The following is a 56,658-nucleotide window of genomic DNA, read 5'->3' as shown; positions in this document are numbered from 1 at the left end:
GGCGGTCTGCCGGTGGCCGGCGGCGCGATGCGCGGCTCGGCGAACATCCGGGCCGGAGCCGTGACGCGCTGGTCCACCGTCCTGCACGGGGTGTGGGTGGTGCTGTGCGCGAGCCTGCTGGCCGGCGTGCTGGATCTGATCCCGCTCGCCGCCCTCGCCGTCCTGGTCCTGCTCGTCGGCGTGAAGATGGTCAGCTTCGCGCACATCAAAAACGTACGGCGGCACCAGGAGTTCCCGGTGTACGTCACCACCATCGGCGGCGTGCTGCTGCTCGGCGTACTGGAGGGCGTGGTGGCCGGGATCGCGGTCGCGGCGTTCACCGCGCTGCGCCGACTCACCCGCACCCGTATCACGGTCTCCGAGGAGGCGGGTGGCTACCGGGTGCGGGCCCGCGGGCAGTTGACGTTCCTCGCGGTGCCCCGGCTCACCCGGGCCTTCGCCCAAGTGCCGGACGGAGCGCACGCCGTCGTGGAGCTGGACGGCTCGTTCATGGACCACGCGGCGTACGAAGCGCTGCAGTCGTGGTGCGACCGGCACCGTGCCCGCGGCGGCTGGGCCATGCTCGGGGACCGCAACGGAGGGACCGTCAGCGAACCGGCGAGCACGCACGCCTGCCGGCCCTGGACGCCGTGGCGCAACCACCACTGCACCCGGCCGAGCGCCGCCACCGTCACCGCACCGGCCGGCAACCAGCTGCTCGGGGGCGTCAGCAACTTCCAGCGCAACACCGCACCCCTGGTGCGCGACGAGCTGGCGCGGCTGGCGCGGGAGGGCCAGCGGCCCACCCAGCTCTTCCTCACCTGCGCCGATTCCCGGCTGGTGACCAGCATGATCACCTCCAGCGGGCCCGGTGACCTCTTCACCGTCCGCAATGTCGGGAATCTGATGCCGCCGCCCGGCTCGGACAACTCCTGCGACTCGGTGGCCGCGGCCGTCGAGTACGCGGTGGACGTACTGAAGGTCGGCAGCATCACGGTCTGCGGGCACTCCGGCTGCGGCGCCATGCAGGCGCTGCTCGGCAGCGACCACGCGCCCGGCGCGCAGACCCCGCTGGCCCGCTGGCTGCGACACGGCCGGCCGAGCCTGGAGCGGCTGGCGCGGGGCGGTCCCGGGATGACGGACCGGGAGCCGGCCGACGATCTGGAGCGGCTGAGCCTGGCCAACGTGGTCCAACAGCTGGAGCACCTGCTGGACCACCCGTGCGTGGCCCGCCGCTACGCGGAGGGGAAGCTCCAGCTCCAGGGCATGTACTTCCATGTCGCCGAGGCCCAGGCGTACGTCCTGGACCACGCCACGGGGGCGTTCTCGGCAGTGCATCCGGAGGTGCTGGACGCGGTCTGACACCGGCCGGGGCCGGGCGGCGGAGCGACACGCCGCGCGGCCCCGAACGGGGCCGCTCACGCTACAGGTCTAAACCAATTATCCTGCGACTCTTGTCATCGCGCCCGCGGCCTGATGAGCTATGGCCGGGACATCTGGGACAGTCTGACAAGGAGTTGGCGTGAGCAGCAACGAGAGCCTGGCCAATCTGTTGAAGGAGGAGCGGCGTTTCGCTCCGCCGGCCGAGCTGGCCGCATCCGCCAACGTCACCGCGGATGCGTACGCACAGGCCGAGTCCGACCGCCCGGCCTTCTGGGCCGAGCAGGCGCGCCGGCTGAGCTGGGACACCGAGCCGACCGAGACGCTGGACTGGTCGAACCCGCCGTTCGCCAAGTGGTTCGCCGACGGCAAGCTCAACGTGGCCTACAACTGCGTCGACCGCCATGTCGAGGCGGGCAACGGCGACCGGGTCGCCATCCACTTCGAGGGCGAGCCCGGCGACAGCCGCTCGCTCACCTACGCCGAGCTCAAGGACGAGGTCAGCCGGGCCGCCAACGCGCTCACCGAGCTGGGCGTCGAGGCCGGCGACCGGGTCGCGGTCTACCTCCCGATGATCCCCGAGGCCGTGGTCGCGATGCTGGCCTGCGCCCGGATCGGCGCCGCCCACTCCGTGGTCTTCGGCGGCTTCTCGGCCGACGCCGTCGCGTCCCGCATCCAGGACGCCGACGCCAAGCTCGTCATCACCTCCGACGGCGGCTACCGGCGCGGCAAGCCGTCGGCGCTCAAGCCCGCCATCGACGAGGCGGTCGCCAAGTGTCCGCAGGTCGAGCATGTCCTGGTGGTCCGCCGTACCGGCCAGGAGACAGCGTTCACCGAGGGCCGTGACGTCTGGTGGCACGACATCGTCACGCGGCAGTCCGCCGAGCACACGCCGCAGGCGTTCGACGCCGAGCACCCGCTCTTCATCCTCTACACGAGCGGCACGACGGGGAAGCCGAAGGGCATCCTGCACACCTCGGGCGGCTACCTCACCCAGACCTCCTACACCCACCACGCCGTCTTCGACCTCAAGCCGGAGACCGATGTCTACTGGTGCACGGCCGACATCGGCTGGGTGACCGGCCACTCGTACATCGTCTACGGGCCGCTCTCCAACGGCGCCACCCAGGTGATCTACGAGGGCACCCCGGACACCCCGCACCAGGGCCGCTTCTGGGAGGTCGTCCAGAAGTACGGCGTGACGATCCTCTACACCGCGCCCACCGCGATCCGGACGTTCATGAAGTGGGGCGACGACATCCCCGCGAAGTTCGACCTGTCCTCGCTGCGGGTGCTGGGCAGCGTCGGCGAGCCGATCAACCCCGAGGCGTGGATGTGGTACCGCGAGCACATCGGCGGCAACCGCTGCCCGATCGTGGACACGTGGTGGCAGACCGAGACCGGCGCGATGATGATCAGCCCGCTGCCGGGCGCCACCACCACCAAGCCGGGCTCCGCGCAGCGCGCCCTGCCGGGCATCGCCGCCACCGTCGTGGACGACGAGGCGCGCGAGGTGCCGAACGGCTCCGGCGGGTACCTGGTGCTGACCGAGCCGTGGCCGTCGATGCTCCGCACCATCTGGGGCGACGACCAGCGCTACATCGACACCTACTGGTCGCGGTTCGAGGGCCGCTACTTCGCGGGTGACGGCGCCAAGAAGGACGAGGACGGCGACATCTGGCTGCTCGGCCGGGTGGACGACGTGATGCTGGTGTCGGGCCACAACATCTCGACCACCGAGGTCGAGTCGGCGCTCGTCTCGCACCCGAAGGTCGCCGAGTCGGCGGTCGTCGGCGCGACCGACGCGACCACCGGCCAGGCCATCGTCGCGTTCGTCATCCTGCGCGGCACCGCCTCGGACTCCGACACGCTCGTCGCCGAGCTGCGCGACCACGTCGGGAAGACGCTGGGCCCGATCGCGAAGCCCAAGCGCATCCTGATCGTCAGCGAGCTGCCGAAGACCCGTTCCGGCAAGATCATGCGCCGGCTGCTCCGCGACGTCGCGGAGAACCGCGAGCTCGGTGACGTCACCACGCTGACGGACTCCTCGGTGATGGATCTGATCCAGACCAACCTGCCGGGCGCGACCAGCGAGGACTGACCGCAGGGCCTGAGAGGGTCCGGACGGCCGACAAGGGGCTCCCGGCAGCAGGCCGAGAGCCCCTTATGTCCGTAATATGACGATCGCCGGACGGCACAGCGCGTGACCCGATAAGCTGGTCCCCGCGTCAGGAACGCGTCAGTACACAAGGTGCGCCGGGAAGTCTGGTCGGCAACGGAGTCAGCCATGTCCAGTGGATGACCGACCGACCGGAGGTCTTCGACCTGTGACCGAGCGACCCGCGACCGACCAGCCCGCGACCGCGCCCACCCGCCGTTCCGTCCTCCTCGGCCGGCTGTCCCTCCCCGAGCGGACCTTCGTCGCCGACGCGCTGCGCGCCGAGACCGTGGGCGGCATCCTGTTGCTCATCGCCGCCGTCGCCGCGCTGATCTGGGCCAACACCCCGGCGCACCACACCTACGAGACGGTCAGGGAATTCCACTTCGGCCCGTCCTCCCTGGGGCTGGACCTGTCGGTGCAGCACTGGGCGGCCGACGGGCTGCTCGCCGTCTTCTTCTTCGTCGCCGGGATCGAGCTCAAGCGCGAGCTGGTCGCCGGTGAGCTGCGGACGCCGTCCGCCGCGGCGCTCCCGGTCATCGCCGCCGTCTGCGGCATGGCCGTACCCGCGCTCGTCTACGTGGTGGTCAACACCGTCGGCGGCGGCGCGCTCGACGGCTGGGCGGTCCCGACCGCCACCGACATCGCCTTCGCGCTGGCCGTGCTCGCGGTCATCGGCACCTCGCTGCCGTCCGCGCTGCGCGCCTTCCTGCTGACGCTCGCCGTCGTCGACGACCTCTTCGCGATCCTGATCATCGCGGTCTTCTTCACCTCGTCGATCAACTTCGTGGCCCTCGGCTGCGCTGTGCTGGGCCTGCTGGTCTTCTGGCTGTTGCTCCGCAAGGAAGTGCGCGGCTGGTACATCTACCTGCCGCTCGCCCTGGTCATCTGGGGGCTGATGTACAACAGCGGCGTGCACGCCACGATCGCGGGCGTCGCCATGGGCCTGATGCTGCGCTGTACCCGCCGGGAGGGCGAGGAGCACTCTCCGGGCGAGCACGTCGAGCACCTGGTGCGCCCCGTCTCCGCCGGCCTGGCGGTGCCGCTGTTCGCCCTCTTCTCGGCGGGTGTCGCCGTCTCCGGCAGCGCGCTCACCGATGTCTTCTCCCAGCCCGAGACGCTCGGCGTGGTGCTCGGCCTGGTGGCCGGCAAGACCCTGGGCGTGTTCGGCGGCACGTGGCTCGCGGCCCGGTTCACCCGGGCGGAGCTCAACCCGGAGCTCCGCTGGCCCGATGTGCTCGCCGTCGCCTCACTGGCCGGGATCGGTTTCACCGTGTCGCTGCTGATCGGCGAACTCGCCTTCGACGAGGACCCGGTGCTGGCCGACGAGGTGAAGGCGGCCGTCCTGATCGGGTCCCTGATCGCGGCCGTCATCGCGGGCATCCTGCTCAAGCTCCGCAACAACAAGTACCGCGCGATGTGCGAGGAGGAGGAGCGCGACGAGGACGGGGACGGCATCCCGGACATCTACGAGCAGGACAAGCCGGAGTACCACCTGCGGATGGCCGAGATCCTCGAACGGAAGGCCGTCGAGCACCGCAGGCTCGCCGAACTGGCCCGGGTCAGAGGCGCGGGTGACGGGGACTGAGGCATGATCTGTGGGTAACAGTCCCTACCACCTGGTAGCCGGGCATGACGGATACCGACGGAGGATGCGATGAGCGCAGTGGAGCAGGCCGAGGGCGCGAGCCGCAGTCTCGGACAGCTGTTCGCCTCCGCCACGGCGGAGATGTCCGCCCTGGTGCATGACGAGATCGCCCTCGCCAAAGCGGAACTGCGTGAGGACGTCAAGCGGGTCGGCCTCGGCAGCGGCGCGATCGTGGGCGCCGTCACCCTGGCGTTCTTCGCCCTGCCGATGTTCAGCATGGCGGCGGCCTACGGCATCCACGCCCTCGGGCTGGGTCTGGCCTGGTCGTTCCTGATCGTCGGCGGCGCGTACGTGCTGATCGCCCTGATCCTCGGGGTGTTCGCGCGGGCGAAGTTCAAGAAGGTGAAGAAGCCGGAGCGCAGCATCGCCTCGGCCAAGCAGACGGCAGCCGTACTCCAGAGCGTCAAGCCGCATCCGCGCCCCCTGGAGTCCAGGACCACGGACGACCTCAAGGTGTGACACGCTCAGCTTCATGACGGTCGCTGGTAATTCCTCGGTTGCACGGCTCGACGGACCCTGGACTCACCGGGATGTCGCCGCGAACGGCGCGCGCTTCCACATCGCCGAGGCCGGCGACGGCCCGCTGGTGCTGCTGCTGCACGGCTTCCCGCAGTTCTGGTGGAGCTGGCGGCACCAGCTGACGGCGCTCGCCGACGCGGGTTTCCGCGCGGTCGCGATGGACCTGCGCGGGGTCGGCGGCAGCGACCGTACGCCGCGCGGCTACGACCCCGCGAACCTGGCGCTGGACGTGACCGGGGTGATCCGCTCGCTCGGCGAGCCGGACGCCGCGCTGGTCGGCCATGACATCGGCGGCTACCTCGCCTGGACCGCGGCGGTGATGCGCCCGAAGCTGGTGCGCCGGCTGGCGGTGTGCTCGATGCCGCACCCCCGGCGCTGGCGCACGGCGATGCTCACCGACATGAAGCAGAGCGCGGCCGGCTCCTACATCTGGGGCTTCCAGCGGCCGTGGCTGCCGGAGCGGCAGCTGATCGCGGACGACTCCGCGATGGTCGGACGGCTGATCCGGGACTGGTCGGGACCGCTGCTGCCGGACGAGGAGACGGTCGACGTCTACCGGCAGGCGATGCAGATCCCCTCGACGGCGCACTGCGCCGTCGAGCCGTACCGCTGGATGGTCCGCTCGATGGCCCGCCCCGACGGCATCCAGTTCAACCGGCGCATGAAGCGTCCGGTGCGGGTCCCGACCCTGCATCTGCACGGCTCGCTGGACTCCGCGATGCGCACCCGCAGCGCGGCAGGCAGCGGTGAGTACGTGGAGGCGCCGTACCGCTGGCGGCTCTTCGACGGGCTGGGGCACTTCCCGCACGAGGAGGACCCGGTCGCGTTCTCGACCGAGCTGATCAACTGGCTGAAGGACCCCGAGCCGGACCGCTAGTCACCCTGAAGGATCGGCCGCCGGACGGGACGTCAGACGGGTGGACAGTCCGGTACGACTGTCTGACGATCAGCCAAATGCCGGACGCATACGCCAATTGGCCGACCGCCGCACGATTACCGACCTTGGGGCGCGGGCACGTAGCTCGGTATGGGTTGGACGCACGACTACCGTGATGTATCACGCACCCGCCGCAATCTCGTCGCAGCTGTCAACCGCGCGACGCCTGTGGCCGTACTCCCCGAGGGGGAGCATCAGATCGGTATTCCCCGCATTCTCCGGCGGCGCGCCCGCTGGGTGGGCGCGCGCCTGCGGCACCCCCGTAGCGACTAAGCGCCGGACAGGGCCTCAGGGACCCGGACAGGGCCTCAGGGGCCGTTCGGCCGATCCCGAACGGCCCGCCGGGACCTTGCGAAGACCTCTAGAGCGCGCAGCCCTGGCTGTCGACCTGGCGGTCCGCCGTGCGGCCCGCGGTGATGTCGTCGCGGATCTCGTCCGCGGTCAGTGCGTAGCCGGTGTCGGCGTCGTCGAGGGACTTGGCGAAGATGACGCCTGCCACCCTGCCGTCCGGGGTCAGCAGCGGGCCGCCGGAGTTGCCCTGGCGCACCTTCGTGAACAGCGAGTAGACGTCGCGGTGCACGGTGCCCCGGTGGTAGATGTCCGGGCCGTTCGCCTGGATGCGGCCGCGTACCCGGGCCGCACGGACGTCGAAGCCGCCGTTCTCCGGGAAGCCCGCCACGATCGCGTCGTCGCGGCTGTGCGCGTCGCCCGCGGTGAAGTTCAGCACGGGTGCGTTGAGGGACGGCACCTCCAGGACGGCGATGTCGCGCTGCCAGTCGTAGAGGACGACGCGGGCGTCGTAGAGCCGCCCCTCGCCGCCGATCTGGACGGTGGGCTCGCTGACCCCGCCGACGACGTGCGCGTTGGTCATCACCCGGTCCCTGGCGAAGACGAAGCCGGTGCCCTCCAGCACCTTGCCGCAGCTGGGCGCGGTCCCGACGACCTTCACGATGCTCCGGCGGGCGTCGTTGACGACCGCGCTGCTCGCGAGCCTGGGGTCGGGCGCGGGCACCGAGGTGATCGGTTCGCTGCCGAACGGGCTGAAGACCTGCGGGAGGCCGTTCTGCGCGAGCGTGGAGCTGAAGTCGGTGAACCAGTTGTCGGCCTGCTGCGGGATGACCCGGGAGACGCCGAGCAGGACCTTCGAGGAGCGCACCTCACGGCCTATGGTCGGCAGCGCCGTGGTGGCCAGCGCGGAGCCGATCAGCCAGGCGACGAGCAGCATCGCGGCGACGTTGACCAGCGCGCCGCCGCCCGCGTCCAGCGCGCGGGCCGGTGACCACGTGATCTGGGTGCGCAGCTTGTTGCCCAGATGGGTGGTGAACGCCTGGCCGACCGAGGCGCAGACGATCACCACGACCACGGCGATCACCACCGCCACGGACCCCGGCGAGGAGTCGTCGGTGACCTTGTCCCAGATCATGGGCAGCAGGTAGACCGCTGCCAGGCCGCCGCCCAGGAACCCGATCACCGACATGACGCCGACGACGAATCCCTGGCGGTAGCCGACGACCGCGAACCACGCGGCCGCGAGCAACAGCAACAAGTCCAGCACGTTCATCTAGGTTGACCTCGCGAGGACGGTCCAGCTCGACCGGGGCAACGGCCGGGTTTCCCGGGGCTGCCCCCCAGGAAGACACAGCACGAGCACACGGTCTCATGCCGTTCTATGAGAGCGGCACCGTCCTGCCCCGGTCCCAGGGCTGCTCCCAGCCCGCGAAGTGCAGAATCTTGTCGATCAGACCGGCTGTGAATCCCCACACCACCGCACCCTCGACGAGGAACGCCGGGCCGCGGAAACCGCTGGGATGGGTCATCGTCGCCCGATTGGCGGGGTCGGCGAGATCCGCGACGGGGACCCGGAAGACCCGGGCGGTCTCGGCCTGGTCCACCGCGCCGACCGGGCTGGGAGTGCGCCACCAGCCGAGCACGGGTGTGACGACGAACTCACTGACCGGGATGTAGAGCCGCGGCAGCACGCCGAAGATCTGCACGCCCGACGGGTCCAGGCCGGTCTCCTCCTCCGCCTCGCGCAGGGCCGCGCGCAGCGGGCCGTCGCCCTCGGGATCGCCGTCCTCGGGGTCGAGGGCGCCGCCGGGGAACGACGGCTGGCCCGCGTGCGACCGCAGCGACGTCGCGCGCTCCATCAGCAGCAGGTCGCGGCCGTGCTCGCCCTCACCGAAAAGGATCAGTACGGCGGACTGCCGGCCCCGGCCGGACTCGGGCGGCAGAAACCGGCTGAGCTGCTCGGGGAGCACATCGCCCGCCGCGCGGGCCACCGGCTGCAGCCACTGGGGCAGCCCCTGGGTCGATACGGCCGCCTCGCCGCCACGTGTCGTCGTCATTCGCTCCCCTGCGTCATGGCCGCGGTGGCCGCCGTGGCGCCCAGCGCCGGAGCCGGGTCGCCCGGATAGTCGGGCGGTGGCTGCAGGCGCTGGCCGGGGGCACCGCCCAGCTCGTACTTCAGAAGCTTCTTCGCCTTCTCCGGGTCGGTCTCGCCCTCACCGTACGACGGGCAGAGCGGGGCGATCGGGCAGGCGCCGCAAGCCGGCTTGCGGGAGTGGCAGGTACGGCGGCCGTGGAAGACCACCCGGTGCGAGAGCATCGTCCACTCGCTCTTCGGGAAGAGCGAGCCGACCTCCTGCTCGACCTTCTCCGGATCCTCGGAGGTGGTCCAGCCGAAGCGGCGGGACAACCGGCCGAAGTGGGTGTCGACGGTGATCCCGGGGACTCCGAACGCGTTCCCCAGGACGACGTTCGCCGTCTTGCGGCCCACTCCCGGCAGCGTGACCAGGTCCTCCAGCCGGCCCGGCACCTCGCCGTCGAACCGGTCGCGCAGCGCCGTCGACAGGCCCAGCAGCGACTTGGCCTTGGCGCGGAAGAAGCCGGTCGGCCGGATCAGCTCCTCGAGCCGCTCCGGTTCGGCCGCCGCCAGATCCTCCGGTGTCGGGTAGGCGGCGAAGAGGGCGGGGGTCGTCTGGTTCACGCGCAGGTCGGTGGTCTGCGCGGACAGGACCGTCGCGACGAGGAGCTGGAACGGGTTCTCGAAGTCGAGTTCCGGATGGGCGTACGGGTAGAGCTCGGCGAGCTCACGGTTGATCCGCCGCGCCCGGCGGACCAGGGCGATGCGTGATTCCGGTTTTTTGGCGGGCTTGAGCGAAGCTTGTTCGCTCACAGCGGAATCAGGGGTCCGGGTCACCCGCTTGGCCGTCCCACCCTGCCGTTTCTTCTGCGAACTCGGCGTATCAGACACCCGGCCAGCCTAAGGCTCGGCACTGACATCTGCCCTTGACCACAAGGAACCGACCCCCAATCGGACCCCCGGGGCACGTGCACGGCGATACATAAGACAGACTTGTGATTGATCGCACTGTTTTGCCAGCGGGCATCACGGGGATCATCCGGCGATGTCGACAAGGAGAGAGCTCGTGGACGACGTTCTGCGGCGCGCGGCGCTTTTTGCGGCGCTCGACGATGAGCAGGCCGCTGAACTGCGCGCCTCGATGACCGAGGTCACGCTCGCGCGTGGCGACGCGCTGTTCCACGAGGGAGACCCCGGGGACCGGCTCTACGTCGTCACCGAGGGCAAGGTGAAGCTGCACCGCACCTCCCCCGACGGCCGCGAGAACATGCTCGCCGTCATCGGCCCCGGCGAGCTGATCGGCGAGCTGTCGCTCTTCGACCCCGGCCCCCGGACCGCCACGGCCACGGCACTGACGGAGCTCAAGCTCCTGGCCCTGGGCCACGGCGACCTGCAGCCCTGGCTGAACGCCCGGCCCGAGGTCGCGACCGCGCTGCTGCGCGCTGTCGCGCGACGGCTGCGGCGTACCAACGACGTCATGTCGGACCTGGTCTTCTCGGACGTGCCCGGCCGGGTGGCCAAGGCGCTCCTCGACCTGTCGCGCCGGTTCGGCGTGCAGTCCGAAGAGGGCATCCACGTGGTGCACGACCTCACGCAGGAGGAGCTGGCGCAGCTCGTCGGCGCCTCGCGCGAGACCGTCAACAAGGCGCTCGCCGACTTCGCCGGCCGTGGCTGGCTCCGTCTGGAGGCGCGCGCGGTGATCCTGCTCGACGTGGAGCGGCTCGCCAAGCGCAGCCGCTGACCGAACCACCTGCCGAAGGCCCCGCCCCTCACCGGGCGGGGCCTTCGGTGCGTCCAGAGGGCGCCTGGAACGCCTTCTGCGGGCCTGTGGCCCCCGGAGGCGTCCGTTCCGGCCGGTCAGCCTCCCGGGGTCACCAGACGGGCCTCGTAGGCGAAGACCGCCGCCTGGGTGCGGTCCCGGAGCCCGAGCTTCACCAGGACCCGGCTGACGTGGGTCTTGACGGTGGACTCGGCGACGACGAGGTGCGAGGCGATCTCGGCGTTCGACAGGCCCTGGGCGACCAGCACGAGGACCTCCGTCTCGCGCTCGGTCAGATCGCCGACCCGGTCCTGGGCCGGCGGCCTGGGCGTACCGAGCCGGGAGAACTCGGCGATCAGCCGCTTGGTGACGGCCGGGGCGAGCAGCGCCTCACCGGCCGCAACGATCCGTACGGCGTCGCCCAGCTGCCGCGCCGAGGCGTCCTTGAGCAGGAAGCCGCTGGCTCCGGCGCGGAGCGCCTGGTAGACGTACTCGTCCAGATCGAAGGTGGTCAGCACGAGGACCTTGGCGTCAGCGTCGGCCGCGACGATCTCGCGGGTCGCCTCCAGCCCGTTGACCTCGGGCATCCGGATGTCCATGAGGACGACGTCGGGACGGAGCGCGGCCACCTGGGCGATGGCCTCCCGGCCGTCCACCGCCTCCCCCACGACCTCGATGTCCTGCTGCGCGTTGAGCAGGACCGAGAAGCCCTCCCGGACCATCATCTGGTCGTCGACGATCAGCACCCGGATCGTCATGCGGGGTCCCCGGTGGACTTGACCATGGGCCAGGGCTTCCGTTGCGGGTCCGGTTCGGGTTCCCGCTTCGCTCCGGGGTCCCCTTCCGGTTTCGGCTCCGGCTTCGGCTCGGCGGCCACCGGGATGAAGGCCGTCACCTCGTAGCCGCCTTCGGCGGTGGGTTCCGCCGTCATCTCGCCGCCCAGCATCGACACCCGCTCCCGCATGCCCAGCACCCCGTGACCGGCGCCGTGGGACGGCCTGACCTCCCCGGTGGCCGGGCCGTTGACCACGCGCAGGCCGAGGCCGCCGAGGACGTAGCCGATCTCGACGCGGGTGGCGGCGCCCGGAGCGTGCCGCAGCGCGTTGCTGAGCCCCTCCTGGACGATCCGGTACGCGGAGAGCTCCACGCCCTGCGGAAGCGTCCGGACGGCGCCGGTCACCACCTTGTCGACGTCCGCGCCCGTGTCCCTGACGTTGGCCAGCAGGGAGTCGAGGTTGGCGAGGGTGGGCTGCGGGGCCTCGGGGGCACCGTCGGCGAACGCCTCGGGGTTGTCGGCCCGCACGACGCCCAGGACGCGGCGCAGCTCGGTGAGGGCGGCCACCGCGTTCTCCCGGATGATCGCGAAGCTGCGGGTCAGTTCGGCCGGCGGGTCGTCGACGCGGTAGGGCGCGGCCTCGGCCTGGATCGCGATGACGGACATGTGGTGCGCGACGACATCGTGCAGTTCGCGGGCGATCGTCGTGCGCTCCTCCAGGACGGTGCGGCGCGAGCGCTCCACCTGGGTGACCGCGACCTGCTCGACGACCTTCGCCTGCGTCTCGCGCCAGCCCCTGATCAGCACCACGGTGAGCAGGACGAGGAACGACACGAACGCCATGGCGAAGGTGTCCGACTCCCGGCCTGGCGTCGTGAACGCGAACCCGGCGCCGAGAAGCACCGTCAGCAGCCACATCTCCGCCGCGACCCGGGGCCGGGTGCGGCCCGCGACGACGGCCATCACCACCAGGTGCGAGACGAATCCGGTGGCCGACCACGGCCACACCGAGAACTGGCCGGCCGCGGCGCCGCTGAGAAAGGCGGCTCCGAAGGACAGCCACCAGCCGCCGACCGGGCGGAACAGCACGGTGAGGAGCGGAATCCCGGTGAGGAGCGCGGCGGCCAGTGCCGCTCCGCCCCGCTCGCTCTCGAACTCGAAGCCCACCAGCATGAGGAAGCAGGCGAAGGCGGCCAGACAGGCGTGCGGCAGCAGGCGCGCAGAGTCGCGGAGCCGGTCGGGGAGCCGGCGTACGACCGGGCCGTCGGTGGAGCGGGGCGGCAGCGGGCGGAAGGCGAAGGCGTCGGTGACCAGGTCGTCACGCAGCCCCTTCAGGGCGCTCCGGGCTATCCGGAGCTCGGTCCGCAAAGTGGTCTGGTCGGTGTCGGTCACGCTCACACACTAGGCAGCTCACGGCGGCGCGTCGTCCACACCGGAGCCGATCTCCCGGCATCCGTCTCAAGGACTACACGGCTCCGCCGGAAGGCGGCACGGACGGTCGCCGGCGCCGCCCGCTACCAGGCGAGTTGCGCTATCTCCTCGGCGACGACGGCGCAGGCGGCGGCAGCCGGGTCGATCAGCGGGAAGTGCCCGATGCCGTCCAGCACCGCCTCGGTGACCTCCTCGCCCGCCAGGGCCGCGGCTGCCGCGAAAGCCCTCGCGACCTGCGGCGGAACCTCATTGTCAGTGGTCCCCTGCACGATGGTTGTGGCGATACCGGTGGGCAGCAGCGCGGCGGGATCGGCGTGGGGCAGCCGCGCCGTGACGTGCTCGGGTCCGCCGAGGAACTGCACGACGGCGTCGGAGCACACCCCCAGCCGGATCGCGGACGCGAAGTCCGCGATCGGCGCGAGGGCGACGACACCGCGCAACGGGGGAGGCGAGGGGCGATGCCAGGGGGAATCGAGCGGAAGGGCGTTGCGGGCGGCGGCCCACAGCGCCAGGTGCCCGCCGGCGCTGTGCCCGGTGAGCACGACCCGCCGGGGGTCCACGGTGTCCGCGCCCAGCGCCCGCACCGCGAGCGCGGGCAGGGCGTCGACGGCGGCGGCGATGTCGTCGAGCGTGTCCGGCCAACGGCCCGCCGGCGGGGTCTCCTCGCGCGGGTAGGCGCTGCCGTCGCCGCCGGACGGCGGCTCCTCGCCGCCGCGGCGGTATTCCACCGACGCCACGGCGAAGCCGCGGCCGGCGAGGTACGCGGCGAACGGCGAGATGTGCCGGCGGTCGTAGCGTGCGCGCCAGGCACCGCCGTGCACCACCACGACGAGCGGCGCGGGCGGCGCGGGGACACCGGGCGCGCTACGCGGCCGGTAGAAGTCGGCGATCTGGTCGGGCAGTTCACCGTAGGCAGCGGTCACGTCCGGGGGGACGGCCGCGTGCGCGAAGGCCGATGCCTCCTCCGCCTCCGCACGCTTCGCGGCGGCGTCCGCCGGGCCGGCGCCGGCCGGGGCCGGCGCGCGGTGGGCGGCGTGCTCGGGCGTGGAGGCGGGCATCGGTTATCGGTTCCCTTCACCGGCGTCGTGGCCGGACGGCGCGCCGGCTTCGCCGCCAGCTTCCACGACCTCCGCGCCGGGCTTCGCACCGGCCTCCTCGTCGACCTCGCGGAGCACGTCGGCGAGCACCTGCGCGGCGCGTTCCGCGTCGGCGAACCGCGTGTAGAGCGGGGTGAAGCCGAAGCGCAGGACGTCGGGGCGCCGGTAGTCGCCCACGACACCGCGGGCGGTCAGCCGGCGCATGACCTCGCCGGCGTCGTCGCAGCGCAGCGCGACCTGGCTGCCACGGTGTTCGTGCGGGGCCGGCGTGATCGACGAGACCCGGCCGGCCGGCACGTACCGCTCGACGCAGTCGAGGAAGAAGTCGGTCAGCGCCAGGCTCTTGGCCCGTACGTCGGCGACGGCGACGCCGTCCCAGACGTCGAGCGCGGCGTCGAGGGCGAGCAGCGACAGGATGTCGGGCGTGCCGACGCGGCCGCGGACGGCGCCGTCCGCGGGAAGGTAGTCGGAGCTCATGCCGAAGGGATCGGCGTGCGAGTTCCAGCCCGGCAGCGGCGAGTCGAAACGGGACTGCAGATCACGGCGGACGTACAGGTACGCGGGCGCGCCGGGGCCGCCGTTGAGGTACTTGTACGAGCAGCCGACGGCGAGGTCCACCCCGTGCGCGTCGAGACCGACCGGCAGCGCGCCCGCGCTGTGGCACAGGTCCCAGACGACCAGGGCGCCCGCGGCGTGCGCGGCGGCCGTCGTACCGGGCAGGTCGTGCAGCCGCCCGGTGCGGTAGTCGACGTGGTTGACGAGCGCGACGGCGGTGCGGTCGCCCATGGCGTCCGCCATCGCCCCGGCCGCGACGGGCCGGACGGTACGGCTGGTCATCCGGGCCGCGGACTCGGCGAGGTAGCCGTCGGTCGGGAAGGTCGCTGCGTCCACGAGGATCTCGGTGCGGTCCTCCCCGGCCATCCGGACGGCCGCCACGACCGCCTTGAAGACGTTGACGCTGGTGGAGTCGCCGGCCACGACCTGGCCGGGGGCCGCGCCGATCAGCGCGCCGATGCGGTCGCCGATCCGTTCGGGTGCGGTCCACCAGCCGCTCTCGTCCCAGGAGCGGATGCGCAGACTGCCCCATTCGCGCTCGATCACGTCCCGCAGCCGGGGCGCGACCGTGGTGGGGAGGGCGCCCAGGGAGTTGCCGTCCAGATAGACGGTCTCGTCGAGGGTGAACCGGTCGCGGATCTTCGCGAGCCCGTCGGCGGCGTCGAGCCGCCCGGCCTTCTCCCGCAGCGAGGCGTCAGACATGGCTGCGCGCCGTCCACAGCTCGGGGAAGACGTTCTTGGTGGCACGTTTCTCCAGCCACGCCACGCCCGCGGAGCCGCCGGTGCCCGTCTTGGAACCCATCGCGCGGCGGGTCGCCACCAGATGGTCGTTGCGCCAGCGCCAGACCAGCTCGGCGACCTCGGTCAGCGCCTCGCCCAGCCGCAGCAGATCGGCGTCACCGGCGGAGGCCGCGCCGGCCCCGGGAGTGGCCTCGGCGGCGGAGTAGATCCGCTGCCAGGCCCGCTCGACGGCCGGGTCGGGCTCGTAGCGCAGCGAGAGGTCGCGTTCGAGGAGTTCGGCGGGGATGTCGTGGCCGCGCCGCTGCAGCAGGCCGAGCACCTCGTCGTAGAGGCTCGGCTCGTGCAGGGCCTTCTCCAGCTCGGCGTGCACCCGCGGCGAGCCGCGGTGCGGGACGAGCATGGACGCCGACTTCTCGCCGAGCAGGAACTCCATCCGCCGGTACATCGCGGACTGGAATCCGGAGCCCTCGCCCAGCGCGCTGCGGTAGGCGTTGAACTGCCCGGGGGTGAGGTGCGCGAGCGGCTTCCAGGAGGCGTTGAGCGATTCGAGTTCGTAGGTGCTGCGCTTGAGCGCCGCCATCGCCGTCGGGATGTCGTCCTCGCGGAGCGCCTGCCCCGCGGTGTGCCACTCGTGGACGAGGACGGTGAACCACAGCTCCATGACCTGGGTGGTGACGAGGAAGACCATCTCGCCGGGGTCGTCGGAGAGGGTGTGCTGAAGGTGGGTGAGGACATCCGCCTGGACGTAGTCCTCGTAAGGGGTGGTGCCCTGGAAGTCGAGGTTCGGGGTCTCCGGACTCTCGGCCGGTGTTTCGGACATTTCCGTTCCCTTCAGGATCTCGGCCCGGGGTCGCCGGGCCACGCCGAGATCATCTGTCGAGTGCGGTGATTCGGCAAGGGCCTCAGGTCACGTGCGGGCCGCTGATGTAGCGCCCCTGGGAGTCGTACGGCCAGGCGTTCGGTTTACAGCCGTCGAGGCCCTTGATCTGCTGCATCATCGCGGGCGCGAGCTTGCCGGGGCCGGGGCAGCCCTCGTGGCCGTGGCCGAGGCTGTGCCCGACCTCATGGTTGATGATCAGGGCACGGTAGTCGGAGATGGGACCGGTGAACGTCGGGGAGCCCAGGATCCACCGCCGGAGGTTCACCACGACACCGCCGGGGACCTCGCAGTTCAGCTCGTTGCCGGTGTCCAGGTGGATGGCGGCCAGGCAGAGCGCGTCGGCGGTGTCGGGCGTGGCTATCTTGATGACCAGGTCGGCGCTGCCGGACGACACCTGGCGGAAGCCGTGCTTGCCGTCATGGGCCCAGCTGCGGGGGTCGGCGAGGATCGCCGCCACCTCGTCCGCCGCCTGGTCGGCGGAGACCAGGATGCCGTCCTCGACCTGGACCCGGTACGTACGGATGAGGCCCTTGCCGACCGTGGAGCCGTCGCCCTTGCCCTTGCCCGCCTTGAAGGTGCCGGGGCCGGACTTCGGTACGGACGTCGACTTGCCGCCGCCCTTCGTCACGCTGGGCGACGTGGATGCCTTGGGGCTCTTGGCGGCAGCGCTCGGGGACACGTCCTTCGACGCGGTGGCGACCGGGGAGGACGCGGCGGGTGCCGCGGTCGGGGCCGACGCGTCCGCGACGTCGTCGGAACCACCGCTCCACCACGCGGCGACACCGCCGACCAGCACGGCCAGCACGGTGAAGGTCAGCAGCAACCGCACACGCCGTTGGGCACGCCGACGCCGGCGCGCGGCCTGGCTCCGGCTCCCCCGACGGCTGGGGCCTCGCTGTCGGTCGCCGCCGGCCACCGGTGCGTGATGGGTCAAAACTCCCCCTGAAGGCGCCACCGGAGTGGCGGCCTCCCCGGCCGCCGACTGCTCCCACGGTGCTCACAGACAATGACGCTCACAATCACACATGGGTTCGGTCCAACGCCAAACCGCATGAATTTTTGTCAGCTTCTGCTGCAATTCGGGGGCAATCGGCGACCGGACGGGAGAAGGCGGCATCAGCCCAATACGTGGGTGACGTACGCGAGTTCCCTCACGCGTCGCACCACTGGTGCCGCCGGAGTCCCGTCGCCGGTTCCGTCAGCTGAGGGTGTCCGCCGCGGTCGGCGAGCTGTCGCGGAGGAAGGACGAGCAGCGCTCGTACTCCTCCTGCTCGCCGATCGCCTGCGCGGCGCGGGCGAGGGCGTGCAGCGCGCGCAGGAAGCCGCGGTTCGGCTCGTGCTCGAACGGCACCGGGCCGTGGCCCTTCCAGCCGGCCCGGCGCAGCGCGTCGAGGCCGCGGTGGTAGCCGGTGCGCGCGTAGGCGTACGACTCGACGACCCGGCCCCCTTCGAAGGCGTCGTCGGCGAGCTGGGCCCAGGCCAGAGAGGAGGCCGGGTACTTCGCGGCTACCTCGGAGGGCGCCGCCCCGGAGGCGAGCAGCTCGCGCGGCTCCGGGTCGTCGGGCAGATGGGTCGGGGGCGGACCCCCGAGAAGGTCTTTGTGAATGGCCATGCGTTCCAGTCTGCCCTGTCCCGGACAGCGCGCAGCCCCCCGGGCCGGAACGGCGGACCCGGGGGGCTGCGTGCGGAGCGGTACTGCGCGGTCGTGCCACGGAGCGGCACTCCGCAGTGGCGCCGCGAATTACTTGATCTTGTTGCCCGCGGAGCGCAGGTTCTCGGCGGCGACGACGACGCGCGCGGCCATGCCCGCCTCGGCGGACTTGCCCCAGACGCGGGGGTCGTAGACCTTCTTGTTGCCGACCTCGCCGTCGACCTTCAGCACACCGTCGTAGTTGCGGAACATGTGGTCCGCGACCGGGCGGGTGAAGGCGTACTGCAGGTCGGTGTCGATGTTCATCTTGACGACGCCGTTCTCCAGGGCCTCGTTGATCTCCTCGATCGTCGAGCCGGAACCGCCGTGGAAGACGAAGTCGAAGGCGTTGGCCTTGCCGTGCTTCTCGGCGACCGCGACCTGGAGCTCCTTGAGGATCTCCGGGCGCAGGACGACGTTGCCCGGCTTGTAGACGCCGTGCACGTTTCCGAAGGACGCGGCCAGCAGGTAGCGGCCCTTCTCGCCCAGGCCGAGGGCCTCGACGGTACGGAACGCGTCGTCCGGTGTGGTGTAGAGGGAGTCGTTGATCTCGTGCGAGACACCGTCCTCCTCGCCACCGGTCGGGGTGATCTCCACCTCGAGGATGATGTTGGCCTTGACGGCCTGGGCGAGCAGCTCCTGCGCGATGGCGAGGTTGTCGTTGAGGTTCTCCGCCGAGCCGTCCCACATGTGGGACTGGAAGAGCGGCAGACGGCCCGCGGCGACACGGTCCTGCGAGATCTTCAGCAGCGGACGGACGTACGCGTCCAGCTTGTCCTTCGGGCAGTGGTCGGTGTGCAGCGCGACGGTGACCGGGTACTTCTCGGCCACGATGTGCGCGAACTCCGCCAGCGCCACCGCGCCGGTGACCATGTCCTTGCTGTACTGGCCGCCCAGGAACTCCGCGCCACCGGTGGAGATCTGGATGATGCCGTCGCTCTCCGCCTCGGCCAGGCCGCGCAGCGCGGCGTGCAGCGTCTGCGACGAGGTCACGTTGATGGCCGGGTAGGCGAACTTGCCTGCCTTCGCCCGGTCGAGCATCTCGTTGTAGACCTCGGGGGTTGCGATGGGCATTTGTCCGCTCCTCGTGATGTGCGGGTCCTGATACTGCGGTACGACGTCTTTGTCGGCACCATCCTCCCAGAGAGCCGCTGGAACACCACCTCGGTGCACACCTCGCATGCGAAGGCCCCCTGAACGTTCCACGTGGAACGTTCAGGGGGCCGGTAGATCCGCAGGTCAGAAGGTCTTTCCCGCCGCTGAGCAAGCGCAGGAACGAGACTCAGCCGTGACTCAGCCGAGGTCGAGGTCGGCCAGCGAGTAGGCGGCGAGATACGGCAGCCCGGCCGCCTCGATCGCCGGGGCGGCGCCGCGCTCCACGATGACGGCGACGGCCACGACCTCGCCGCCGGCCTCGCGCACCGCTTCGACGGCGGTCAGCGGGGAGCCACCGGTGGTCGAGGTGTCCTCGACGACCAGGACGCGTCGGCCCTTGACCTCGGTGCCCTCGATCCGGCGCTGCATACCGTGCGCCTTGGTCGCCTTACGGACGACGAAGGCGTCGAGCCGGCGGCCGCGGGCGGCGGCCGCGTGCAGCATCGAGCCGGCCACCGGGTCGGCGCCGAGCGTCAGCCCGCCGACGGCGTCGAAGTCGAGGTCCTTGGTCAGATCGAGCATCACCTGGCCGGTCAGCGGCGCCGCCTCGCCGTCCAGGGTGATCCGGCGGAGGTCGACGTAGAAGTCGGCCTCCAGCCCGGAGGAGAGGGTCACCTTGCCGTGGACCACGGCCTTGTCCTTGATCTGCTGCAGCAGGGCCTCGCGCACGTCACTCATAGCGTCGAGATTAGCCGCCGCGATCGGCTCGGGCGGAATCAGCCCAGCCGCTCCCAGGACCAGACCGTCGTGATCTCCAGCGGATCGATCGGGGTGACGAGGCGCGGCAGCGTGTTGAGGCCGTTCGGCGGCCCGGACTGCGGCTCGACGCACACGGCCTCGGGCTGCTCGTCGTAGACCACGACCCATTCGGCCGGGCTGGTCACCCGTACCCGCAGCTCGCCGGGCCAGGTCAGCGACACGTCCACTCCGTCCGGCATCCCGAAGCAGTCGTCCCACGGTCCGGGCTTCGGCTCGGTCCGCTTGCCCGTCGGCAGATGGTCGTCGCCGCGCTCCTCCTGCCACTCCGGGCTGAAGTCGATCTCGGCGTCGCGGCCGCCCTGTCCGAGGTTCCGCAGGAACCAGGGGTGCCAGCCGGCCTGCGCCGGGAAGGAGTCGGCGGACGCCTCCACCGACAGGGTCATCCGCAGCTCGTTCTCGCCCAGTTCGAAGGTCTGCGTGACGCGGCCCGGATACGGCCACGGGTCGGCAAGGTCGAAGTAGTAGGAAGCCGCCGAGTCCGTTCCGGGCGGACCGTCGTGCCACGCGGTGTGCCGGCCCGTGCCGTGGATCGCGTGCGGAGCTGCGTCCACCGGCAGTTGGTGCACGATCCCGCCGTTGCGGAACCGGCCGTTCTCGGTCCTGCCGCACCACGGCACCATGATGAACGAACCGTACCGGTCGCCCTGGCGCAGCAGTTCGGTCCCTCCGACCGTCAGCGAGGCGATCCGGCAGCCGTCCTGCGGCACCACGGTCAGTTCGGCGTCGCCCGCCGTCAGTTTCTTCCCAGTCGTCACCCTATGAGCGTAGGGCCTGACCCTCGATCATGTGTGCTCAGCACCCACCTACCGGCGGCGGCGCAGCACCCGGCCCACGACGACCGCGGAGGCCACCAGGACCGCGGCGGCGGGTGCGGCCCAGCGGAGGGTGGCGGTGGTGGAGGTGGTCGCCGCGGAGGGCGCGGGGGCGTAACGGCCGCGGGGCGGGGCGTGGTCGACCTCCTCCGCGCTGCGGCCGATCATCGTGCGGCGGGCGTGGGCCGCCTCGGCCGGGGGTTCGAGGTCGTCGAGCTCGGCCGCGGTCTCCGGGACCTCCACCTCGACCTCGTTCAGGTCCACCTCGACCAGCGCGATCTCCTCGGCCGGGTCCGGCTCCCCGCCCTCGTCGGCACCGTCGAGGCCGTCGACGACATCGGGTTCCTCGGGCAGTCCGGGGAGCCCGGCCGTCAGTTCCGCGGTGAAGCGGTCGAGCAGCCGGCGGGCCGCGGTCTCGCGGGCGGGGCCGTCGAACGTACCGAGCCGCCCGTCCGCGGTCGCGGTGCCGGTGAAGGACAGCATCGTGCCGGGAACGGCCTGGTCGGCCTCCTCGACGAGCACTCCGAGCGAGAACTTCACGGTGCCGGTGCCGCGCGCCTCCGCACCTTCGCCCTCGACGGAGAATCCGCCGTCGCGCTCGGTGACGCGGAGCGAGCCGCGGTAGGTGATCGTCGAACCGCCGGCCCGCACGCGCAGCCGGCCGGTGAGAACGTCCCCGCCGGGGTCGGGCTGCCAGCCGGGCAGGCTCGCGGCGACGCGGGCCGGGTCGGCGAGTGCCTGCCGAATGGTTTCCGCCAGGACCGGAACGAACACCTCATGCTCCATGCGGGGAGCCTACCGACCGTCGGCCGCCCAGGTCACCGGGTCGCACCGGCCGGACCGGACACAGGCCCGAGCCAGGCCTGCGAGCCGGACCGGAACCGGACCCGGAAGCGGACCCGGCAGCAGGCGCGGAGCCGGGTCGCCACCCCACTCAGCCGCCCACCCGTGGCCGCATCAGTGTGGAAGGCGCGAGTCCGCTCTCGCGGGAGGCCCAGGCGGCCTCGCGCAGTGACCGCAGGGCCGCCGGGGTCAGTGAGCGCAGCGGTGGCGCGTCCGGGGCGAGCCGCAGCTCGGGCCGCTCGCGCGACGCCAGCACGAAGCCCCAGTCGGTGGGCCCGTCACCGGTCCTGCCGGACCAGCGGTCGGGTCCCGACGGGGGCCCGCAGTCCCGTCCGCCGGTGAGATACGGCACGGTGCGCAGCCCGGTGGCCCGCAGCGTCGCGTCGATCGTCCAGTAGGTGTGCCGGGCCGAGCTCGGCGAGCCGGCATGGACGGCGAGCCGTCCGTCCCGGGCCAGCGCGCGGCCCGCCAGGCCGTAGAACTCCTCGGAGTACAGCTTCGCGCTGCGCGAGATCCCGGGGTCGGGCAGATCGGCGAGGATCACGTCGTACGGCCCCGGGCGGCCGGCCCGGAGCCAGTCGAAGGCGTCGGCGGTGACGGTGCGGACCCGCGGATCGGCGTAGGCGTGCCGGTTGAGCGCGACGAGGTCGGCGTCGGTGCGGGCGAGCCGCACGAGCTCGCCGTCCAGGTCGACGACGGTCACCGACGTCACGTCCGGGTACCGGAGCACCTCGCGCAGGGCGAGGCCGTCGCCACCGCCGAGGATGAGGACGCGGGAGCGCGGGCCGGCCATCGCCGGGTGCACCAGCGCCTCGTGGTACCGGAACTCGTCGGCTCCGCAGACCCGCAGCCGCCCGTCGAAGAAGAGCTGGACGGGGGCGCCGGAGCCTCCGGTCAGGACTATCTCCTGCACATCGGTCTGTTCGGCGACGCGCACATCGCCGCCGTACACCGCGCGCCGCGCGGCCTGTTCGAACGGGCCGGCCGTGAAGGCGGCGCCGCCGAGCACCGTCAGCACGCCGAGGTTGGCGACGAGCAGCCAGTTGCGGGCGCTCGGGGTCAGGTCGTTGCGGAACAGCCACAGCACCATCGCGGCGCCCGCGACCGCGTTCACCGCGCCGGTGACCAGCGCGCCGGTGAGCTGTCCGAACGCCGGCAGCAGCAGGAACGGGAAGGCGAGTCCGCCGGCGAGCGCGCCGACGTAGTCCGCGGCGAACAGATCGGCGACGGCGCCGCCGGCATCCTGCCGGCGGATCCGCTGGATCAGCGTCATGAGCAGCGGGATCTCGGCGCCGATCAGCACCCCGATGGCGAACGCGCAGCCGATCATCGCCGGCCGCGCCATCCCGAACCAGGCGAAGCACGCGTACAGCGCCATCACCGAGAGGCCGCCGACCAGCGCGAGCGCCGCCTCCACCCCCGCGAAGCCGACGGCCGCGACGCACCGTATCCGCTTGGCGAGCAGGGAGCCGACGCCCATGGCGAAGACCATCACCGACAGGATGACGGAGGCCTGGGTGACGGAGTCACCGACCAGGTAGGAGGCGAGCGCGACGAGTTCGAGCTCGTAGATCAGGCCGCAGGCGGCGCAGACGAAGACGGCGGCGAGGACCAGTGCACGGGCCGGCCCGACCGGTACGGGGAGCCGCACGGCGGACCGGCGGCTTGACTGGTCGATCATGAATGAACGCTATGTCAGGCTTGCGGTCGCATTTGTCACCCACAGGGGTGCATTTTGAGGGCACTTGACGTCACTTGAGGGCGCGATGAGTACCACCACGGCTCGCAAAAGTGCGCTCCGAGCGCCGGCACCGAAGCGCACTCCACCCGCGGCCCGCCCGCCGTACGGCTACGGAAGGGCACTGACGCGCGACCTCGTCGCCACCAACCGCCCTTCCTGGGGATAGGCGTGCCAGGTGCGCCAGCGGACGCTGCCCTCGCTGTGCTGGACGAGCATCGCGGTGAACGCGTGCGGATCCCCGGGAAACGTTCCCGCGAGACCGTGCGGATGATCCGCGACCAGTGCGAGCAGTTCCTGCGCCCGGCCCGCGAAGGAGCCGCGCGACAACGTCTCGACGCGTGCCGCGAATTCGTAGTCCCATATGCCGATCCGTTTGGCGACGCCAAAAGGGAGCGGAGTCTGACTTCCCGGGATGCAGGCGACGGTTTCCGAACAACCGCCGCCCTCGGATTCGATGAGTACCTGGTGGGAGGCGCCGAGCAGGCGCATCTGCACCTGCACGGGGGGCTGGTCCGCGCCGCTGAGCTGGAGGTCGAGCACGGCGAGCGCGGGGAGCGCTTCCCTGCCCAGGCACCAGGCCAGGTCTCCGGCACGGGTATCGGTGTAAGCGGTCTGGAGAGTGGTGAGCATGGGTCGGCTCCGCAAGCACGCAGTGGATGATGGGCCGACCCGCACCAGGTGGTGGATCTGGCGGGAACGTACGTCGGCTCGTGCCCACGTGGGGTCCGGTAGATACGGAATCATGAAACGCGGGGTGCCTTCAGCCTTTTTACCCATCTTCGCGCTCTTTACATCCCCAGGAGCGCGTATCGGTTCAGGTGTTCACCAAAACTGCGCCCGGCGGGTGACAGTTCCACCGGGCGCATATGCGAATGGGCATGGGCCACATGCAATTCCACGGATCAGCTGCTACCGCAGCCGCCGCCTCCTCCACAGGACGAACCCCCGCCACACGACGAACCGCCGCCACAGGAATGCCCGCCGCCACAGGAGTGGTGACCGCCCCCGCCGTGGTGGCCGCCCCCGGAGCCGCCCCCGTCCGAGCCGCCGAAGGCCCACCAGCTACCGCCTCCCGCCGTGGCGCTCGCGCCGTCCGCGCCCGCCCGGCCCCGTCCGCGGCCCCGTCCCTTGCGCAGGTTCACCGATCGGCTCCGGCGCTGCAGTTGCACCGCTATGGCGATGATGACCACTACCGCGACCAGACCAATGAGGAATGCACGCATCTTCCCCGCCCCCCGTCTTCCTGAGCTGTGATTTTGTTCGTGCGACGGTGATGCCCCCGCCGAATCGGATCGAAAGCAGAGTTGAGGAAGTCCAGAGGTTCGAAAACTTCTCAGCGCGCCCGCACCAGCTGGTCGACGGCGGTGCGTACCGATTCCTCGCGCTTGCAGAAGGAAAATCGGACCAGCCAGGAAGGGGCGTCCTGCCCCTGGTAGAAGGCAGACGTCGGAATGGCGACGACGCCTGCCCGCTCCGGCAGTTCCCGGCAGAACGTGACGCCGTCCGTATAGCCCCAGGGCCGTACGTCCGCCTGCAGGAAGTACCCGGCCTCCGCGCGGTACGGGCGCAGCCCGGCCTGCTTGAGGCCGTCGCTCAGCAGATCGCGGTTGGTGCGCAGGGTGCCGCGCAGTTCCGCCGCCCACTCCTCGACGGAACCGAGCATCCGGGCCAGCGCCTCCTGGTACGGGGTGCCGGAGGCGTAGGTGAGGAACTGCTTGACGGAGCCGGCGGCGGCGACGAGCGGCGCGGGTCCGCAGATCCAGCCGATCTTCCAGCCGGTGACGTTGAAGGTCTTGCCCGCCGAGGAGATGATCAGCGTCCGCTCCCGCATGCCGGGCAGCGCCGCGATCGTCCGGTGCGGGGTCTCGTCGTAGACCAGGTGCTCGTACACCTCGTCGGTCACCACGATGAGCGAGTGTTCCCGGCAGACGTCGGCGATCGCGTCCAGTTCCGCGGCCGTGAACACCTTCCCCATCGGGTTGTGCGGGGTGTTGAGCACCAGGACGCGGGTTCTGGGCGTCACGGCGGCGCGCAGCGCGTCGGCGTTCATCACGAAGCCGTCGCCGTCGGCCTCCAGCGGGACGCCGACCAGCGTGGCGCCGCTGAGCCGGGCGGCGGCGGGATAGGCGTCGTAGCAGGGGTCGAAGGCCAGGACCTCGTCGCCGGGGTCGCAGAACGCGAGCAGCGCCGCCGCGATGGCCTCGGTGGCGCCGGTGGTGATCAGCACCTCGCCGTCCGGCCGGTAGTCGAGCCCGTAGCGCCGCAGCTGGTGTTCGGCGACGGCGGTGCGGAGCGCCGGGAAGCCGGTGGCGGGCGGGTACTGGTTGTTGCCCGCGAGCACGGCCTCGGCCACGTCCTTGAGCAGCGTCGCGGGGCTGGCCAGCTCCGGCACTCCCTGCCCCAGATTGACGGCCCCGGTCCTTCTGGCCAGCTCCGTCATCTCGGTGAAGATCGACGTTCCGACGCCCCGCACCCGCGCGGCCGGACTCCACTCACCCATGCGTTCCCCACTTCCCTGAGCCACGTCCCGAGCCACTTCCCTGGGCCCACCACAGGAGGCTCACGATATGCGGCGGGGGACGGTGTCAGGGGGAGACGGGGTGAGGGGAGACGGTGTGCGGTGGGGGCTACTCGACGCGGTCCGGCTGGAATCCGCCGTTGACGATGTCGTGCGCGACATCGCTGAGCAGCCGGCGCTGGGTGCGGGCATGGCGGCGCATCGCGCTGAAGGCCTCGTCCACGGTGGTCCCCCAGCGGGCGGCCAGTACGCCCTTGGCCTGTTCGATCGCTATCCGGCTGTGCAGCGCGGTGTGCAGCTGGGCGCTGAGGTCGGCGTGCCGGCGCAGCGTCTGCTGGTGCAGGATGCCGATCGTGGCGGCGTCGGCCAGGGCCTGCGCCAGCCGGACGTCGGCACTGCTCAGCGGTGTCGCGCCGGCGCGCAGCAGGAGCAGCGAGCCGATCACCTCGCGCCGCAGCCGCATGGGCAGAGCGCAGACCACGCCGTATCCGGCGCGGCGGGCCTGGCCGGCGAAGTCCGGCCACTGCGGCGTCGAACGGGCGATGTCGAACGGCCCGACCGGTGATCCGGTGCGGTAGCAGTCCAGCGCGGGGCCCTCGCGCTGGTTCAGCGCCAGCAGGTCGGAGAGCTCGGCGCGGTCGTCGGAGGCGGCGGCCGGGTGCAGATCGGCGCCGGGCAGCGCGAGCAGGATCGCGGCGGCCGACACCTCCAGGAGCTCCAGGCACCGGGTGGACAGCTGATGGAGGAACTCGATGATGTCGAAGTCGTCGATCAGCGTGTCCGCCAACTCGACGAAGGTGTCGGCCAGCCGTTGTTCGCGATCCATGATCGCCTGCCTTTCTGCCGCCGAACGTGGTTCCGAAGCCGTGCCGTGCGCCGTCCCGTCCCGCTCCGTCGCGCCCCCACCTCATCCCGCTCCGCCGCGCCCCGCCCTGTCCCGCCCCGTCTCGCCGCCGCCTTCCCGCCCGGTCCTTCACGATGCGGGATCGCGCGGCAGCTGCAGGCGGTTGCCGATGATGTCCCGGGCGACATCGAGGATGGGGCGGTCCGACGCGTACGCGTGGGCGCGCAGCCGCACCAGGGCCTCCGGCAGCGGCACGTCCAGCCGGACGCTGCTGATCCCGGCCGCCTGGTGCACCTCCGCCCGGTGCAGGTCCCCGAACCCGGTCAGGAACCCGCTCCCGAAGCCGCCGCCGGTGGTCCTGCCGGCCCCGCCCCCACTGCCGCCCGGGTGCCCCGTCCCGGCGGCGAGAGGGGCGGGGCCCGTATCGCGCGGCCCCAGCGCCAGCAGGTAGACGGCCATGGCGTCGGCGATGGTCAGCGCGTCCGCGACGGCTTGCTCGCCCAGCGGTCCCGGCCGCCGCCGGTGGCCGGTCATCCCGCCGCAGCAGATCGCACCGAGCCGTAGCGGGAAGGCGAAGACCGCGAGCACTCCGGAGTCGACCGCGGCGGGGACGAAGGCGGGCCAGCGCTCCCCGAACGCGCGCTCCAGATTGGACTCCAGGTTCAGCGACCCGTCACGGGCGGCCTCCACACTGGGGCCCTCGCCGAGCGTGAACTGCAGATCGTCCAGCCGCGCGCTCCGCTCGTCGCTGAACCACAGCAGTTCCGTGCCGTCCGAGGCCACCGAGATCGCGATCCCGTCGACCCCGAGCACCTCGGCGCAGAGCCTGGTCCAGTCACGCGGCGGTCCCTGACCACCACTCAGGACCAGGACCCGGATCAGTTCAGCGACTTGGGAATCCACCATCCGAGCTTCCCGCGACGAGCCGCTGCCCTGCTACCGCGCCCAACGATGTTTTCCCGGCGCCTGACTGCGACACCGTCCGAATCCAGAATGCCCCGGCCCCCCGAGCCGGGCAAGGGCGTCCGCCAAGTGGGTGGAATGCGACTCGGCGTGCGCCCGGGAGCACGTTCCGCTCAGGACGATCACCGCATAGTCGTACCGTCATTCCCGCCGCTCCGAGCGGAGCCGGGCGGACCCGACGGCGCCCCGACCGGGCACGGAAGGAGCGGTACGGTGCACACGGCCGAGCCGGTCTCGTCCAGCCCCCGAACCACCGGGTCGCACCCCGCACCCGACGCGCAGCCCGGCCGCTCCCCCGCCTGGCGCGGCTCCCTGCGCCGGGCCGCCCCCGCCCTGGTCCTCTTCGCCGCCACCCGGCTGGCCGGCGCCGTGCTGGTGACGGCGCGGGCGGTGCACGCCGGACTGCATCCGCGCAGTCTGTTCGGGCAGAGCTGGGACGCGCGCTGGTACGAGCGGATCGCCGAATGGGGCTACGGGACGTTCTTCCCGTCCGCCGTCACGCAGGGCATGAGCTTCAGCGATCTGGCGTTCTTCCCGCTCTACCCGGCGCTGATCAGGGCCGTCTCCGCCGTCCTGCCCATCGGCCCGGTCAACACCGCCCTGCTGATCTCCTGGGGCGCGGCCGCCCTGGCCGCCTGGGGGATCCACGCGATCGGCGAGCGGCTGTACGGCCGGCGGGCCGGGATCGCCCTGGTGCTGCTGTGGGGGCTGCTGCCGCACTCCGTCGTGCTGACGATGGCGTACACCGAGCCGCTGCTGACCGCCTGCGCCGCCTGGGCGCTCTACGCGCTGCTCACCCGGCGCTGGCTCGCCGCGGGAGTGCTGGCGCTGCTCGCCGGGCTGGCCCGCCCGAACGGCGTCGCGGTGGTGGCCGCCGTCGCCGTCACCGTCGCCGCCGATGCCTGGCGCCGCCGCCGGGAGGGGCTGCCGCAGGACCGGGCGGCCTGGGCGGCCGTGCTGATCGCGCCGCTGGGCTGGTGCGGGTACGTCGGCTGGGTGGGCCGGCAGACGGGCCGGCCGCTGGGGTACTTCGACGTGCAGCGCCGCTGGGGCTCGGAGTTCGATTTCGGCCGTAATTCCGTGGAGTACGTCCGGCATCTGATCCTCGACCGCGAGCAGCTCATGAGCTACATGGTCGTCGCGATCACCGCCGCCGCGCTGGTGCTGCTCGCGCTGGCGCTGCTGGAGCGGATCCCGCTGCCGCTGGCGGTCTACGCGGGGGTGCTGGTGCTCATCGCGCTGGGCGGCTCGCACTACTTCGGATCCAAGCCGCGCTTCCTGCTGCCGGCCTTCCCGCTGCTGGTCCCGGCCGCCCTGGCACTGGCGAAAGCCCGGCCGCGCACCGCCGCCGTAGCGGTGGCCGCATTGGCCGGGCTCTCGTTCTTCTACGGGACGTACCTGCTGACGGTCGTCTCCGCGCCGGTCTGATCCGGCGTTTCCGATCCGGCGTGGTGCAACCCAAGATCCACAATCCAAGATCCAAGATCCGGGCTGCGTCAGGCGTCGTCGCCGTTGGTGCCTTCGTCGCCCTTGGCGCCGCCGTCGGCGTCCACGTCCTTCTCGAGTCCGAGGGTCTCCACGACCCACTTGTCGAACTCGATCGAGGCGCGTACCCAGCTGACCGTGCTGGAGACGAAGTGCTCCAGGTTGACGCCCAGGCCGATCAGCATCTGCGCCTCGCCGATCAGACGGACGGAGCCGTCGTCGTGCGTGTGCGTGTAGACCTTCGGCCACAAGGTGCGGCGGTTCCAGTCGTCGATGACCTCGTGCAGCTGCGGCTTGTCATCGACGGTGTACGGCCGGTCGTAGAAGGTCCGGACCGCGAAGATCTGCTGGTCCTCCTCGCCGCGGAACATGAAGTACGCGCGGAATTCCTCCCACGGCGCCGCGAGGTCACCCTCGTCGTCGACGACGAACTTCAGCTCCATCTGTTCGAGCAGCTGCTTGACCAGGTCCTGGTCGGGGATGACCGCGCTGGCGGCGGGGCCGTTCTGCTCGGGGTCCGGCTGGCCCCCGAAATTAGGAATCGAGGACGGATCGATGCTCACCGTGAGTTCCCTTCGTACGGATTCCTTCCATCCTCCCCCATGCGCCGAGGGGTCTGGCAACCCCCGGCGGATCCACGCCGGGGGCAGCCTGCTCAGACCGTCTTGGACAGGGCCGGGGCAGGGCCGACGATCAGGCCCTCACCCGCCCGGTCGACCCGTACGGTGTCACCGTCGACGACCTCGCCGGACAGGATCGCGCGGGCCAGCGGGTCACCGATCGCGGTCTGCACCAGGCGGCGCAGTGGCCGCGCGCCGTAGGCCGGGTCGTTGCCCTCGTCGGCGAGCCAGTCCAGGGCGGCGTCGGTGACGTCCAGGACCAGCCGGCGGTCCCGCAGCCGGTCGGCGAGCCGGTCCGTCTGCAGCCGGGCGATGTGCCGCAGCTCCTCCTTGTTCAGCGCGCTGAACACCACGATGTCGTCGAGCCGGTTCAGGAACTCCGGCTTGAAGGACATCCGCACCGTCTCCAGGACGCTCTGCTTCTTCTCCGCGTCCCCGAGCACCGGGTCCACCAGGTACTGGCTGCCCAGGTTCGACGTCAGGATCAGGATCGCGTTGCGGAAGTCGACCGTGCGGCCCTGGCCGTCGGTGAGCCGGCCGTCGTCGAGCACCTGCAGCAGCACGTCGAAGACGTCGTGGTGCGCCTTCTCGACCTCGTCGAGCAGCACCACGCTGTACGGGCGCCGCCGGACGGCCTCGGTGAGCTGGCCGCCCTCCTCGTAGCCGACGTACCCGGGCGGGGCGCCGACGAGCCGGGCGACGGAGTGCTTCTCGCCGTACTCGCTCATGTCGATGCGGACCATGGCGCGCTCGTCGTCGAAGAGGAAGTCCGCCAGGGCCTTCGCCAGCTCGGTCTTGCCGACGCCGGTGGGGCCGAGGAACAGGAACGATCCGGTCGGCCGGTCGGGGTCGGAGATGCCCGAGCGCGAACGGCGTACGGCGTCGGAGACGGAGCGGACGGCCTCGGTCTGGCCGATGAGCCGGCGGCCCAGCTCGTCCTCCATGCGCAGCAGCTTCTGGGTCTCGCCCTCCAGCAGCCGGCCGGCCGGGATGCCGGTCCAGGCGCCGACGACGTCCGCGATGTCGTCCGGCCCGACCTCGTCCTTGACCATGGTGTCCTTGGCGGCGGCCGCCTCGGCCTCGGTGGCCTCGGCCAGCTCGGCCTCCAGCCGCGGCTTCTCGCCGTAGAGCAGCTTGGACGCGGCCTCGAAGTCACCGTCGCGCTGGGCGCGCTCGATGTCCGTGTTCACCTCGTCCAGGCTCTCCTTGATGGCGCCGACGCGGTTCAGGCCCTCCTTCTCCTTCTCCCAGCGGGCGGTCAGGCCGCGCAGCTCCTCCTCCTTGTCGGCGAGGTCCTTGCGCAGCTTCTCCAGCCGCTGGACGGAGGCGGGGTCCGTCTCGTTCTTGAGTGCCATCTCCTCCATGCGCAGCCGGTCGACGGCGCGCTGCAGCTCGTCGATCGCGACGGGTGAGGAGTCGATCTCCATCCGGAGCCGGGAGGCGGCCTCGTCCACCAGGTCGATGGCCTTGTCCGGCAGGAACCGGGAGGTGATGTAGCGGTTCGACAGGGTCGCGGCGGCCACCAGCGCCGAGTCCGCGATCTGCACCTTGTGGTGCGCCTCGTACCGGCCCTTGAGCCCGCGCAGGATCGCGATGGTGTCCTCGACGGACGGCTCGGCCACCATCACCTGCTGGAAGCGGCGCTCCAGCGCCGGGTCCTTCTCGATGCGCTCGCGGTACTCGTCGAGCGTGGTGGCGCCGACCATCCGCAGCTCACCGCGGGCCAGCATCGGCTTGAGCATGTTGCCCGCGTCCATGGCGGAGTCGCCGCCGGCGCCCGCGCCGACGACCGTGTGCAGCTCGTCGATGAAGGTGATGACCCGGCCGTCGCTCTCCTTGATCTCGGAGAGCACCGCCTTGAGCCGCTCCTCGAACTCACCGCGGTACTTGGCGCCCGCGACCATCGCGCCGAGGTCCAGCGAGACCAGCCGCTTGTTGCGCAGCGACTCGGGCACGTCACCCTTGACGATGCGCTGCGCGAGGCCCTCGACGACGGCGGTCTTGCCCACGCCGGGCTCGCCGATCAGCACCGGGTTGTTCTTGGTGCGGCGGGACAGCACCTGGACGACCCGGCGGATCTCCTGGTCCCGGCCGATCACCGGGTCGAGCTTGCCCTCGCGGGCGGCGGCGGTGAAGTCCGTGCCGTACTTCTCGAGCGCCTTGTAGGTGCCCTCGGGATCCTGGCTCGTCACGCGCTGCCCTCCCCGGGCGGACTCGAAGGCGTCCAGCAGCTTCTTGGCCGTGGCCCCCCGCTGGACGAGCAGCTCCCCGGCCTGGCCGCCCTTGACGGCGATACCGATCAGCAGGTGCTCGGTCGAGATGTAGTCGTCCCCGAGGTCCTTCGCGCGCTGCGACGCGTCCGCGACGACGGCCAGCAGGTCACGGTTGGCCTGCGGGGGCGCGACCGTGGCGCCCTGGACGACGGGCAGCGCGGCGATCAGCCGCTCGGTGCCCGCGCGCAGCTCCGCGGCGTCGGCGCCGACCGCTGCCACCAGGTCCACGATGTTCTCGTTGTCGGCTCCGCCCAGCAGGGCGAGCAGCAGATGTGCGGGGGTGAGGTCCGGGTTCCCGGCGGACACCGCGTGTGCGTTGGCGGTGTTCAGCGCTTCCCGGCTCTTGTTGGTCAGCTCCGCTTCCACGGCCACCTGCAACCTCCTGTCGGATCACTCATTCAAGTTGAGTCTAAGCCACTCAACCCTGGAACGGTAGCGTGCATTCCCATGGCCCGAGACCTACGCAACCCCGAATCCGCGTACCTGTCCTTCTGGCGCGAATATCACCTGTGCGCCCTCACGACACCACGCCCCGACGGCAGCCCGCATGTCGTCGCGGTCGGCGTGACGTACGACCCCGAGGCCGGCCTCGCCCGCGTGATCACCAACAAGGCGAGCCGCAAGGTCGCGAACATCCTGGCCGCGGGACCCGACGGCGCCCTGGTGGCCGCCTGCCAGGTCGACAAGGGCCGCTGGGCCACCCTCGAGGGCGTCGCGACCGTCAGCACCGATCCGGAACGCATCGCCGACGCCGTCCGCCGCTACGGCGAGCGCTATGCGCGGACGCCCGCCTTCAACCCCGACCGTGTCGTCATCGAGATCGCGCTGACCCGCGCGATGGGCAGCGCCTGACCCCACCCGCCCCAGGGCCGTCCGCTCCGATCCCAGCAGCACCACCAGCACCTCCCGTCCCGCGTCGATCTCCCAAGGGCCTGGCGGCACTTGTACGTGACACGGCATCATGTCCCGTGCGGTGGAACGGCCGACAACGGGGAGAGTGCTGTGGCGCGTGTCTTGGGGATCGATCTCGGAACGACCTATTCCGCGATGGCGGTGGCCGACGCGTCGGGTGCGGCCACCATCGTCAGGAACCGTGAGGGGGAGAACATCACCCCGTCCGTGGTGATGTTCCAGGGCGACACGGTCGTCGTCGGATCCCAGGCCAAACGCTCCGCGATGACCGCGCCCGACCACGTCATCCAGTTCGCGAAGCGCTACATGGGCGAGCCGAACGCCATCTACACCTCCGAGTCCGGTGTCGCCTACCGGCCCGAGGAGATCTCCGCCCTCGTCCTGAAGCGGCTGCGCGAAGACGCCGAGATGATGCTCGGCGAAGCCGTCGACCAGGTCGTCATCACCGTCCCCGCCTACTTCGACGACGCCAGGCGGCGCGCCACCCAGGACGCCGGCCAGATCGCCGGCTTCGAGGTGCTGCGCATCGTCAACGAGCCCACCGCCGCCGCGCTCGCCTACGGGCTCGACCGCGCGGACGACGGCGAGGAGATCGGCACCGTCCTGGTCTACGACCTCGGCGGCGGCACCTTCGACGTGACGGTGATGCGCGTCGTGGACGGCGACTACGACGTGATCGCCACCGACGGCGACCGCAACCTGGGCGGCTTCGACTGGGACGGCGTCCTCATGGAGCACCTCAACGGGGCGTTCACCGCCGCCGGCGGACGCGACCTCACCGACGACGGCGCGCTGCTCGCCGAGCTCCGCGACAAGGCCGAGATCGCCAAGCGCACCCTGTCCAACGCCCCGCAGGCCGTCGTCATGCTCTCCGCCGACGGCCGGCACGAGCAGATCCGCATCACGCGCGAGAAGTACGAGGAGCTCAGCGCCGACCTGCTGGACCGCACCCGCATCATCACCGAGGGCGTCCTCACGGACGCCTCGCTCACCTGGGCCGGTATCGACCGGGTGCTGCTCGTCGGCGGCTCGACGCGGATGCCGATGGTCGCGGACCTGGTGAAGCGGCTGTCCGGCAAGGACCCCGAGCGCGGTATCAACCAGGACGAGGTCGTCGCCCTCGGGGCGGCGCTGGTCGGCCTCGACGCCCAGGTGCGCGGCGAGCAGGCCAAGGAGAAGAAGAAGTACATCGGCAGTGGTGCCGTCGTGGAGACCTCGCCCGGCGACGGGCTCGCCCGGCTCACCAAGGGCAAGATCAAGTCCATCAAGGACGTCACCTCGCAGTCCCTCGGGATGGTGGCCACCCATGACCACGACCACTCGCTGCAGTACAACTCGATCATCGTGCCCCGCAACACCTCGGTCCCCACCCGCCGGAGCGACACCTTCCACACGCTGGCCAACCAGCAGACGAAGCTGCGCGTCGCCGTGACCGAGGGCGACGGCGAGGACCTGGACTACGTCAAGGTCGTCGGCGAGAGCACCCTGCAGATCCCGCCGTACCCGGTGGGCGCCCCGTTCGAGGTCTTCTACTCCTACGACGTCGACGGGATCATCCACGTCGAGGTCAAGGACGGCACCAGCGGCAAGTGGCTCGGCGAGTTCGAGGTCGAGCGGCTGGACAACCTCACCTCCCAGGAACTGGACGCGCTCAGCGACCGGGTCGCGCGGATCTCCGCGCTCTGAACTCCGCACACGCCTGATCCTTCGCGCCGCCCTCTGACCGGAGTCTCAACCCCATGACCAGCACCGGCGAATTCCGGGACTACTACGCCGAGTTCGAGCTCGACCCCGCCGACAGCGCCGAGGAGCTCGGCAAGAAGCTCGACGTCCAGCAGCGCGCCTGGGCGGGCAAGGCCAGCCGCGCGCCCAGCGCGGACAAGCGCCGCGAGGCCGAGGACCGGGTCGCCCAGATCACCGAGGCCCGCAAGGAACTCCTCGACCCGGCCCGCCGCACCGCGTACGACACCCGGCGCACCCAGCGACTGCGCGCCCCGGAGCCGAAGGCGAAGCCGCAGCAGCGCTCCGGCGGCAAGTCCCTCCCCGGCCAGCAGGGCGGGGACGCCCCGCGGACCCGCGACTGGCTGGAGGCCGCCCGCACGGAGGTCCGGCGCGGCAACCCCACCGCCGCCCTCTACGAGGCCCAGCAGGCCGTCCACTTCGACGACACGAACGCCGACGCCTGGCAGCTGCTCGGGGCGCTGCACCTGGACGCCGGGGACACCGCCGCCGCCATCCAGGAGTTCCGCCGCTCCATCACCCTCGCGCCGCGCAACGCGTACAGCCACTTCCTCATGGGCAGAGCCGGCCGCGCGGTCAACGACCTCCCGACCGCGATCACCTGGCACCTGAAGGCCTGCGCGCTGGAGCAGGACAACACCGAATACCGCATCTACCTCGGTGACGCCCTGTACGCCGCCGGCCAGTACGACGAGGCCCTGCAGCACTACGAGCGCGCACTGACCGACCAGCCGGAGCACGCGGGGCTGCGCAACCAGATCAGCTCCATCTGGTCGCTCCGCGCCGAGGGCGCCAAGACCTACCACCCCTTCACCCAGCAGCGGCTGATCACCTCGGCCGAGGCCGCCCGCCGCATCGACGGCATCGTGGACCAGGCGCTCGCCGTCCAGCCCACCGACCAGGAACTCGTGCAGAAGCTCCACACCGACCAGGCCGCCGCGCGCTACGCGACGGGAAAGACCTGGCGCGGGCGCAAGAGCATGTTCGGCGTCGTGCTGATCTTCGTCATCATCGCCTACGCCCTGCCCGATGGCGGCGTCGCGAACTGGATCAGCAACGTGCTGCTGCTCGCGACGATCGTGCTCCTGGTCCGCCTCGGCTGGAAGCCCCGCTGGTGGCACGCCCGCAAATCGCTGCCCCCGAACGCCGTACAGCCGGACTGGAGCCAATCGTGAGCATTCCGCCGCCGCACCCGGAGGCGCCCCCCGGCATCCCGGCGCCCGCCGCACCGCCCGCGCCCGCTTCCCCGGGCCCCGACGTGCTCAACGTCGTCGCCGACGCCGTCGACGGGCTGCGCGACGAAGTCGCCGCGCTCGGCGACCAGTTCCGCCGCCGGCTGCTCAACGACCGCGAGACCCGCCGCTCCGTCGAGGAGCTCCACCAGGAGCTCGACCACACCCGCAAGCTCGCCGAGGGCCGCACGGTCCAGCCGCTCCTGTACGACCTGGTGCTGCTGCTCGACCGCGTCGAGCGCGAGACCGACCCGTTCGCCGACTCCGTCCGCGCCGAGCTCTCCACGGTCCTGGAGAAGTACGGCATGACGCGGATGCCGATCGAAGCGGGCGTCTTCAACCCCGCCACCCAGGAGGCGGTGGGCACCGTACCGGCCCTCAGCCCCGACCTCGTGGGCCACGTGGCACGCATCGTGCGCCACGGCTACGCGATGGGGCCCCGCCTGATCCGCGCCCAACAGGTGCTGGTCCACGCGGCCGAGTAGTGGTTCTGTTGCGCGTCAATTGCGCGTCAGCGCGCGAGGTGATCGAAGGCGCCGGCCTTCGCGGCGTGCAGGAGTGCGCGGAGGGCGGCGGGGGTGGTCGTTATGACGGCCTGCGGCTCGTCGCTCTCCCGGAGGTGGACGAGGCCGGCTGCGCCGGTGGCGACCTCGACACACTCACCCTGGCCGCCGGTACTGAACGAGGACTTCTGCCACACAAGTGCGGACATCTGGTCCCTCCTCACAAGTTGTACATGACGTGCTGGATGAGACTGAGGGAGTCACGACCCTCATGGGACTCCGGTGCGGCTTCCGGATCCACAGGAGGCAGTGCCAATCCGGACAGGCGCGCGAATATCTTCGCGTAGTCGTCGAGTTGTTCTCCATCGCTCAGGAATACCGTGTTCAGCGGATGCTCCAGGTAGACGGTCCCCAGCTCGGAGGACGGTCCGCCGAAGAGCAGGAAGTTTCGGCTGAATGCGGAGTACGCGCCCGCCTCGAAGGGGAATATCTGGAGGGTGACATTGGGGAGACGGGCGATCTCGATCAGTCGCAGCAGCTGCTTGCGAAGGTTGCGCTTGCTGCCGACCTGAACCCGCAGGGCCGACTCGTGGATCACCGCGTGGTACGAGATCGGGGAGTCGCTGGTGAGCACGCGCTGGCGCGCGAGCCTGAACTCCACGTAGCGGTCGTGCCGTTCGGTATCGGTCCCGGTGGCGGCGATCACCTCATGGGCGTACTCCGGTACCTGCAACATGCCGGGGATGAACAGCGGCTCGTGGATACGCACGCTCGACGACCGGGATTCCAGTTCCGCAAGGTCGAGGGCGCTCTTGCCCATGACGTCGCGATACTCGGTCCACCAGCCCTTTCCCCGGTCCTGGGCCATGCCCATCAGACCGTCGAAGAACGCGCCCTCCGGGCAACCGTAGGCGCGCAGCAAGGTGTACAGCCCGTTGCGAGGCACGTCGGCGCGACCCGCTTCGATGTGGCTGATCCGCGTGCGGTCGGAGTTGAGCAGCGCACCTGCCTGATCTCCCGACAGCCCGGCTGTGCGCCGCAGCTTGCCCAACTCCGCGCCCAATCGCCGCTGCCGTTCCGTCGGATGGGTTCTCGGCGCCATGCAGACCTCCTCACAACTCCGGGGCAGCTTGACGGTCGCAGCGCGGTTGGTCCACCGGTTTGTGGCAGCGCCACCCGTCCGGGGGTAATTAGCGGGTCACAGTTGCGACCATCTCACGCGTGAGCCTAACGTCGTAGGCGTCCCGCTCCTCGCGATGGAACCGGAAGTGCATCTGTCCCAACGGTAGTTGGGGCAGGCAGAGCCACCGTCACCGCCAGGGCCCCCGCCCCACGGAAGCGCGAACCCCCATGACGAATGGAACCGACTTCTCGCTCGTCTTCCCGCCCGACCCCGTATGGGTCCGCTCCGCCCGCGAGGGCGTCCGTACGCTGCTCACCGCTACCGGCGGCGGAGCCGAACTCTCCGATGTGGCGTTACTGCTGACGTCCGAGGTCGTCACGAACGCCGTGCTCGCCTGTCGGCGAGCCGGCACTCAGGCGCGCCTGACGCTCTTCGCCGAGTGCGCGACGCCCGGCGCGTTGCGGGTGCTGGTCACCGATGACGCGCCGGGGCTGCCGCAGCCGCACGCCCGGCCCGGGGGCGAGGCGGAGCACGGGCGCGGGCTGCCGCTGCTCACTGCGTGTGCGACGGCGTGGGGGGTGTGCCGGCACGGGCCGGGGCCGGGGAAAGGTGTCTGGTTCGAGCTGAGTTGATCGGCAGGCCCAAAGCCCAGCCGCTGCCACCCGCGTGGGCCTACCGTGTGCCGTATGGGGGAGCAGAAGCCAGTGGGGACCGGCGTCGTGGTCGTGGACGGCCGGAACCGGGTGTGGGTCGAGAAGGGCGCGGTGCACTGGCGGCGCGGCCGTAGGACCACCGTCGTTCCGGGAGCACGGGTACGGGAGGTCCGCCGCCACGAAAAGGGGCTGAGCCTGCTGCTGACCGATGACGCGAAGGAGCCAACCCCCCTGACACTGCGGCACAGGAATCCAGAAGTACTGGCCGCCCTCGCCGCGGACATCGACGCCATCATCGAGGACAGCACCGGACGGCAGCCGGAGGTCCGCGAGGACACCACGCCGTCCCGGCTGCGGCGAGCGGTCCACGCAGCCGGCAGTCGGATCGCACATGTGGTGCGGCACGGTCCGCCGTGGCAGCGGTGCGCGCTGGCCTACGTCGTGCTCGGGGCACCGATCATGCTGCTGATCCCGGTTGAGCCTCGCACTTCGGGACTTGAGGCATGGGCCATGTCGCTGCCCGGACTCGCACTTCTGGGCTTCTGGGCGCACCTGTCCGAGTTCCGCACCCACCTGATCGTTGGGTGGCGTGGCGTAACGGCCCGTGCGGAGTCCACCCGCAGTGACACCGCCGAGGACGACGCCCCCGACTACACGCATCGCTTTCGGACTCTCGACGGTGACGCACGCGAGCATCAATCGCATACCGCTGCCCGGAGAGGCGAGATCCGCTACGACCCCCACGATCCCCGTCGCGTGGTCGTTCCGACCCGGATCAAATGGCTGTCGGAAATCGCGCTGGGGTTCTTCCTCGCCGGCGCCTGGGGTGTCCTGCTCGTCACACCACTCATCGTGTGGCTGCTCGTGCTCCCCAGCAGGCTGTAACCGCCGCCACCGCAGCCGTCTCCCGCTGCGGTGACCGCTCTGCTAGAGCACGGCGTCGGCGCCCGTGTCCGCGGCGACCTTGGCCAGGAACACGTCCAGGTTCCGCACCGTCCGGGCGATCTGCTCGTCCAGGGTGAGGGTCTCCTCGAACCGCTGGGCCGTCGCGACCTTCTTCTTGCCCCGCACATACAGCGAACAGGCCAGGTCGGCGCAGATGTACGTGCCGATCGTGTTGCCGTTCCGGCCCTCCGGGCCGGCCTTCGGGGCGACGAGGAGGTCGACGCCGCCGCTCGCGTGGTTGGTGACGCACAGCGAGCAGAGGCTGGTGCGCAGCATGTTGCGGCGGGCTCCGCCCGAGCTGCGCAGCGCGATTCCGGTCAGGCCGCCCTCGTGGGCTGCCACCAGGTAGCCGCGGTCCGGGGCTCCGGGGTCGCGCCAGCCGAGGAAGTCGAGATCTGCCCAGGGCAGGTCGGCGAAGTCCCGGGGCAGGTTGAGGCGGCGTGCTTCTCCCTTGGAACAGTTCACGAAGGAGGCACGGATCTGCTGTTCGACGAGCGGTTCCATAGTGCTTTGACGCTAACAGCCGGGTCCGGACATGTCGTCCGGATATTCGGGGGGGGCGGCCCGGTGGCACGGCCCGTGACACGACGAAGCCCGGCACCCCCGAGGGGATGCCGGGCTCGTACACAAGAGCGACTAATCGTTCCGCTTGGGACGCCAGACGACCAGCGCGGTCGTCTGCTTCTCCTGGTACGGGACCAGGTCGCGGCGGTAGGAGGCATGCACGGCGGCCTCACGCTGCTGGATGGCGGCCGACATGCCTTCGGCGGCCGCCGCGAGCTCGGCGATGCGCGCCTGGAGCGCGGTCACCTGGTTCTCCAGCTCGATGATGCGCTTGATGCCGGCGAGGTTGATGCCCTCGTCCTGCGACAGCCGCTGCACCTCGCGGAGCAGCTCGATGTCGCGGGCCGAGTAACGGCGGCCACGGCCGGCGGTGCGGTCCGGGGAGACCAGGCCGAGCCGGTCGTACTGGCGCAACGTCTGCGGGTGCAGCCCGGAAAGCTGGGCCGCCACCGAGATGACGTAGACCGGTGACTCCTCGGTCAGCTGATACGGGTGACGCATCCGACCGCCCCGCATGCCGTCCATGTCATGCTCCCTTCGCGGCCTTGAAGAGTTCCGCCCGCGGGTCGAACTCCGCTGTGGCCTCCCGGTAGGACTCCAGCGCGTCGAGCGCCTTGCCCTCGGTCTTCTCCGGTACCGCGACCTCCACGGTGACCAGCAGGTCACCACGGCTGCCGTCCTTGCGGAGCGCCCCCTTGCCGCGGGCCCGCAGAGTACGCCCGTTGGGCGTGCCCGGGGGCAGCTTCAGGGTGACCGGCGGACCGCCGAGGGTCGGTACCTTGATCTCGCCGCCGAGTGTCGCCTCCGGGTAGGAGACCGGCACGGTGACGGTGAGGTTGTCGTCCTTGCGTCCGAACACGGGGTGCTTGGCGACATGGACGACGACGTACAGATCGCCGGCCGGGCCGCCGCGCTCGCCCGGTGCGCCCTTGCCGCGCAGCCGGATCCGCTGGTTGTCGGTGACACCCGCGGGGATCCTGACCTGCATGGTGCGGGAGCTGCGGGCGCGCCCGCTGCCCTTGCAGACGTCGCAGGGGTCCTGGGCGATGAGGCCGCGGCCCTTGCAGTCCACACACGGGTCGGTGAGCGAGAAGCCGCCACCGCCGCCGCGCGACACCTGGCCGGTGCCGACGCAGGTCGGGCAGACCCGGGGGGTGCCGTTCTTGTCGCCGGTGCCGGAGCAGACCTTGCAGGGGGCCTGGCTGGACATCCGGAGCGGGACCGTGGCCCCGTCCACCGCCTCGGTGAAGCTGAGCGTCACCTCGGACTCGATGTCCTGGCCGCGACGCGGCTGGACGCGGGTGCCGGTGCCGCCGGCGCCCCGGTTGAACAGACCGCCGAAGACATCGCCGAGACCGCCGCCGAACCCGCCGGCCTGGCCGGTCTGCGTGCCGCCGCCCTGGGCCCCTCCGAAGAGGTCGCCGAGGTCGAAGCCGAAACCGCCCTGGCCGCCGGCACCGCCGGGACCGCTGCGCAGTCCGCCGTTGCCGAACAGCGCGCGGCCGTCGTCGTACTCCTTGCGGCGCTTGGCGTCGGACAGGACGTCGTTGGCCTCGGAGATCTCCTTGAAGCGCTCCTCGGCCTTGGCGTCGCCCTTGTTGGCGTCCGGGTGGAACTCGCGGGCGAGCTTCCGGTACGCCTTCTTGATCTCCGCCTCGGTCGCGTCCTTCGGGACGCCGAGAACCTTGTAGAGGTCCTTCTCGTACAAGTCCCTGCTGATGCTCATCCTCGCCGTCCCTCCTTCCCGTGTGTCGCGTCAGCCCTCGTCCGGGCCACCGCTCTCCTCGTCAGCCTCGTCCTCACCCTTGCCCGCCGCGCCCGGCTGGGGCTCGGCGACGGCGACGCGGGCCGGGCGGATGGTCCGCTCACCGATCCGGTACCCGGGCTGCAGGATCTGCACGCAGGTGGTCTGCGTGACATCCGGCGAGTAGCTGTGCATGAGGGCCTCGTGCACCAGCGGGTCGAAGGGCTCGCCCTCCTTGCCGAACTGCTGCAGACCCAGCTTGGCCACCACGGTCTCCAGCGACTCGCCGACGGACTTGAAACCGCCGACCAGCTCGCCATGATCCCGCGCGCGGCCGATGTCGTCGAGTACCGGGAGCAGTTCGGTCAGCAGGTTCGCGACCGCGACCTCCTTGACCGCGATGCGGTCCCGGTCCACCCGGCGCCGGTAGTTCTGGTACTCGGCCTGGAGCCGCTGGAGGTCCGCGGTGCGCTCGGTGAGCGCGCTGCGGGACTGGTCCAGCTGGGCCTTCAGCGCTGTGATCTGATTCGCGTCCCCGGCCGGGGCCGCCGGCTCCGCCTCATCGGCGGAACCGGCGGCCTTCGCCGCTTCGTTGTCGGGCGTCGCGCTCTCGGACTCCGCGGCATCGGAGGGGACGTCGGGCTCCTTGTCGAAGCCCTTCGACTCCTCCGTCACGCGGCACCGTCCTTCGGCTTGTCCTCGTCCACGATCTCGGCGTCGACGACATCGTCGTCGGCCTGGGCCTGGCCGGCACCCGCGGCGTCCTCGGGACCGGCGGCGCCGGCACCTTCGGCCTGGGCGTTGGCGTAGAGCGCCGTGCCGAGCTTCTGGCTCGTGGCGGCGACCTTCTCGGTGGCCTCGCGGATCGCGGCGACGTCCTCGCCCTTGAGCTTCTCCTTGAGGTCCGCGACGGTCGTCTCGACCTCTTCCTTCACGTCCGCCGGGAGCTTGTCCGTGTTGTCGGCGATGAACTTCTCCGTCTGGTAGACGAGCTGTTCTGCCTGGTTACGGGTCTCGGCGGCCTCGCGGCGCTTGTGGTCCTCCTCGGCGTACTGCTCGGACTCGCGCATCATGCGGTCGATGTCGTCCTTCGGCAGCGCGGAGCCACCGGTGACGGTCATGCGCTGCTCCTTGCCGGTGCCGAGGTCCTTGGCGCCGACGTGCATGATGCCGTTCGCGTCGATGTCGAAGGTGACCTCGATCTGCGGCATCCCGCGCGGGGCCGGCGGCAGACCGGTCAGCTCGAACATCCCGAGCTTCTTGTTGTACGCCGCGATCTCGCGCTCGCCCTGGTAGACCTGGATCTGGACGGACGGCTGGTTGTCCTCGGCCGTCGTGAAGATCTCGGAGCGCTTGGTCGGGATCGTGGTGTTGCGCTCGATGAGCTTCGTCATGATCCCTCCCTTGGTCTCGATACCGAGGGACAGCGGGGTGACGTCGAGCAGCAGGACGTCCTTGACCTCGCCCTTCAGGACACCGGCCTGCAGTGCGGCGCCGATGGCGACGACCTCGTCCGGGTTCACGCCCTTGTTGGCGTCCTGACCGCCGGTCAGCTCCTTGACGAGCTCGGCGACGGCGGGCATACGGGTCGAGCCGCCGACCAGAACCACGTGGTCGATCTCGGACAGCTGGATGCCGGCGTCCTTGATGACGTTGTTGAACGGGTTCTTGCAGCGGTCCAGGAGGTCCGCGGTGAGCTGCTGGAACTGGGCGCGGGTGAGCTTCTCGTCCAGGTGCAGCGGGCCCTCGGCGGAGGCCGTGATGTAGGGCAGGTTGATCGAGGTCTCGGTGGACGAGGACAGCTCGATCTTCGCCTTCTCAGCGGCCTCACGGAGGCGCTGGAGGGCCATCTTGTCCTTGGACAGGTCCACGCCGTGACCGTTGGCGAACTGCTTCACCAGGTAGTCGACGACCCGCTGGTCCCAGTCGTCACCACCGAGGTGGTTGTCACCGTTGGTGGCCTTCACCTCGACGACGCCGTCGCCGATCTCCAGCAGCGAGACGTCGAAGGTGCCGCCACCGAGGTCGAAGACGAGGATGGTCTGGTCGTCCTTGTCGAGGCCGTAGGCCAGGGCGGCGGCCGTCGGCTCGTTGACGATGCGCAGGACGTTGAGGCCCGCGATCTCGCCGGCTTCCTTGGTCGCCTGGCGCTCGGAGTCGTTGAAGTACGCCGGGACGGTGATGACCGCGTCCTGGACCTTCTCGCCCAGGTAGGCCTCGGCGTCACGCTTCAGCTTCTGCAGGATGAAGGCGCTCATCTGCTGCGGGTTGAAGTCCTTGCCGTCGACGTTGATCTTCCAGTCGGTGCCCATGTGGCGCTTGACCGACCGGACGGTCCTGTCGACGTTCGTGACTGCCTGGCGCTTGGCGACCTCTCCGACGAGCACCTCGCCGTTCTTGGCGAAGGCGACGACGGACGGCGTGGTCCTGGCGCCTTCGGCGTTGGTGATGACGGTGGGCTCGCCGCCTTCGAGAACGCTGACGACGGAATTAGTCGTGCCCAGGTCGATGCCGACCGCACGTGCCATGGTAAATCCTCCAGCTGACCGACTTGAGTGGAACTGGCTCAAGGGTGCATCAGAGAGCGAAACCTGTCAACAGAGCTGAGTGGAGGCGACTCAACTCTTCGACTGTTCAATCGCTCACAGCTTCGGCCGCAGGGCTGTGACCTTTGGTTTCTTGCTGGCTTCGGCATCAGAACCGATCTTCACGCAGCGCCCGGAAGAGCGCACCCGCGGCCGGTCCGTGCGGCACCGTCACCGATCTGAGCCGGTGCCCGGGCCGCCCGCGGACCCCGTCCGCGAGGGGGGAGAGCGGGTCGAGCGGGTACAGCTCGGCCAGCGGATAGAGCTCGGGGATCGAGTCCAGTCCGGCGTCGGCGGTGACGGTCGAGGTCGCGAAGGTCCGCAACTGACCCCCGGTTCCCCTGCCGCCCTTGAGGTCGATCACCACGTGGTGATCGACCCGGATGCCGGTGAGCGCCTCGAAGGCGCGGATCGTGCAGCCCGTACAGCCGGGGGTGCGCGCCATCAGGTCGCCGGGCACGGTGACGGCGGCCGCCGCCCGCCGGGCGTCGGCGGACACATGGAGCAGGGTCACCGACGCCGACCGTTCGCCCATCACCAGGACGTTGCGCGCCTTGGGAACGAGCACCGGGGGACGTTCCTCCGGGTGCTCCGCGAGCACCCGGGCGGCGACCTCGTCGGTGCGGATGTTGCCGTTGAGCCTGCGGTAGGCCATCCAGCCGAGCGCCGCCGACACCCCCAGCAGCAGGGCCATCCCCAGGCCCAGGACCCGCAGCATCCTGCGGGTCCTGGGCGTCGTCACGGCACACTTCATGCCGTACTGCATTGCCGTATTGCTGAGCTTTCGTGCGCCTATAGTCGTATTTCCCACGAACGGATGCGGGCCCGTCGAACCGGACTCGTCGTTCGATCGGTCACACAGCGACACAGATCACCGGCTGGGCGGCTGTATGAGGCCGGGTATCCCGGGTAATCTCAGCGGGAGACCGGATAAGTTACCGCTTAGTAATCCCCGCTCGCGCAGGCCCGAGGAGCCCTCCATGCAACTCGCCGCGATCATTGTGTCGCTGGTCCTCACCGCGGTCGGCGTTGCGCTCATCAGCCGCGCCGTCGCGCAGATCTACCGGTTCATCAAGCTCGGCCAGCCCACCCCTGAGGGCTTCCGCACGGGCAACCCGGTGCAGCGCTCCAAGACCCTGGGCGTGGAGTTCGTCGGCCACACCCGCATGAACAAGTGGGGCGTCGTCGGCGTCGCGCACTGGTTCGTGGCCGTCGGCTTCCTGACCCTCGGGCTGACGATCCTCACCGCGTACGGCCAGCTCTTCAAGGCCGACTGGACGCTGCCGGTGCTGGGCGGCTTCCTGCCGTACGAGATGTACACCGAGTTCATCGCGCTCGCGACGACCGTCGGCATCCTGGTCCTGATGGCGATCCGGCTGCTGAACCTGCCCTCGCGGGCCGGCCGCAAGTCGCGCTTCGCCGGCTCGACGTCCTGGCAGGCGTACTTCGTCGAGTACGTCATCCTCGTCATCGGCCTCGCGATCCTGACGCTGCGCGGGCTGGAGGGCGCGCTGCACGGCGTGGACCACTACGAGGCCGCGTACTTCGCCTCGTACCCGATCGTCGCGGCCTTCAAGGGGCTCAGCACCGGGGCGCTGCAGAACGCGGTCTACCTCACGGCGATGATCAAGCTCGGCGTGACGATGACCTGGGCGATCACCGTCGGCCTCAACACCGACATGAGCGTCGCCTGGCATCGCTTCCTGGCCTTCCCCAACATCTGGTTCAAGCGCGAGGAGTCCGGCGCGGTCGCGCTCGGCGCGCTGCAGCCGATGGCCTCGGGCGGCGTGCCGATCGACTTCGAGGACCCGGGCGAGGACGACCAGTTCGGCGTCTCCCAGATCGAGCACTTCTCCTGGAAGGGTTTGCTCGACTTCTCCACCTGCACCGAGTGCGGCCGCTGCCAGTCGCAGTGCCCCGCCTGGAACACCGGCAAGCCGCTCTCCCCCAAGCTCCTGATCATGTCGCTGCGCGACCACGCGCACGCCAAGGCGCCGTACCTGCTCGCGGGTGGCGGCAAGGACGCCGAGGGCAACGAGAAGGCGACGCCCGAGCAGCTGGCGAACGTACCCGCCGCCGCCCTGGCCGAGGCCGAGCGTCCGCTCATCGGCACCGCCGAGGAGAACGGCGTCATCGACCCGGACGTCCTGTGGTCCTGCACCACCTGCGGCGCCTGCGTCGAGCAGTGCCCGGTCGACATCGAGCACATCGACCACATCGTCGACATGCGGCGCTACCAGGTGATGATCGAGTCCGCGTTCCCGAGCGAGGCCGGGACGATGCTCAAGAACCTGGAGAAGAAGGGCAACCCCTGGGGCCTGGCGAAGAAGCAGCGCCTGGCCTGGGTCAAGGAGGTCGACTTCGAGGTCCCGGTCGTGGGCCAGGACATCGAGGACCTCTCGGAGACCGAGTACCTGTACTGGGTCGGCTGCGCGGGCTCCCTGGAGGACCGCGCGAAGAAGACCACCAAGGCCTTCGCCGAGCTCCTGCACATCGCCGGGGTCTCCTTCGCCATCATGGGCGGTGAGGAGAACTGCACGGGCGACTCCGCCCGCCGCCTGGGCAACGAGTTCCTCTTCCAGCAGCTCGGCCAGCAGAACGTCGAGATGCTGAACATGGCCTTCGGTGAGGACGCCGAAGAGGGCATCGTCGTCGAGAAGACCAAGAAGAAGATCGTCGCGACCTGCCCGCACTGCTTCAACACCATCGCGAACGAGTACCCGCAGCTCGGCGGCGAGTACGAGGTCATCCACCACACGCAGCTGCTGCAGCACCTGGTGGACGAGGGCAAGCTCGTCCCGGTCACCCCGGTCGAGGGCCTGATCACGTACCACGACCCCTGCTACCTGGGCCGGCACAACAAGGTCTACACACCGCCGCGCGACATCATCAAGGCGGTGCCCGGTCTCCGCAACGAGGAGATGCACCGGCACAAGGAGCGCGGCTTCTGCTGCGGCGCCGGCGGCGCGCGCATGTGGATGGAGGAGCGCATCGGCAAGCGCATCAACAACGAGCGCGTGGACGAGGCGCTGTCCCTCAACCCGGACATCGTCTCCACCGCCTGCCCGTTCTGCCTGGTGATGCTCTCCGACTCGATCAACGGCAAGAAGAACGACGGCAAGGCGAAGGAGAACCTGCAGGTCGTGGACGTCTCGCAGCTGCTGCTGCAGTCGGTCAAGACGCCTGTGGAGCCTGACGTCGAGGGCCCGGACGACGAGGGCTCGGTGGAGGAGCCCGCGGAGGCGGCCAGCAACTCCTGACGTGACACGCAGCGGGGACGGCATGCCTTGAGGGGCGTGCCGTCCCCGCTCTGTTTCCCGTACTCGGCTAGGGCGTATTGCGAAAGTCCCGCCTGGCCCACGACGCCTGGCACGCGCCCTCGCCGCGTTGTCGGGCTCGTCCACGTACGTTCAGAGGACGACCCTCCGCCTTGCGAGCGCACCCACCGGACGCCGTGGGCCACGCCCTCCGGGCGAACGGCGCTCCTTTCGCAACACGCCCTAGCTGATGCCGAGCGCCTTGAGCGCTGTGGCGAACGCGGTGGCGTCGTAGACGGCCTTCTCCGGTGTGACCTTCTTGCCGTTCACCAGGACCGTCGGGGTGCCCTGGGAGCCGGAGGCCTCGAAGGCCTTCTCGGACGTCGCCACCCAGTCCTTGTGGGTCTGGTCCTTGACCGCCTTCTGGAAGGCCGTGGTATTCAGGCCCTTCACGGTGTCGGCGATCTTCAGCAGGAAGGCGTCGGTGAAGCCGTCGGCGGGCTCCTCGGGCTGGTTCTCGAAGACCGCGGAGTGGAACTCGGGGAACTTCCCCGCGTCGACGGCCGCGCGCATCGCGTTGGCCGCCTTCTTCGAGCTGCTGCCGCCGAAGTTCGCGTCGAGGAAGGACGCGATCGTGTACTCGACCTTGACCTTGCCGTCCTTCACCAGCTTCGCGAGCGCCGAGCCGCCGCCCTGCTCGAAGTGCATGCAGTACGGGCAGCGCGGGTCCTCGTAGACCTTCACCGTGTTGGGCGCCTTCGGGTCGCCGACGACGATCGCCGTACCGTCCGCGGCCATCCGGGCGGGGAGTTGCGAGAGCGTGGCCGGGTCGACGGCGCCCTTGGCACCGCCGTCGTCGTTGGCGCCGGCCTGCGCCCCGGACTTCGCCCCGGACTTCGCGGATGCGGCGGAATCGGAGCCGGGTCCCTTCGCCGACCCGGATCCCGACCCTGATGACCCGCAGCCGGCCGCCGTCATCGCGAGCACCGCGGCGGCGACGGCCGCGATTCCCGCGGTTCTGACGTTACGGGCGGTACGTACGGCCATGGAACGGCTCCTTCTGATGTGACTGCTGCGTCCCGGAAGTCCCGAGATGTCCTACCGTCTAACGAAGCTATGTTCCCACCAGCCCCACCAGCCCCGACATAAGTCACATGAATCAGGGCCAAAGGTCCCCCAATGGCCCTGTCGTGACGTGTCACAGGTTGGCAGCAAAGCCCCCCGGAGAACCGGCCTCCCGGCCCGGCGCCCAGCGGGAACCGGTACGTTCGATGACGTGGCTGGATTCAGGAATCGACGCGGACGGGACCACGGCGGGCAGCGAACGCCCCCGCAGGGTGGGCCTCAGAACTACGGACAACCGCAGGGTTATCCGCAGGGCTACGGAGGCGGGCACGCCGGCGCCCCGTCGGGCGAGCCCGAATACTTCGGCGAGCCCGCTCCGGGCCAGGCGCCGGCACCGGCGTACAACGACAACCCGGGCCACACCCGCGCCTTCACCCTCCCCGGCTCCCCCGACCAGTGCGCGCCGTACGCCGGCCCGGACCAGGGCGGCCCCGGCAACGACAACATCGCCACGTACCGCGCGGGTCAGACCACCGCACCGCCCTCCGGGCCCCGGCTGCACTGGAAGCAGCTGATCAGCGGTATCGCGCTGCGCCCCGGCCACACCTTCTGGCAGATGCGGGACTACGCGGTCTGGGGCCCGGCCCTGACCGTCACGTTCCTCTACGGCCTGCTGGCGGTCTTCGGCTTCGACGCGGCCCGCGAGGACGTCCTCAACGCGACCGTGTCGTCCAGCGCCCCGTGGGTGATCAGCACCGCGGTCGCCGTCACGCTCAGCGGCCTGATGCTGGGCACCGTGACGCACGCGCTGGCCCGCCAGCTCGGCGGCGACGGCTCCTGGGCCCCCACCATCGGCCTGGCGATGCTCGTCACCTCGCTCACCGACGCGCCCCGCCTGCTCTTCGCGATGTTCCTCGGCAGCGCCAACGGACTCGTCCAGATCCTCGGCTGGGTCACCTGGCTGGCCTGCGCGGCCCTGCTCACCTCCATGGTGAGCAAGTCCCACGACCTGCCCTGGCCCAAGGCGCTCGGCGCGGCCTCGATCCAACTGATCGCGCTGCTGGTCCTCTTCAAGCTCCCGGTGATCTAGCAGTAAGGGGCGGCTCCCCTGGGAGCCGCCCCTTATGTGCATCACATCGGCCAGGCCTCAGGCGTCCCGAACCTGCCCCGCCCGCTTCACCACGGGCTCGTCGACGGACCAGGGAAAGTTGATCCAGTCGTCGGTGCGCTTCCACACGTACTCGCACTTCACGAGCGACTGCGTCTTCTCGTAGATCACCGCGCTGCGGACCTCGGCGACATGCCCGACGCAGAAGTCGTGCACCAGCTTCAGCGTCTTGCCGGTGTCGGCGACGTCGTCGGCGATCAGCACGCGCTTGTTGCTGAAGTCGATGGCGTCGGGCACCGGGGCGAGCATCACCGGCATCTCCAGCGTGGTGCCCACACCGGTGTAGAACTCGACGTTAATCACGAGAGGGGCAGTCACCAGGCACGATGCCCGACAACTGCCCCTCAGATCAGCACCAACTCAGCACGCCTGTCCGGCGCGGCTCACTCAGCACGACGCGCGCCACGCCTCCTATCCAGAGCATCAGACAGGTTCTGTGCCAGCGCAAGCGCGATGGCGCCCTTGGCCCTCGCTTCCGCTCCCTTGATCAGGTGGAAGTAGATCTTCTCCGTGACCTTGCTGCTGGAGTGGCCGACCCAGGCCGCGACCTCCGCCAGTGGCACACCAGCCGCGATCGCAGCCGAGACGAAGAAGTGACGCAGCGACTTCGGCGTCAGGTTCCGATCCTCCAGTCCAGCGCTGTCGATGGCCTTGCCCCAGTGGCTACCGAACGTAGTCCGGGCCGGGTGACGGCCGACGTACATCTCCGACTCGTAGAACCAGCCAGGGTCACCCCATGTGCCGAACGTGGCGATGTGCGTAGACCACGACTCGGCAGTGATATCGGCCACCGGGACGGTTCGGCCTTTGCGCGACCACTTGAGTTCATCCTTCATGCCGGTACCGCGCCCCGCACCGTCGTTGGCTGTGAACGACGTGAGCTGAGCATCAGCAACGTACAGTCCAGCCTCCTTATCCCACTTGGACTCACACACACCGAGCGCTTCACCAGGACGCATACCAGTACCCGCCATACCCCAGACCGCCGAGCTGAACGCCGCCCTGATGTGTTCGGCGATCGATTCAACCTCCCATGCTTCGGGCACTTCTGACGGGTCGATCGCACGGTATGTGTCCTCGATCTTTCGCTTCCGGGGATCAGCCCTCTTGCACGGATTCTTGGCAATAATCTCTGCTTCATACGCGTACTTGAAGACGGAAGCAAGGATGTTCTTCCGAACCTGGATGCCGTACGGCTTGTATTTTCGCTCCTTCTCGGAGGACTCCCAGCGCGTGATGTCGCTCGCACTGATCGCCCCGATGGCCCGACTTCCAAAAGGCCGCTCGTAATGGTTGCGGTAGACACTGTCGTACTGAACTCGGGAGGACTTCGCCAATTCGCCTTCGTCCTTACCGGCATTGACCCACTCGTTCCAGACGTCGGCGAACGTTCGCTTGGACTTCTCCGGGTCGATGTACGAGCCGAGATCCTTAGCCCGCTCGACCTTCCGCTCCCATTTCTCCGCGAGCTTCTTGCCAGCAGCACCTTTCTCGAAGGTGTGCTCAAGTTGACGACCCGAACGCCCGCCGGGCTCACGCCAGCGCACAACCCACGGGTGATCGCACCCGTCCCAGGCCGTGATGGTGCATCCGCAGCGCTTGATTATCGATCCCATTTCCCCATCCCCTTCGTTGTTCGGTCAATTCCGCGTGCGGTGAATTCCGCTAAGCCACTTGAAGTTCCAACCAGCTCTCCAAGTCCCTCTCGCGGAAGCGGAGGTGTTTGCCAACCCTGTGCGCCTTGATTCCCCACCTGCGCCAATTGCTGTAAAAGGTACTGAGGGAGACCGCAAGGAATTGGGCAGCCTCAAGAGGCGTGAGCAGCTTGTTAGATCCGCCCCTCATTTCCCATCAACTCCCTCATGCTTCAGCTGATCGGCGAGGCCGTGTTGTTGGCGTGCGGTTTCGGCAAGGAGTGCTTCTCCGGGGCTGTATCCGTTGCCGAGGTAAGCCCAGGAGGATTCGGTGATGAGAGTGGTGTGTTCCTGTTCGTGCTCAGGTAGGCCGGCACGGATGCGTTCGTGGGCGCGTTCGGTGCGCCAGGTGCGACGAGCGCCCCGCAGTTCGCCGAGGGTGGTGGAGTAGCGGCGGGATTTGCTGGAGAAGTGGCCCCTGAATCCGAGCATGTGGGCCCAGTGGCGGAGCTTGAGGTGTGCCAGGTCGGGGATACCGCCGAGGTCCCACGCGGTGCGGATCATCTGGCGGACGTGCCGCTGAACCACCAGGTGGACGAGAGGTTGGCCCTGCCCGGTGCCGTCGCAAGGCTGGCAATCGGTACGGCGTCCGTCGGTCATGCGGAACCCGCGCCCCTTGCAGGTCGGGCACGACACGGAACGGTCGAGCGTCCCCGCGGATTCAGCGCCCTTGGTGGCGTACTTCGCGACGTAGGCCGCCACCTTGTGATCGGTGAGCTTGTTGGGGGATGCGCTCAAGGGCCGTGCATCGATCTGGCGTCCCCAGCGGAAGGAGCGGGAGCCGATCGCGTCGTTGTCGTCCAGGCGCACGGACACGGCCTTTGCAGCGGCCCGTATCGCCTTGATCAGAACCTTGGTCAGCTCCTGCGTCTTTACCTTTGCGAGGGGCATTGGGTCGCTTCCCTCGATCCGAACCACTGTCTTCACGTCGTCAAGGGGCTGTTGGTCTTCCCCGGGCCCGTCGAAGCGGATGATCGCGTGGTAGTGGACCAGGCCGCGCTTTTGGTACTCGGCGACTTTGGCGAAGGAGATCCGAAGAGCTTTCTTCATAGCTCGGACGGTGAGGCCCAGTGCGGCGGCGACAGTGCGGCGCAGGTAGACGGTGAAGCGCTGCCACAGGGCGGGGGCGTGCGCGTTCCAGAGCACGGCGCCGCTGTAGTCGTAGCGGCCGGGGTTGATCGGGGTGCCCAAGGCCGGATCGTCGGGGGTGTGGCGGGTGCCGCACTTGCAGGTGAGGCGGGTACCGGTGGCGTTCTTCGCCCGGTTGTGAACCTGACCGAAGGACGGGGCGGTGAAGGTGGCGAACACGCGCGGGTGCCCGGAGACATCCTCCGCGACGCCCTTGCCTCCGGAGAGGCCAGCTTTGATCAACTGGTAGGTGTCGGCGGCGTAGACGCGGGAGCAGGCCGGGCAGCGCGAGGCGCGGCGGTTGCCGCACGGCAGCAGGAGCCTGCCCGTGGGGTGCTCGTCGGTGTTGAACACGTGCAGTGCCTCACCGGTCTCCGCGTTGAGCGTGGCGGAGTATCCGGTGAGCTGGACGGGGTGGGTGCAGCCGCCCAGGCGGTCAATCTGTTCCTGGACGCGGTCGAAGTCGGGGAGCTGGGCGAGGTTGAGCAGGTCCCGTGTGGCGGTACCCATGACCGGGGCGGGGGCGGTGGCCGGTTCGGGCAGGGCCGGGGGCGGGGTGCTCAGGGTGGCGCGTTGGGCAGGGGGGCACCACCGGGCGAGCAGTTCATGGGCGGCCCGGCTGATCTGTTCTGGGGCCGGGGCGGGGGTGGTCATGGTGGCGGTGTCCTTCCTTATGGGCAGGGGTGACCCGGCCAGGAACGGCATGCGGGCAGGCGCGTTCCTGGCCGGAGCCACAGGGGGTTTGGTGCGGGTGGTGGGTTAGGCCGGCACGCAGGACTCAGGCAGTGAGTTGCGCGTGCACGGCACCGGCCAGCGGCGAGGCGACGCCCAGGCGGGCGGCCAGTTCGGGGGCGGTGATGTGCTGCCCGTGCCGTTGCTGGTGTTCGGCGGCGATCCGGCGTCCGGCTTCCAGGAGCGGAGCGGGGACCGGCCGAGAGCCCGTAGCGGGAGCGGTAGCCGGGACGGCCGCGCCGGACACCAAGGCCGGGGCGGGTGCTGCGTCGGCTGCTCTGGCCGGGGTGGTGATCGCGGGGGTGGTCGAGGCGTCCGGCGCGGTGGTGTGGAAGTGGGCCAGGAGCAGGGGGCCGACCTTGCCCCAGCCGAGCAGGAGCAGGGGTGCGACCGTGTCGAGGGCGGCGCGGCCGTAGTGGCGGGCGGCCAGGGGTTCGGCGATGTTCAACGCCAGGGTCAGGAGCCCGCACACGTGCATCAGCCGCTGTGCCGGGGCCAGTTCGGCCGGGGCGACGCCATGCAAGGCCAAGTGGCGCAGGGCGACCAGCAGCCCGACCACGGACAGATCCACCATCGGGGCGATCAGCGGTGCGACAGGGTGCGGGACGCCGAGGCGCAGGGCCAGGGTCCAGACGTTGCCGAAGGAGAAGGTGAAGGCCAGGGCCGCGATGACCGCCATCACGGCGGTGACGGTGCGTTGAGTGTTCCGGTCCGCAGTGGCGGTCATCGCGAGGTGTCCTCCCTTCGTTCTGTCGTGGGGGTTGGGGTCAGCGGCCGTCACGGGGGCGAGGGCGTTTCTTGACCATGACCGGCGGTGCGGTCAGGGCCTTGCGGAGCAGGTCCATCGGGTCGGCGGTCAGGTGGGCGGTGTCGGCGGCGATCTGCGCGGCGTAGTACGGATCGACTTCCGGCATCCGCACCCGCATGAAGCCCGGTTGGCCGTCGGTGACCATGGCTGCAACGCCGACGTATCCGGGATCCTGCAACAGCACCGGGTTCGCGTCCGGGAAGTTGCGGATGTCCTCCCCCAGCGCGGCAACAGACGCTTCCGCCGTCTTCTGCGCGAAGGACAACCCGACCGGGCAGATGTCCCGGATGAACGTCGGGATCGCGTCACCAGTCGCCTTCTGCGTAGCGAGGATCGTCACCATCCCCACCGAGCGGCCCTTTTTCACGAGCTCTTCCACCAGCCGGGCGTTCTCCGCAGCCAGGGCCGCGAGAGCCTTGGTCTTGGGGTCGTTGCCCTTGCGGTCGCGGAAGTACGTGTGCGCCTCGTCGATGATGACCACGATCATCGGCCATTCCGGCGACGGGCCGACGTGCCACATGTTCGTCACCCCCAGCACCCGCTGAATGGCGTCCAACCGGTCACGGCGCAGGGCGTCAAGGCGTTGAAGGAGCTGGTTGGCTTCCGCCAGGTCGTCACCGGCGAAGGCGAAGAACCGTTTCACCATGTCGGCGTAGTCGCCCTGACTGGCCGAGGACACCTTCCCGTCCAGGACAACGAATTGCACCGCATCGGACGGCGCCAGGCGGCACACGATGGCGTTGATCAGGGACGTTTTCCCGTACCCGGGCAGGCCGGCCACCGTGATTCCGGGCACGTTCGACACGCGCAGGCGCACCAGCTCGGCGTACTCATCCACCCCCAGATCCCAGATGCTGACATCATCCAGCGGCCGACCCGTGGGGATGAACGAGGTGGGCACAATCAGGGGGTCGGACCGCACCGCGCGCATGATGACCTTGCCCGGCCCGTTCTGCCGCACCGACAGCCGGGTGCACCCCCAGTCGTCCGCCAGGTACGCGGCCTTGTTCTTGAAGTCCTCCAGACCCACGGTCGGCAGGCAGTTCGCGTGCACGATCACCCCGAACTGATCGGGGACCGTCGAGATTTTCGGGGTCAACTCCCTCGGCTTGGGTACCTGCCCGTCCTTGGCGGTCATCGACGCCATGAGGGTCGGGGTCTTGTCGAGGACCGACAGGCCCAGCATCTTCGCCACACGAGGCCACCGCCGCCGTATGCGTGCTGCCTGGCGGATACTGGCCCGCAGCTCGGTATCAGCCCGCACATAGCGGACGGCGATCCGAATGCCGAGGACCAGGAAGACCACCAGGCCCAGGGCCATGAGCAACGGCGCGTAGTGGGTGATCGTTTCGGGGGTCATGACGGCCTCCTTTCGTTGTGGGTGTCGAACAAGAACTCGACCAGGGCAAGTTCGAAATCGCCCCAGTCCGTCAGGTTGTCCAGCGGCGGATAGCCGTGGGCCACCAGCAGGGCGCCCAGGGACTTCACGAACTGTTCGGTGAACCGGTCATCGCCCGGCACGTGATCCAGCGGGTAGGCCCGGGGCGGGCCCCACAGGATGCGAGTGTCATCCGGGGTGTCGGTCACTTGGCCAGCTCCAGGCCCTCAGCCCGGTAGGACAGGCCGACATTGACCTGACCACCCATGCCGGGCATTCCCCACGGGCTAGCGACCAGGCCCACCGGCCGCACCACCGACCCCGGAGCCATCCCCTTGGGAAGCTGCGACTCCGGCACGGTGATCTTGAGGATCTGAGCGCGACCCTCGAACGTCTCGACCAGGTTCACCACCGACAGGGCCTCACCCGACATCCGGTCGAACGCCCGCTCCGGCGGCATCCCCTCAGCGGTCTCCTTCAACTTGTCGACCGCCACCACCGCGACCATGAACAGCGATCCGGCCGTGTCGACCTTGGCAAAAGCACGAGCCATGACGTTCTCCTTCGTTGAGCCGAACCCCGATGGGCCCGGCGTGAGATCAACAGTGCACCATCAACACCAGGTGCGTCAAGCACATAGCGCACCTTGTTAACCGAGCTAGCTAGCGCACAAAGATTGGAGGTGTGCATCCGTCCTAGTGCGATGGGTGTGCTAGGCGGGCTACCCTCGGCCTATGAGCCTGCCGAGGGATTCCCACACTCCGCCGTACCGCTTGGTCGCCGACGAGATCCGCCAGCAGATCCGTTCCGGCCGCATCAAGCCCGGCGAGCGGGTCCCGTCCTCCCGTGAGCTGGAAGCCACGCACGGGATCGCGAACATGACCGCCCGCAGCGCGCTGCGCGTCCTACGCGACGAGGGCTTGATCTACTCGACGCCCGGGCGGGGGAACTTCGTGGTGGACACGCTTCCCCCCGACACGGGCCCGCAGGCCGGCACCGACCCATCCGAGCCCAGGTCGATGCCCAGCGCCGAGTACCTGCAACTGTCCGAACGGCTGGACGCGCTCAACGCCCGACTGGACGGCCTGCTAGAGGTCTTCCAGCAGCTCGGCGCGGTCACCGGGCCGAAGAAGAAGTAGTCATCACGTTCCGGACGATCTGACGGGCCAGCTCTTCCAACTGCCCTAGCTTGTCCTCCGCTTCGGTCATACGGGCCGCGATAGCCGCCGCCTCCTGCGTGTTCATGTCGTCCCCGTTCATTACGTGCCGTCCCTCGCTTGCCGCTCTTCCGGTCTGGGGTCTCGCTTGCGATGCCCGATCAACCGGGATCCCCGCTGTCCCCGTAGAGGTGTCGAAAACGGCGGCCGTGTGACGCCAAAGAGGCGGAATTTCATCGGATGCATCATTCGGTGAGGTTCGGTGACGTCTGCTGACCAGCTCAGACTCACGCCGGGCATGACTCTTTCGGGTGAAGAGAATTGGCCTGGCCTCGCCCGATCTACT

At 70.1% G+C, this 56,658-nt stretch carries 54 protein-coding genes and 1 pseudogene (1 of these 55 only partly in view); 17 read left to right on the top strand and 38 right to left on the bottom strand.

Annotation, left to right across the window (positions count from 1 at the left end; all coding sequences use genetic code 11):
• From G3I60_RS36165 to G3I60_RS45955, 6 genes are all read left to right on the top strand, one after another.
• On the top strand, positions 1-1,341 hold the 3' portion of the coding sequence (locus tag G3I60_RS36165) for a SulP family inorganic anion transporter (RefSeq protein ID WP_164294583.1). It extends 870 nt beyond the left edge of the window; the window shows 1,341 of its 2,211 coding nt (coding positions 871-2,211); its start codon lies beyond the left edge, outside the window; it ends in the stop codon at positions 1,339-1,341.
• A 160-nt stretch (positions 1,342-1,501) separates the two neighbouring features.
• A complete protein-coding gene (gene acs, locus G3I60_RS36160; RefSeq protein ID WP_138357080.1) occupies positions 1,502-3,460 on the top strand; it encodes an acetate--CoA ligase in 1,959 nt (652 codons plus the stop codon).
• Positions 3,461-3,686: 226 nt separating this feature from the next.
• Positions 3,687-5,105 carry a Na+/H+ antiporter NhaA gene (gene nhaA / locus G3I60_RS36155; protein WP_138357079.1) on the top strand — a complete coding sequence of 473 codons (1,419 nt, stop codon included), beginning with the start codon at positions 3,687-3,689 and terminating at the stop codon, positions 5,103-5,105.
• 69 nt (positions 5,106-5,174) lie between these two features.
• Positions 5,175-5,624 carry a phage holin family protein gene (locus tag G3I60_RS36150; protein WP_138357078.1) on the top strand — a complete coding sequence of 150 codons (450 nt, stop codon included), beginning with the start codon at positions 5,175-5,177 and terminating at the stop codon, positions 5,622-5,624.
• A gap of 13 nt (positions 5,625-5,637) precedes the next feature.
• Positions 5,638-6,561, top strand: coding sequence for an alpha/beta fold hydrolase (locus G3I60_RS36145; protein ID WP_138357077.1), 924 nt, complete (start codon positions 5,638-5,640; stop codon positions 6,559-6,561).
• A gap of 150 nt (positions 6,562-6,711) precedes the next feature.
• Positions 6,712-6,894 carry a hypothetical protein gene (locus tag G3I60_RS45955; RefSeq protein ID WP_138357076.1) on the top strand — a complete coding sequence of 61 codons (183 nt, stop codon included), beginning with the start codon at positions 6,712-6,714 and terminating at the stop codon, positions 6,892-6,894.
• A gap of 88 nt (positions 6,895-6,982) precedes the next feature.
• Here the strand turns inward: G3I60_RS45955 and G3I60_RS36140 are convergent, their stop codons facing one another.
• From G3I60_RS36140 to nth, 3 genes are all read right to left on the bottom strand, one after another.
• Entirely contained in the window at positions 6,983-8,182 is a 1,200-nt protein-coding gene (locus G3I60_RS36140) for a MarP family serine protease (protein ID WP_138357075.1), read from the bottom strand.
• 106 nt (positions 8,183-8,288) lie between these two features.
• Positions 8,289-8,966, bottom strand: coding sequence for a CoA pyrophosphatase (locus G3I60_RS36135; RefSeq protein ID WP_138357074.1), 678 nt, complete (start codon positions 8,964-8,966; stop codon positions 8,289-8,291).
• Positions 8,963-9,796 carry an endonuclease III gene (gene nth / locus G3I60_RS36130; RefSeq protein WP_343241116.1) on the bottom strand — a complete coding sequence of 278 codons (834 nt, stop codon included), beginning with the start codon at positions 9,794-9,796 and terminating at the stop codon, positions 8,963-8,965. The genes G3I60_RS36135 and nth overlap by 4 nt, the downstream gene beginning before the upstream one ends.
• A gap of 253 nt (positions 9,797-10,049) precedes the next feature.
• On the opposite strand from nth, the gene G3I60_RS36125 reads away from it, so the two are divergent.
• A complete protein-coding gene (locus G3I60_RS36125; protein ID WP_138357072.1) occupies positions 10,050-10,724 on the top strand; it encodes a Crp/Fnr family transcriptional regulator in 675 nt (224 codons plus the stop codon).
• Between the two features lie 116 nt (positions 10,725-10,840).
• Here G3I60_RS36125 and G3I60_RS36120 read toward each other — a convergent pair whose 3' ends face one another.
• The 16 genes from G3I60_RS36120 to G3I60_RS36040 form a co-directional block, all read right to left on the bottom strand.
• Positions 10,841-11,500 (bottom strand): response regulator transcription factor, encoded by a 660-nt coding sequence (locus G3I60_RS36120; RefSeq protein WP_164294585.1) that lies wholly within the window; start codon positions 11,498-11,500, stop codon positions 10,841-10,843.
• Complete coding sequence (locus G3I60_RS36115) at positions 11,497-12,909, bottom strand: histidine kinase (RefSeq protein ID WP_164294586.1); 1,413 nt, start codon at positions 12,907-12,909, stop codon at positions 11,497-11,499. The genes G3I60_RS36120 and G3I60_RS36115 overlap by 4 nt, the downstream gene beginning before the upstream one ends.
• A 122-nt stretch (positions 12,910-13,031) precedes the next feature.
• A complete protein-coding gene (locus G3I60_RS36110; protein ID WP_164608268.1) occupies positions 13,032-14,006 on the bottom strand; it encodes an alpha/beta hydrolase in 975 nt (324 codons plus the stop codon).
• Positions 14,007-14,009: 3 nt separating this feature from the next.
• Entirely contained in the window at positions 14,010-15,302 is a 1,293-nt protein-coding gene (gene kynU, locus G3I60_RS36105; RefSeq protein WP_164608267.1) for a kynureninase, read from the bottom strand.
• Positions 15,295-16,161, bottom strand: coding sequence for a tryptophan 2,3-dioxygenase family protein (locus G3I60_RS36100; protein ID WP_164294588.1), 867 nt, complete (start codon positions 16,159-16,161; stop codon positions 15,295-15,297). Before G3I60_RS36100 ends, kynU begins: the two co-directional genes overlap by 8 nt.
• An 82-nt stretch (positions 16,162-16,243) precedes the next feature.
• Positions 16,244-17,050, bottom strand: coding sequence for a DUF3152 domain-containing protein (locus G3I60_RS36095; protein ID WP_343241120.1), 807 nt, complete (start codon positions 17,048-17,050; stop codon positions 16,244-16,246).
• A 369-nt stretch (positions 17,051-17,419) separates the two neighbouring features.
• Positions 17,420-17,833 carry a DUF3151 domain-containing protein gene (locus G3I60_RS36090; RefSeq protein WP_138357066.1) on the bottom strand — a complete coding sequence of 138 codons (414 nt, stop codon included), beginning with the start codon at positions 17,831-17,833 and terminating at the stop codon, positions 17,420-17,422.
• Between the two features lie 129 nt (positions 17,834-17,962).
• A complete protein-coding gene (gene fbaA / locus G3I60_RS36085; protein WP_164294589.1) occupies positions 17,963-18,985 on the bottom strand; it encodes a class II fructose-bisphosphate aldolase in 1,023 nt (340 codons plus the stop codon).
• A gap of 219 nt (positions 18,986-19,204) precedes the next feature.
• Positions 19,205-19,744, bottom strand: a complete 540-nt coding sequence (pyrE, locus tag G3I60_RS36080) for an orotate phosphoribosyltransferase (RefSeq protein WP_138357064.1) — start codon at positions 19,742-19,744, stop codon at positions 19,205-19,207.
• Between the two features lie 38 nt (positions 19,745-19,782).
• Positions 19,783-20,580, bottom strand: a complete 798-nt coding sequence (locus tag G3I60_RS36075; RefSeq protein ID WP_164294590.1) for an aldose 1-epimerase — start codon at positions 20,578-20,580, stop codon at positions 19,783-19,785.
• A gap of 48 nt (positions 20,581-20,628) precedes the next feature.
• Entirely contained in the window at positions 20,629-21,423 is a 795-nt protein-coding gene (locus G3I60_RS36070) for a carbon monoxide dehydrogenase subunit G (protein ID WP_138357062.1), read from the bottom strand.
• A gap of 148 nt (positions 21,424-21,571) precedes the next feature.
• Positions 21,572-23,161 (bottom strand): polyamine aminopropyltransferase, encoded by a 1,590-nt coding sequence (locus G3I60_RS36065; protein WP_164294591.1) that lies wholly within the window; start codon positions 23,159-23,161, stop codon positions 21,572-21,574.
• A gap of 168 nt (positions 23,162-23,329) precedes the next feature.
• On the bottom strand, positions 23,330-23,851 hold the full coding sequence (locus G3I60_RS36060) for a DUF2617 family protein (RefSeq protein ID WP_138357060.1): 522 nt from the start codon (positions 23,849-23,851) through the stop codon (positions 23,330-23,332).
• A gap of 703 nt (positions 23,852-24,554) precedes the next feature.
• Positions 24,555-25,721, bottom strand: coding sequence for an aminotransferase class I/II-fold pyridoxal phosphate-dependent enzyme (locus tag G3I60_RS36050; RefSeq protein WP_138357059.1), 1,167 nt, complete (start codon positions 25,719-25,721; stop codon positions 24,555-24,557).
• 127 nt (positions 25,722-25,848) lie between these two features.
• Positions 25,849-26,565 (bottom strand): GAF and ANTAR domain-containing protein, encoded by a 717-nt coding sequence (locus tag G3I60_RS36045; RefSeq protein ID WP_164608266.1) that lies wholly within the window; start codon positions 26,563-26,565, stop codon positions 25,849-25,851.
• Between the two features lie 147 nt (positions 26,566-26,712).
• Positions 26,713-27,489 (bottom strand): ANTAR domain-containing protein, encoded by a 777-nt coding sequence (locus tag G3I60_RS36040; protein ID WP_239070691.1) that lies wholly within the window; start codon positions 27,487-27,489, stop codon positions 26,713-26,715.
• A gap of 270 nt (positions 27,490-27,759) precedes the next feature.
• On the opposite strand from G3I60_RS36040, the gene G3I60_RS36035 reads away from it, so the two are divergent.
• On the top strand, positions 27,760-28,974 hold the full coding sequence (locus G3I60_RS36035; RefSeq protein ID WP_164294594.1) for a hypothetical protein: 1,215 nt from the start codon (positions 27,760-27,762) through the stop codon (positions 28,972-28,974).
• Positions 28,975-29,042: 68 nt separating this feature from the next.
• On the opposite strand, the gene G3I60_RS36030 is transcribed toward G3I60_RS36035, so the two are convergent.
• Positions 29,043-29,594: a YbjN domain-containing protein gene (locus tag G3I60_RS36030; RefSeq protein WP_138358838.1), complete on the bottom strand. Its 552-nt coding sequence runs from the start codon at positions 29,592-29,594 to the stop codon at positions 29,043-29,045.
• A 92-nt stretch (positions 29,595-29,686) separates the two neighbouring features.
• Positions 29,687-32,290, bottom strand: coding sequence for an ATP-dependent chaperone ClpB (gene clpB / locus G3I60_RS36025; RefSeq protein WP_164294672.1), 2,604 nt, complete (start codon positions 32,288-32,290; stop codon positions 29,687-29,689).
• 81 nt (positions 32,291-32,371) lie between these two features.
• Here clpB and G3I60_RS36020 point away from each other — a divergent pair, with 81 nt between their 5' ends.
• The 4 genes from G3I60_RS36020 (at position 32,372) to grpE (G3I60_RS36005) (ending at position 36,293) form a co-directional block, all read left to right on the top strand.
• A complete protein-coding gene (locus G3I60_RS36020; protein WP_164294595.1) occupies positions 32,372-32,776 on the top strand; it encodes a pyridoxamine 5'-phosphate oxidase family protein in 405 nt (134 codons plus the stop codon).
• A 150-nt stretch (positions 32,777-32,926) separates the two neighbouring features.
• Complete coding sequence (locus tag G3I60_RS36015) at positions 32,927-34,522, top strand: Hsp70 family protein (RefSeq protein WP_250976960.1); 1,596 nt, start codon at positions 32,927-32,929, stop codon at positions 34,520-34,522.
• A gap of 53 nt (positions 34,523-34,575) precedes the next feature.
• Positions 34,576-35,751: a tetratricopeptide repeat protein gene (locus tag G3I60_RS36010; RefSeq protein ID WP_138358842.1), complete on the top strand. Its 1,176-nt coding sequence runs from the start codon at positions 34,576-34,578 to the stop codon at positions 35,749-35,751.
• Positions 35,748-36,293 (top strand): nucleotide exchange factor GrpE, encoded by a 546-nt coding sequence (gene grpE / locus G3I60_RS36005; RefSeq protein WP_164294596.1) that lies wholly within the window; start codon positions 35,748-35,750, stop codon positions 36,291-36,293. The genes G3I60_RS36010 and grpE (G3I60_RS36005) overlap by 4 nt, the downstream gene beginning before the upstream one ends.
• 26 nt (positions 36,294-36,319) lie before the next feature.
• Here grpE (G3I60_RS36005) and G3I60_RS36000 read toward each other — a convergent pair whose 3' ends face one another.
• Together G3I60_RS36000 and G3I60_RS35995 are read right to left on the bottom strand one after the other, a co-directional pair.
• The gene (locus tag G3I60_RS36000) at positions 36,320-36,520 is read right to left on the bottom strand and encodes a DUF397 domain-containing protein (protein ID WP_164294597.1); all 201 of its coding nucleotides are present in this window, start codon (positions 36,518-36,520) and stop codon (positions 36,320-36,322) included.
• 11 nt (positions 36,521-36,531) lie between these two features.
• Positions 36,532-37,413: a helix-turn-helix transcriptional regulator gene (locus tag G3I60_RS35995; protein ID WP_164294598.1), complete on the bottom strand. Its 882-nt coding sequence runs from the start codon at positions 37,411-37,413 to the stop codon at positions 36,532-36,534.
• A 248-nt stretch (positions 37,414-37,661) separates the two neighbouring features.
• Between G3I60_RS35995 and G3I60_RS35990 the strand changes: the two genes are divergently transcribed.
• Together G3I60_RS35990 and G3I60_RS35985 are read left to right on the top strand one after the other, a co-directional pair.
• Positions 37,662-38,066, top strand: coding sequence for an ATP-binding protein (locus G3I60_RS35990; protein ID WP_164294599.1), 405 nt, complete (start codon positions 37,662-37,664; stop codon positions 38,064-38,066).
• A 54-nt stretch (positions 38,067-38,120) separates the two neighbouring features.
• Positions 38,121-38,972, top strand: a complete 852-nt coding sequence (locus G3I60_RS35985; RefSeq protein ID WP_164294600.1) for a hypothetical protein — start codon at positions 38,121-38,123, stop codon at positions 38,970-38,972.
• Between the two features lie 42 nt (positions 38,973-39,014).
• Here G3I60_RS35985 and G3I60_RS35980 read toward each other — a convergent pair whose 3' ends face one another.
• The 6 genes from G3I60_RS35980 to G3I60_RS35955 form a co-directional block, all read right to left on the bottom strand.
• Positions 39,015-39,536 (bottom strand): FBP domain-containing protein, encoded by a 522-nt coding sequence (locus G3I60_RS35980; RefSeq protein WP_164294601.1) that lies wholly within the window; start codon positions 39,534-39,536, stop codon positions 39,015-39,017.
• Positions 39,537-39,668: 132 nt separating this feature from the next.
• Positions 39,669-40,121 (bottom strand): heat shock protein transcriptional repressor HspR, encoded by a 453-nt coding sequence (locus G3I60_RS35975; RefSeq protein WP_164294602.1) that lies wholly within the window; start codon positions 40,119-40,121, stop codon positions 39,669-39,671.
• A gap of 1 nt (position 40,122) precedes the next feature.
• Positions 40,123-41,322, bottom strand: a complete 1,200-nt coding sequence (dnaJ, locus tag G3I60_RS35970; RefSeq protein WP_138358858.1) for a molecular chaperone DnaJ — start codon at positions 41,320-41,322, stop codon at positions 40,123-40,125.
• 30 nt (positions 41,323-41,352) lie between these two features.
• On the bottom strand, positions 41,353-42,015 hold the full coding sequence (gene grpE, locus G3I60_RS35965; protein ID WP_138358860.1) for a nucleotide exchange factor GrpE: 663 nt from the start codon (positions 42,013-42,015) through the stop codon (positions 41,353-41,355).
• Positions 42,012-43,868 carry a molecular chaperone DnaK gene (gene dnaK, locus G3I60_RS35960; protein ID WP_138358862.1) on the bottom strand — a complete coding sequence of 619 codons (1,857 nt, stop codon included), beginning with the start codon at positions 43,866-43,868 and terminating at the stop codon, positions 42,012-42,014. The genes grpE (G3I60_RS35965) and dnaK overlap by 4 nt, the downstream gene beginning before the upstream one ends.
• Positions 43,869-44,034: 166 nt before the next feature.
• Positions 44,035-44,667, bottom strand: a complete 633-nt coding sequence (locus tag G3I60_RS35955; protein WP_164294603.1) for a hypothetical protein — start codon at positions 44,665-44,667, stop codon at positions 44,035-44,037.
• A 238-nt stretch (positions 44,668-44,905) separates the two neighbouring features.
• Between G3I60_RS35955 and G3I60_RS35950 the strand changes: the two genes are divergently transcribed.
• Positions 44,906-47,185: a (Fe-S)-binding protein gene (locus tag G3I60_RS35950; RefSeq protein ID WP_164294604.1), complete on the top strand. Its 2,280-nt coding sequence runs from the start codon at positions 44,906-44,908 to the stop codon at positions 47,183-47,185.
• Positions 47,186-47,425: 240 nt separating this feature from the next.
• Here G3I60_RS35950 and G3I60_RS35945 read toward each other — a convergent pair whose 3' ends face one another.
• Positions 47,426-48,229, bottom strand: coding sequence for a thioredoxin domain-containing protein (locus G3I60_RS35945; protein WP_164294605.1), 804 nt, complete (start codon positions 48,227-48,229; stop codon positions 47,426-47,428).
• A gap of 148 nt (positions 48,230-48,377) precedes the next feature.
• On the opposite strand from G3I60_RS35945, the gene G3I60_RS35940 reads away from it, so the two are divergent.
• Positions 48,378-49,337 (top strand): Yip1 family protein, encoded by a 960-nt coding sequence (locus G3I60_RS35940; protein WP_164294606.1) that lies wholly within the window; start codon positions 48,378-48,380, stop codon positions 49,335-49,337.
• Positions 49,338-49,394: 57 nt separating this feature from the next.
• On the opposite strand, the pseudogene G3I60_RS35935 reads toward G3I60_RS35940, so the two are convergent.
• The 8 genes and pseudogenes from G3I60_RS35935 to G3I60_RS35900 form a co-directional block, all read right to left on the bottom strand.
• A pseudogene (locus tag G3I60_RS35935) lies at positions 49,395-49,712 on the bottom strand (phosphoribosyltransferase); the annotation flags it as partial.
• Positions 49,713-49,798: 86 nt separating this feature from the next.
• Positions 49,799-51,031 (bottom strand): tyrosine-type recombinase/integrase, encoded by a 1,233-nt coding sequence (locus G3I60_RS35930; RefSeq protein WP_164294607.1) that lies wholly within the window; start codon positions 51,029-51,031, stop codon positions 49,799-49,801.
• Positions 51,032-51,080: 49 nt separating this feature from the next.
• On the bottom strand, positions 51,081-51,260 hold the full coding sequence (locus tag G3I60_RS35925) for a helix-turn-helix domain-containing protein (RefSeq protein WP_164294608.1): 180 nt from the start codon (positions 51,258-51,260) through the stop codon (positions 51,081-51,083).
• Positions 51,257-52,747, bottom strand: coding sequence for a replication initiator (locus tag G3I60_RS35920; RefSeq protein ID WP_164294675.1), 1,491 nt, complete (start codon positions 52,745-52,747; stop codon positions 51,257-51,259). The genes G3I60_RS35925 and G3I60_RS35920 overlap by 4 nt, the downstream gene beginning before the upstream one ends.
• Before the next feature lie 268 nt (positions 52,748-53,015).
• Positions 53,016-53,696, bottom strand: coding sequence for a DUF2637 domain-containing protein (locus tag G3I60_RS35915; protein WP_164294609.1), 681 nt, complete (start codon positions 53,694-53,696; stop codon positions 53,016-53,018).
• Positions 53,697-53,736: 40 nt separating this feature from the next.
• A complete protein-coding gene (locus tag G3I60_RS35910) occupies positions 53,737-55,098 on the bottom strand; it encodes an FtsK/SpoIIIE domain-containing protein (RefSeq protein ID WP_239070689.1) in 1,362 nt (453 codons plus the stop codon).
• Between the two features lie 35 nt (positions 55,099-55,133).
• Positions 55,134-55,364: a hypothetical protein gene (locus G3I60_RS35905; protein ID WP_164294611.1), complete on the bottom strand. Its 231-nt coding sequence runs from the start codon at positions 55,362-55,364 to the stop codon at positions 55,134-55,136.
• On the bottom strand, positions 55,361-55,708 hold the full coding sequence (locus G3I60_RS35900; RefSeq protein ID WP_164294612.1) for a hypothetical protein: 348 nt from the start codon (positions 55,706-55,708) through the stop codon (positions 55,361-55,363). Before G3I60_RS35900 ends, G3I60_RS35905 begins: the two co-directional genes overlap by 4 nt.
• 181 nt (positions 55,709-55,889) lie before the next feature.
• Here G3I60_RS35900 and G3I60_RS35895 point away from each other — a divergent pair, with 181 nt between their 5' ends.
• Positions 55,890-56,294 carry a GntR family transcriptional regulator gene (locus G3I60_RS35895; protein WP_164294613.1) on the top strand — a complete coding sequence of 135 codons (405 nt, stop codon included), beginning with the start codon at positions 55,890-55,892 and terminating at the stop codon, positions 56,292-56,294.
• Positions 56,295-56,658 lie beyond the last annotated feature (364 nt).

Source organism: Streptomyces sp. SID13666 (assembly GCF_010548325.1).
Lineage (GTDB): Bacteria > Actinomycetota > Actinomycetes > Streptomycetales > Streptomycetaceae > Actinacidiphila > Actinacidiphila fildesensis.
This window is presented reverse-complemented; position numbering and strand designations above follow the sequence as displayed.

Excerpts from the sequence above, each read along its gene's own strand:
- G3I60_RS35985 (WP_164294600.1), top strand. The coding sequence starts at position 38,121 with ATGGGGGAGCAGAAGCCAGTGGGGACCGGCGTCGTGGTCGTGGACGGC.
- G3I60_RS36040 (WP_239070691.1), bottom strand. The coding sequence starts at position 27,489 with ATGGTGGATTCCCAAGTCGCTGAACTGATCCGGGTCCTGGTCCTGAGT.
- G3I60_RS36140 (WP_138357075.1), bottom strand. The coding sequence starts at position 8,182 with ATGAACGTGCTGGACTTGTTGCTGTTGCTCGCGGCCGCGTGGTTCGCG.
- G3I60_RS36100 (WP_164294588.1), bottom strand. The coding sequence starts at position 16,161 with ATGTCCGAAACACCGGCCGAGAGTCCGGAGACCCCGAACCTCGACTTC.
- G3I60_RS36110 (WP_164608268.1), bottom strand. The coding sequence starts at position 14,006 with ATGCCCGCCTCCACGCCCGAGCACGCCGCCCACCGCGCGCCGGCCCCG.
- G3I60_RS35900 (WP_164294612.1), bottom strand. The coding sequence starts at position 55,708 with ATGGCTCGTGCTTTTGCCAAGGTCGACACGGCCGGATCGCTGTTCATG.
- G3I60_RS35920 (WP_164294675.1), bottom strand. The coding sequence starts at position 52,747 with ATGGGTACCGCCACACGGGACCTGCTCAACCTCGCCCAGCTCCCCGAC.
- G3I60_RS35915 (WP_164294609.1), bottom strand. The coding sequence starts at position 53,696 with ATGACCGCCACTGCGGACCGGAACACTCAACGCACCGTCACCGCCGTG.
- G3I60_RS36060 (WP_138357060.1), bottom strand. The coding sequence starts at position 23,851 with ATGCTCACCACTCTCCAGACCGCTTACACCGATACCCGTGCCGGAGAC.
- G3I60_RS36145 (WP_138357077.1), top strand. The coding sequence starts at position 5,638 with ATGACGGTCGCTGGTAATTCCTCGGTTGCACGGCTCGACGGACCCTGG.
- G3I60_RS35945 (WP_164294605.1), bottom strand. The coding sequence starts at position 48,229 with ATGGCCGTACGTACCGCCCGTAACGTCAGAACCGCGGGAATCGCGGCC.
- G3I60_RS36010 (WP_138358842.1), top strand. The coding sequence starts at position 34,576 with ATGACCAGCACCGGCGAATTCCGGGACTACTACGCCGAGTTCGAGCTC.
- G3I60_RS35990 (WP_164294599.1), top strand. The coding sequence starts at position 37,662 with ATGACGAATGGAACCGACTTCTCGCTCGTCTTCCCGCCCGACCCCGTA.
- G3I60_RS35980 (WP_164294601.1), bottom strand. The coding sequence starts at position 39,536 with ATGGAACCGCTCGTCGAACAGCAGATCCGTGCCTCCTTCGTGAACTGT.
- G3I60_RS36020 (WP_164294595.1), top strand. The coding sequence starts at position 32,372 with ATGGCCCGAGACCTACGCAACCCCGAATCCGCGTACCTGTCCTTCTGG.
- G3I60_RS35995 (WP_164294598.1), bottom strand. The coding sequence starts at position 37,413 with ATGGCGCCGAGAACCCATCCGACGGAACGGCAGCGGCGATTGGGCGCG.
- G3I60_RS35925 (WP_164294608.1), bottom strand. The coding sequence starts at position 51,260 with ATGAGGGGCGGATCTAACAAGCTGCTCACGCCTCTTGAGGCTGCCCAA.
- G3I60_RS36000 (WP_164294597.1), bottom strand. The coding sequence starts at position 36,520 with ATGTCCGCACTTGTGTGGCAGAAGTCCTCGTTCAGTACCGGCGGCCAG.
- G3I60_RS36065 (WP_164294591.1), bottom strand. The coding sequence starts at position 23,161 with ATGATCGACCAGTCAAGCCGCCGGTCCGCCGTGCGGCTCCCCGTACCG.
- fbaA (WP_164294589.1), bottom strand. The coding sequence starts at position 18,985 with ATGCCCATCGCAACCCCCGAGGTCTACAACGAGATGCTCGACCGGGCG.
- dnaJ (WP_138358858.1), bottom strand. The coding sequence starts at position 41,322 with ATGAGCATCAGCAGGGACTTGTACGAGAAGGACCTCTACAAGGTTCTC.
- G3I60_RS45955 (WP_138357076.1), top strand. The coding sequence starts at position 6,712 with ATGGGTTGGACGCACGACTACCGTGATGTATCACGCACCCGCCGCAAT.
- dnaK (WP_138358862.1), bottom strand. The coding sequence starts at position 43,868 with ATGGCACGTGCGGTCGGCATCGACCTGGGCACGACTAATTCCGTCGTC.
- G3I60_RS36090 (WP_138357066.1), bottom strand. The coding sequence starts at position 17,833 with ATGGCCATTCACAAAGACCTTCTCGGGGGTCCGCCCCCGACCCATCTG.
- G3I60_RS36150 (WP_138357078.1), top strand. The coding sequence starts at position 5,175 with ATGAGCGCAGTGGAGCAGGCCGAGGGCGCGAGCCGCAGTCTCGGACAG.
- G3I60_RS36135 (WP_138357074.1), bottom strand. The coding sequence starts at position 8,966 with ATGACGACGACACGTGGCGGCGAGGCGGCCGTATCGACCCAGGGGCTG.
- G3I60_RS35910 (WP_239070689.1), bottom strand. The coding sequence starts at position 55,098 with ATGGCCCTGGGCCTGGTGGTCTTCCTGGTCCTCGGCATTCGGATCGCC.
- G3I60_RS36070 (WP_138357062.1), bottom strand. The coding sequence starts at position 21,423 with ATGGAGCATGAGGTGTTCGTTCCGGTCCTGGCGGAAACCATTCGGCAG.
- kynU (WP_164608267.1), bottom strand. The coding sequence starts at position 15,302 with ATGTCTGACGCCTCGCTGCGGGAGAAGGCCGGGCGGCTCGACGCCGCC.
- G3I60_RS36120 (WP_164294585.1), bottom strand. The coding sequence starts at position 11,500 with ATGACGATCCGGGTGCTGATCGTCGACGACCAGATGATGGTCCGGGAG.
- G3I60_RS35950 (WP_164294604.1), top strand. The coding sequence starts at position 44,906 with ATGCAACTCGCCGCGATCATTGTGTCGCTGGTCCTCACCGCGGTCGGC.
- G3I60_RS35975 (WP_164294602.1), bottom strand. The coding sequence starts at position 40,121 with ATGGACGGCATGCGGGGCGGTCGGATGCGTCACCCGTATCAGCTGACC.
- G3I60_RS36045 (WP_164608266.1), bottom strand. The coding sequence starts at position 26,565 with ATGGATCGCGAACAACGGCTGGCCGACACCTTCGTCGAGTTGGCGGAC.
- G3I60_RS35895 (WP_164294613.1), top strand. The coding sequence starts at position 55,890 with ATGAGCCTGCCGAGGGATTCCCACACTCCGCCGTACCGCTTGGTCGCC.
- G3I60_RS35930 (WP_164294607.1), bottom strand. The coding sequence starts at position 51,031 with ATGGGATCGATAATCAAGCGCTGCGGATGCACCATCACGGCCTGGGAC.
- pyrE (WP_138357064.1), bottom strand. The coding sequence starts at position 19,744 with ATGAGTGACGTGCGCGAGGCCCTGCTGCAGCAGATCAAGGACAAGGCC.
- G3I60_RS36050 (WP_138357059.1), bottom strand. The coding sequence starts at position 25,721 with ATGGGTGAGTGGAGTCCGGCCGCGCGGGTGCGGGGCGTCGGAACGTCG.